The 56,333-nt window shown below is 62.6% G+C and carries 56 protein-coding genes (1 of these 56 running past the window's edge); 34 read left to right on the forward strand and 22 right to left on the reverse strand.

Features of this window, described 5'->3' with window-relative positions:
- Positions 1-873: DUF4123 domain-containing protein (locus ACQ4WL_RS23215; RefSeq protein WP_436511868.1), on the reverse strand; the 873-nt coding region annotated here is incomplete at its 3' end.
- A 13-nt stretch (positions 874-886) separates the two neighbouring features.
- On the reverse strand, positions 887-3,739 hold the full coding sequence (locus ACQ4WL_RS23220) for a type VI secretion system Vgr family protein (protein ID WP_436511869.1): 2,853 nt from the start codon (positions 3,737-3,739) through the stop codon (positions 887-889).
- Positions 3,740-3,945: 206 nt separating this feature from the next.
- Here ACQ4WL_RS23220 and tal point away from each other — a divergent pair, with 206 nt between their 5' ends.
- From tal to ACQ4WL_RS23235, 3 genes are all read left to right on the forward strand, one after another.
- The gene (gene tal / locus ACQ4WL_RS23225; RefSeq protein WP_436511870.1) at positions 3,946-4,881 is read left to right on the forward strand and encodes a transaldolase; all 936 of its coding nucleotides are present in this window, start codon (positions 3,946-3,948) and stop codon (positions 4,879-4,881) included.
- Positions 4,882-5,156: 275 nt separating this feature from the next.
- Entirely contained in the window at positions 5,157-6,887 is a 1,731-nt protein-coding gene (locus tag ACQ4WL_RS23230; RefSeq protein ID WP_436511871.1) for a methyl-accepting chemotaxis protein, read from the forward strand.
- Positions 6,888-7,017: 130 nt separating this feature from the next.
- Positions 7,018-8,205, forward strand: coding sequence for a tetratricopeptide repeat protein (locus ACQ4WL_RS23235; RefSeq protein ID WP_436511872.1), 1,188 nt, complete (start codon positions 7,018-7,020; stop codon positions 8,203-8,205).
- Positions 8,206-8,211: 6 nt separating this feature from the next.
- Here ACQ4WL_RS23235 and hemW read toward each other — a convergent pair whose 3' ends face one another.
- From hemW to rph, 3 genes are all read right to left on the reverse strand, one after another.
- On the reverse strand, positions 8,212-9,486 hold the full coding sequence (hemW, locus tag ACQ4WL_RS23240; protein WP_436511873.1) for a radical SAM family heme chaperone HemW: 1,275 nt from the start codon (positions 9,484-9,486) through the stop codon (positions 8,212-8,214).
- Positions 9,483-10,076 (reverse strand): RdgB/HAM1 family non-canonical purine NTP pyrophosphatase, encoded by a 594-nt coding sequence (rdgB, locus tag ACQ4WL_RS23245; RefSeq protein ID WP_436511874.1) that lies wholly within the window; start codon positions 10,074-10,076, stop codon positions 9,483-9,485. Before rdgB ends, hemW begins: the two co-directional genes overlap by 4 nt.
- A gap of 138 nt (positions 10,077-10,214) precedes the next feature.
- Entirely contained in the window at positions 10,215-10,943 is a 729-nt protein-coding gene (gene rph, locus ACQ4WL_RS23250) for a ribonuclease PH (RefSeq protein WP_086140126.1), read from the reverse strand.
- A gap of 278 nt (positions 10,944-11,221) precedes the next feature.
- Between rph and ACQ4WL_RS23255 the strand changes: the two genes are divergently transcribed.
- Positions 11,222-12,112, forward strand: a complete 891-nt coding sequence (locus ACQ4WL_RS23255; RefSeq protein ID WP_099666879.1) for a YicC/YloC family endoribonuclease — start codon at positions 11,222-11,224, stop codon at positions 12,110-12,112.
- Between the two features lie 11 nt (positions 12,113-12,123).
- Here the strand turns inward: ACQ4WL_RS23255 and ACQ4WL_RS23260 are convergent, their stop codons facing one another.
- Entirely contained in the window at positions 12,124-12,534 is a 411-nt protein-coding gene (locus ACQ4WL_RS23260) for a DoxX family protein (RefSeq protein ID WP_436511875.1), read from the reverse strand.
- Between the two features lie 211 nt (positions 12,535-12,745).
- Here ACQ4WL_RS23260 and gmk point away from each other — a divergent pair, with 211 nt between their 5' ends.
- From gmk to ACQ4WL_RS23275, 3 genes are all read left to right on the forward strand, one after another.
- A complete protein-coding gene (gene gmk, locus ACQ4WL_RS23265) occupies positions 12,746-13,384 on the forward strand; it encodes a guanylate kinase (RefSeq protein WP_436511876.1) in 639 nt (212 codons plus the stop codon).
- A gap of 59 nt (positions 13,385-13,443) precedes the next feature.
- Entirely contained in the window at positions 13,444-13,647 is a 204-nt protein-coding gene (rpoZ, locus tag ACQ4WL_RS23270) for a DNA-directed RNA polymerase subunit omega (protein WP_010400723.1), read from the forward strand.
- Positions 13,648-13,728: 81 nt separating this feature from the next.
- The gene (locus tag ACQ4WL_RS23275; RefSeq protein WP_436511877.1) at positions 13,729-16,011 is read left to right on the forward strand and encodes a RelA/SpoT family protein; all 2,283 of its coding nucleotides are present in this window, start codon (positions 13,729-13,731) and stop codon (positions 16,009-16,011) included.
- Between the two features lie 61 nt (positions 16,012-16,072).
- On the opposite strand, the gene ACQ4WL_RS23280 is transcribed toward ACQ4WL_RS23275, so the two are convergent.
- Complete coding sequence (locus ACQ4WL_RS23280; protein ID WP_436511878.1) at positions 16,073-16,717, reverse strand: transposase; 645 nt, start codon at positions 16,715-16,717, stop codon at positions 16,073-16,075.
- A 70-nt stretch (positions 16,718-16,787) separates the two neighbouring features.
- Positions 16,788-17,354, reverse strand: coding sequence for a transcription elongation factor GreB (gene greB / locus ACQ4WL_RS23285; RefSeq protein ID WP_436511879.1), 567 nt, complete (start codon positions 17,352-17,354; stop codon positions 16,788-16,790).
- 115 nt (positions 17,355-17,469) lie between these two features.
- On the opposite strand from greB, the gene ACQ4WL_RS23290 reads away from it, so the two are divergent.
- The 12 genes from ACQ4WL_RS23290 to ACQ4WL_RS23345 all read left to right on the forward strand — a co-directional run bounded on the left by ACQ4WL_RS23290 (position 17,470) and on the right by ACQ4WL_RS23345 (position 30,341).
- Entirely contained in the window at positions 17,470-18,057 is a 588-nt protein-coding gene (locus ACQ4WL_RS23290; RefSeq protein ID WP_436511880.1) for a hypothetical protein, read from the forward strand.
- 17 nt (positions 18,058-18,074) lie between these two features.
- Positions 18,075-19,577, forward strand: coding sequence for a sensor histidine kinase (locus ACQ4WL_RS23295; protein WP_436511881.1), 1,503 nt, complete (start codon positions 18,075-18,077; stop codon positions 19,575-19,577).
- Between the two features lie 30 nt (positions 19,578-19,607).
- Positions 19,608-20,255: a response regulator gene (locus ACQ4WL_RS23300; RefSeq protein ID WP_436511882.1), complete on the forward strand. Its 648-nt coding sequence runs from the start codon at positions 19,608-19,610 to the stop codon at positions 20,253-20,255.
- A gap of 129 nt (positions 20,256-20,384) precedes the next feature.
- A complete protein-coding gene (locus ACQ4WL_RS23305) occupies positions 20,385-22,028 on the forward strand; it encodes a GGDEF domain-containing protein (RefSeq protein ID WP_436511883.1) in 1,644 nt (547 codons plus the stop codon).
- Between the two features lie 341 nt (positions 22,029-22,369).
- Positions 22,370-23,854 (forward strand): flagellin N-terminal helical domain-containing protein, encoded by a 1,485-nt coding sequence (locus tag ACQ4WL_RS23310; RefSeq protein ID WP_436511884.1) that lies wholly within the window; start codon positions 22,370-22,372, stop codon positions 23,852-23,854.
- Positions 23,855-23,939: 85 nt separating this feature from the next.
- Positions 23,940-24,305, forward strand: coding sequence for a flagellar protein FlaG (locus tag ACQ4WL_RS23315; protein ID WP_436511885.1), 366 nt, complete (start codon positions 23,940-23,942; stop codon positions 24,303-24,305).
- A gap of 232 nt (positions 24,306-24,537) precedes the next feature.
- The gene (gene fliD / locus ACQ4WL_RS23320) at positions 24,538-27,216 is read left to right on the forward strand and encodes a flagellar filament capping protein FliD (protein ID WP_436511886.1); all 2,679 of its coding nucleotides are present in this window, start codon (positions 24,538-24,540) and stop codon (positions 27,214-27,216) included.
- Positions 27,217-27,238: 22 nt separating this feature from the next.
- A complete protein-coding gene (gene fliS / locus ACQ4WL_RS23325) occupies positions 27,239-27,685 on the forward strand; it encodes a flagellar export chaperone FliS (protein ID WP_436511887.1) in 447 nt (148 codons plus the stop codon).
- Between the two features lie 3 nt (positions 27,686-27,688).
- A complete protein-coding gene (locus ACQ4WL_RS23330; protein WP_436511888.1) occupies positions 27,689-28,015 on the forward strand; it encodes a flagellar protein FliT in 327 nt (108 codons plus the stop codon).
- 17 nt (positions 28,016-28,032) lie between these two features.
- On the forward strand, positions 28,033-29,250 hold the full coding sequence (gene fliK, locus ACQ4WL_RS23335; RefSeq protein ID WP_436511889.1) for a flagellar hook-length control protein FliK: 1,218 nt from the start codon (positions 28,033-28,035) through the stop codon (positions 29,248-29,250).
- Positions 29,243-29,569: an EscU/YscU/HrcU family type III secretion system export apparatus switch protein gene (locus tag ACQ4WL_RS23340; RefSeq protein ID WP_219115004.1), complete on the forward strand. Its 327-nt coding sequence runs from the start codon at positions 29,243-29,245 to the stop codon at positions 29,567-29,569. Before fliK ends, ACQ4WL_RS23340 begins: the two co-directional genes overlap by 8 nt.
- 25 nt (positions 29,570-29,594) lie before the next feature.
- On the forward strand, positions 29,595-30,341 hold the full coding sequence (locus ACQ4WL_RS23345) for a flagellar brake protein (RefSeq protein ID WP_436511890.1): 747 nt from the start codon (positions 29,595-29,597) through the stop codon (positions 30,339-30,341).
- A gap of 71 nt (positions 30,342-30,412) precedes the next feature.
- Here the strand turns inward: ACQ4WL_RS23345 and fliE are convergent, their stop codons facing one another.
- Positions 30,413-30,754, reverse strand: a complete 342-nt coding sequence (gene fliE, locus ACQ4WL_RS23350) for a flagellar hook-basal body complex protein FliE (RefSeq protein WP_495542732.1) — start codon at positions 30,752-30,754, stop codon at positions 30,413-30,415.
- A gap of 288 nt (positions 30,755-31,042) precedes the next feature.
- Here fliE and fliF point away from each other — a divergent pair, with 288 nt between their 5' ends.
- The 13 genes from fliF (at position 31,043) to fliR (ending at position 42,394) form a co-directional block, all read left to right on the forward strand.
- Positions 31,043-32,758 (forward strand): flagellar basal-body MS-ring/collar protein FliF, encoded by a 1,716-nt coding sequence (fliF, locus tag ACQ4WL_RS23355; protein ID WP_436511891.1) that lies wholly within the window; start codon positions 31,043-31,045, stop codon positions 32,756-32,758.
- Entirely contained in the window at positions 32,751-33,749 is a 999-nt protein-coding gene (gene fliG / locus ACQ4WL_RS23360) for a flagellar motor switch protein FliG (RefSeq protein WP_034787109.1), read from the forward strand. The genes fliF and fliG overlap by 8 nt, the downstream gene beginning before the upstream one ends.
- A 43-nt stretch (positions 33,750-33,792) precedes the next feature.
- Positions 33,793-34,494 (forward strand): flagellar assembly protein FliH, encoded by a 702-nt coding sequence (locus tag ACQ4WL_RS23365; RefSeq protein ID WP_436511970.1) that lies wholly within the window; start codon positions 33,793-33,795, stop codon positions 34,492-34,494.
- 89 nt (positions 34,495-34,583) lie between these two features.
- Positions 34,584-35,900, forward strand: a complete 1,317-nt coding sequence (gene fliI / locus ACQ4WL_RS23370; protein ID WP_243420431.1) for a flagellar protein export ATPase FliI — start codon at positions 34,584-34,586, stop codon at positions 35,898-35,900.
- 32 nt (positions 35,901-35,932) lie between these two features.
- The gene (fliJ, locus tag ACQ4WL_RS23375) at positions 35,933-36,373 is read left to right on the forward strand and encodes a flagellar export protein FliJ (protein ID WP_436511892.1); all 441 of its coding nucleotides are present in this window, start codon (positions 35,933-35,935) and stop codon (positions 36,371-36,373) included.
- Between the two features lie 19 nt (positions 36,374-36,392).
- The gene (locus ACQ4WL_RS23380; protein ID WP_436511893.1) at positions 36,393-37,688 is read left to right on the forward strand and encodes a flagellar hook-length control protein FliK; all 1,296 of its coding nucleotides are present in this window, start codon (positions 36,393-36,395) and stop codon (positions 37,686-37,688) included.
- Between the two features lie 186 nt (positions 37,689-37,874).
- Positions 37,875-38,387, forward strand: coding sequence for a flagellar basal body-associated protein FliL (fliL, locus tag ACQ4WL_RS23385; protein WP_436511894.1), 513 nt, complete (start codon positions 37,875-37,877; stop codon positions 38,385-38,387).
- A 6-nt stretch (positions 38,388-38,393) separates the two neighbouring features.
- Positions 38,394-39,380, forward strand: coding sequence for a flagellar motor switch protein FliM (gene fliM / locus ACQ4WL_RS23390; protein WP_034754035.1), 987 nt, complete (start codon positions 38,394-38,396; stop codon positions 39,378-39,380).
- Positions 39,381-39,432: 52 nt separating this feature from the next.
- Entirely contained in the window at positions 39,433-39,867 is a 435-nt protein-coding gene (gene fliN / locus ACQ4WL_RS23395) for a flagellar motor switch protein FliN (RefSeq protein WP_034754038.1), read from the forward strand.
- On the forward strand, positions 39,864-40,472 hold the full coding sequence (gene fliO / locus ACQ4WL_RS23400; protein WP_436511895.1) for a flagellar biosynthetic protein FliO: 609 nt from the start codon (positions 39,864-39,866) through the stop codon (positions 40,470-40,472). The genes fliN and fliO overlap by 4 nt, the downstream gene beginning before the upstream one ends.
- Positions 40,473-40,479: 7 nt before the next feature.
- On the forward strand, positions 40,480-41,238 hold the full coding sequence (gene fliP / locus ACQ4WL_RS23405; RefSeq protein ID WP_436511971.1) for a flagellar type III secretion system pore protein FliP: 759 nt from the start codon (positions 40,480-40,482) through the stop codon (positions 41,236-41,238).
- A gap of 9 nt (positions 41,239-41,247) precedes the next feature.
- Entirely contained in the window at positions 41,248-41,517 is a 270-nt protein-coding gene (gene fliQ / locus ACQ4WL_RS23410) for a flagellar biosynthesis protein FliQ (RefSeq protein ID WP_035821365.1), read from the forward strand.
- 22 nt (positions 41,518-41,539) lie between these two features.
- The gene (fliR, locus tag ACQ4WL_RS23415) at positions 41,540-42,394 is read left to right on the forward strand and encodes a flagellar biosynthetic protein FliR (RefSeq protein ID WP_436511896.1); all 855 of its coding nucleotides are present in this window, start codon (positions 41,540-41,542) and stop codon (positions 42,392-42,394) included.
- Positions 42,395-42,403: 9 nt separating this feature from the next.
- Here the strand turns inward: fliR and ACQ4WL_RS23420 are convergent, their stop codons facing one another.
- From ACQ4WL_RS23420 to flgB, 13 genes are all read right to left on the reverse strand, one after another.
- The gene (locus ACQ4WL_RS23420) at positions 42,404-43,663 is read right to left on the reverse strand and encodes an MFS transporter (RefSeq protein WP_436511897.1); all 1,260 of its coding nucleotides are present in this window, start codon (positions 43,661-43,663) and stop codon (positions 42,404-42,406) included.
- 48 nt (positions 43,664-43,711) lie between these two features.
- Positions 43,712-44,155 (reverse strand): MarR family winged helix-turn-helix transcriptional regulator, encoded by a 444-nt coding sequence (locus ACQ4WL_RS23425; RefSeq protein ID WP_436511898.1) that lies wholly within the window; start codon positions 44,153-44,155, stop codon positions 43,712-43,714.
- A gap of 167 nt (positions 44,156-44,322) precedes the next feature.
- The gene (gene flgL / locus ACQ4WL_RS23430) at positions 44,323-45,564 is read right to left on the reverse strand and encodes a flagellar hook-associated protein FlgL (protein ID WP_436511899.1); all 1,242 of its coding nucleotides are present in this window, start codon (positions 45,562-45,564) and stop codon (positions 44,323-44,325) included.
- A 51-nt stretch (positions 45,565-45,615) separates the two neighbouring features.
- Positions 45,616-47,583 (reverse strand): flagellar hook-associated protein FlgK, encoded by a 1,968-nt coding sequence (gene flgK / locus ACQ4WL_RS23435; protein ID WP_436511900.1) that lies wholly within the window; start codon positions 47,581-47,583, stop codon positions 45,616-45,618.
- Positions 47,584-47,671: 88 nt separating this feature from the next.
- Complete coding sequence (flgJ, locus tag ACQ4WL_RS23440; protein ID WP_436511901.1) at positions 47,672-48,598, reverse strand: flagellar assembly peptidoglycan hydrolase FlgJ; 927 nt, start codon at positions 48,596-48,598, stop codon at positions 47,672-47,674.
- 10 nt (positions 48,599-48,608) lie between these two features.
- On the reverse strand, positions 48,609-49,724 hold the full coding sequence (locus ACQ4WL_RS23445) for a flagellar basal body P-ring protein FlgI (protein ID WP_436511902.1): 1,116 nt from the start codon (positions 49,722-49,724) through the stop codon (positions 48,609-48,611).
- 2 nt (positions 49,725-49,726) lie between these two features.
- A complete protein-coding gene (locus ACQ4WL_RS23450) occupies positions 49,727-50,377 on the reverse strand; it encodes a flagellar basal body L-ring protein FlgH (protein WP_436511903.1) in 651 nt (216 codons plus the stop codon).
- A gap of 50 nt (positions 50,378-50,427) precedes the next feature.
- Positions 50,428-51,210, reverse strand: a complete 783-nt coding sequence (gene flgG / locus ACQ4WL_RS23455; protein WP_102120009.1) for a flagellar basal-body rod protein FlgG — start codon at positions 51,208-51,210, stop codon at positions 50,428-50,430.
- A 72-nt stretch (positions 51,211-51,282) separates the two neighbouring features.
- Entirely contained in the window at positions 51,283-52,026 is a 744-nt protein-coding gene (locus tag ACQ4WL_RS23460; RefSeq protein WP_436511904.1) for a flagellar basal body rod protein FlgF, read from the reverse strand.
- Between the two features lie 60 nt (positions 52,027-52,086).
- Positions 52,087-53,634 carry a flagellar hook protein FlgE gene (locus ACQ4WL_RS23465; protein WP_436511905.1) on the reverse strand — a complete coding sequence of 516 codons (1,548 nt, stop codon included), beginning with the start codon at positions 53,632-53,634 and terminating at the stop codon, positions 52,087-52,089.
- 54 nt (positions 53,635-53,688) lie between these two features.
- Positions 53,689-54,387, reverse strand: coding sequence for a flagellar hook assembly protein FlgD (locus ACQ4WL_RS23470; RefSeq protein WP_436511906.1), 699 nt, complete (start codon positions 54,385-54,387; stop codon positions 53,689-53,691).
- Between the two features lie 15 nt (positions 54,388-54,402).
- Positions 54,403-54,804, reverse strand: a complete 402-nt coding sequence (gene flgC, locus ACQ4WL_RS23475; protein ID WP_034754081.1) for a flagellar basal body rod protein FlgC — start codon at positions 54,802-54,804, stop codon at positions 54,403-54,405.
- A gap of 2 nt (positions 54,805-54,806) precedes the next feature.
- Complete coding sequence (gene flgB, locus ACQ4WL_RS23480) at positions 54,807-55,259, reverse strand: flagellar basal body rod protein FlgB (RefSeq protein WP_436511907.1); 453 nt, start codon at positions 55,257-55,259, stop codon at positions 54,807-54,809.
- Positions 55,260-55,450: 191 nt separating this feature from the next.
- Here flgB and flgA point away from each other — a divergent pair, with 191 nt between their 5' ends.
- On the forward strand, positions 55,451-56,146 hold the full coding sequence (gene flgA, locus ACQ4WL_RS23485; protein ID WP_436511908.1) for a flagellar basal body P-ring formation chaperone FlgA: 696 nt from the start codon (positions 55,451-55,453) through the stop codon (positions 56,144-56,146).
- A gap of 111 nt (positions 56,147-56,257) precedes the next feature.
- A protein-coding gene (flgM, locus tag ACQ4WL_RS23490; protein WP_034754089.1) for a flagellar biosynthesis anti-sigma factor FlgM crosses the window boundary here: on the forward strand, positions 56,258-56,333 show its 5' portion. Its footprint extends 233 nt past the window's final position; the window shows 76 of its 309 coding nt (coding positions 1-76); it begins with the start codon at positions 56,258-56,260; the stop codon falls past the right edge of the window.

A 56,333-nucleotide genomic window follows, 5' to 3' on the forward strand; every position in this document is an offset into this window, starting at 1 on the left:
GTAATTCGCACCCTGGCGCGTCCGCCGCAACAGGCTGGCCATCGCAGGATGCAAGCTAAAATCGTCGGCCAGCATCAAGGCCAGGGCGCTGAAATGCTGACGCTGACCCGCCGCCTCAATTCCGCTGGCGTTTGCCACAAGCAAATGACGCGCCACGCGCGCGTGACACTCGGCCGGAGTGCCGGAATGAAACAGGTCCGGCTGCACATCATGCAGATTGGCCAGGATGGCGTCGGCCTCGGCGATATCCACCAGGGCGGCAAAGGCGCTGTCGCTTAGGGGAAATTTATCGAACTCCGCAGGGACGGGACTAGGCTGCGCCTCGCCCTGCCAACTGATCAGGGAACCATCGCGCCGCAGCGACCACCAGCGGTAGATGGGGCTCAGCAAATGCGCAGACTGCGTTTGAGTCAAGGCTGCCAGCAAGGCCGGCAAGGTGCGGCTATCGGCCCAGCGCACGGGCCATTCGACGGTATCTGGCGTGATGGCAATCAAATAGGGGCGCAGATGCTGCTCCAACTGGTCGATATCGAGCGTGCTGGCGATGATGCTGAGCATGGGCTTGCCTGCGCACAGCGAAAACAGGCGCTGCAGCCACGCGGCCTGCTCGCTGCTTGCCAATGGCGCCGCCATTAAATGCGGTGCGGCACTCTTGAAGTTTTGCAGCGAGGTGTGCGCATACAGCGACTGGCGCCGCAAACGGCTCGGGTAGCGCTTGGTGAAAAACTCCTCATCGCAGGCGCCGTCGAGCAGCGCCAACAGATACAAGGGCTGGCTGCCGTTCGCCACTGCCGCCTCCGCGCGCAAAGCCTGCAGTTGCTGCGCGATCAAGTCGGGTACTGCCGCGTCAGGAATATCGATGGCAAAGTACATCAGGGCTCCTTTTCTAGGCTGCCGTGGGTGCAACAAACGGACTACCGCTACGCAACGCTGCCAGCAGACACGCTTTGCAGACGCTGGCAGGCAGCGCCGGCAATGGATAAGCGAGCCGTGTCGGCCCGATAAAACTCTTCCTTCCGGCAAACACGGTGATCTTGCCCGGACATTGAATGGTGATGTTGCCGCCCTCGATCGTGATATTCGCGCCGCCCGCCGTCGACAGGCGGATGCTTTTCGCCGCCGCCCAATCGATGTGCGCGGCGGCGCTGACGATATTGACTTCCTCGCGCGCCTGCACGTTGAGCACGTCGGCCTGCGCCTGCAGGTCGATGGCTTGCTTGGCGGCGATCAGTTGCAGGCCGATATTGTTCTCGCCCGCCTTGACGACGCCGGCCAGCGCACCGATGGCCTGGCCGCTGTGCACGCGCAGCTGGCCGCCGCCGACGAACTGGGTGTCCAGCCCGCTCATCAGGGAGGTTGTTTCGCCATTCGCCAGCTGGATATCCTGGCTCGCCAGCACGCCCAGGCCGGCACGGGCGGCGATGGCGATGATGGCGTCGCTGCTGTGCGGCAGCTTGTCGTCGCCGGGGCTGGTCGGCTTGCCCGCCGCGTCGCGCCGGGCGGCGGCCGTATCGTCCTGGCTCAGCATGCCGGAGACGCTGGTCAGGAACGCTGGCAAGGGCGCCGCATTTTCGTCCAGCACGCTGGCATTCGCCTTGGCCGGGCCCAGGTGGCTGGCATACGCGACCGTCTTGTGCGTGACGGCGGCGGCGCTGAAGGTTGCACCCAGCTTGACGGCCTGCTTGAGCAAGACCATGCCCGGCGCATTGTCGCCGGCCGGATCGCGCGCCTGCGCGTCATGGTTGACGAGGTAGCTGGAAATCAGGAGCCCGGCACCGGCCCGCACGGCGCCGTAAGCGTCGGTGCGCAGCTCGGCGCCCGTGCCGCGCAGGCTGCCCCGGTAATTGTCGGCCGTATGGATCAGGTGGCCAAGATTGAGTTCGCTTGCCGCATGGCTGCTCTTGAGCTGGATGCGCCCCTGCTGGTCGGTATCGTCGAACAGCAGTTGGTTGTAACCAGCGGCGCCAAATTCCTTGCTGCGGATACCCCATTGCGCCGCACCGTTGCGATGGCCGGCGCTGCCGCCAGCCGCGCCATGCCAGACCGGGCTATTGCCGCCGGCCACGTTGCCCTGCGCCGACGGCGCATGGTCGCGCGCCGGGTCGAATACGCTGGCGTCCGCGGGCTTGTCCGTGATGCCGCCCGGCGTGGGTGCGATGCCGCCCTCGCCCTGCCCGTTATACAGGGCGCCGACGATGAGGGGGCGGTCGATATCGTTTTCCAGGAATTGCACCAGCACTTCCTGGCCGATGCGCGGCAGGAACTGGCTGCCCATGCCGCCGCCGGCCGAGCGCTGCGCCACGCGCACCCAGCAGGTGGCGCTGCCTTCCTGCTGCCAGTGAAAACGGATGCGCACCCGGCCCAGCTTGTCGCAATGGATCTCGCTGCCGCCGCTGGCGCTGGCGCCGCCGTCGGCACCGACCACGATGGCGCTCTGGCTGCCGCAGGCCGTCGGTTTCGGATGGTGGCGCGCATCGTTGCCGTCATGCACAGGACGCCATGGCGTTGCCGCGGCAATCATCTCGATGCAGTTGGCGTAACCGCTGGCTTGCGCCTGGGCGATCGCGGCGGCAAAGTCGGAAAAGCCGTCTCCCAGCCCGGGCATGGCTTCGTCCAGCAGTTCGGGTACCGGGCCGAACAGTTCAGCCAGCGCCTGCGACGCGGGCGCCGGCAGGTTGTTGATGCCGATACTGGCCACCCGGAGCACGACATAGTCGGACGCGGTACCATCGGCCTGCGGCAACGGTCCCTGCGTCAGGGTAAACCGCGTGCCGGCGCGCAAGGTGCGTACTGTCGAGCGCGCCTGCCACAACTGGGCGCGCGCTTCGCGGGCCTGCATCTGCAAGGCGGCATAGTGCTGCGCCTGCGCGCCATTCGCATACCAGTACTGGCCCGGCGTATCGTAACTTTCCAGCACGGGGGCATGCTTGCCGCCGACGGCCATATTCGTCGGCACGCTTGCGGCGACCGCCTTCTTGGCCTTGTAATCGTAGCTCAGCACGCTACTCAGCCCGACGTGCAGGCTGCGCCGCGCGCACAGCGCCTGCACGCTGTCGCTCGCTTCGCCGGCCCTGGCGCCATGAAAGCGCAAGCCGCCGCCTTGCGCGCTGCTGGCATCCTCGGGCGTGGCGCACGGCTGGCTGCTGTCGGCGAACAAAATCAGTGTGTGCGCCTCGAAGCGCCAGGCGATGCCCTCTTCCGTCAGCAGCCGGCGCACGAAATCGTAGTCCGATTCCCGGTATTGGCAGCAATAGCTGCGCTCGCCCGCCTGCTGCATGCACTGCGCCACCTCGTCGCTCCATTGCCACAGGGCATGCGGCGCATAGGCTTGCAATACCTCGTCGACGATGGCCGTCACGCTCCGATCTTGCCAGACGCGGCTGTTACGCACTTGCGTCAGCAACCACAGCCAAGGCGTGATGCGCAGCCGGTAGCGCGCCAGGCCGCCATTGCTGCCCAGCATGGCCGCTACGCTGATATAACCGGAAAACTGCGTGCGCGTGCCGTCGGCCAGGCTGATATGCAGGCTGGCCGGCTGGCCCAGCAGGGACGCCAGCGCAACATCGGCGCTGGTGGACAAGGCAATAATCTCGCGCGCGCCAACCTCCTGCAGCCGTTCATCTGCGGCAAAGGCTTCGACCAGCAAGCCGCTGTCCTGGCCGTCGTCGCCGATGGACAATGCATACAGGCGTGTCGCGCCATTGAAGGCGGCTACCGCACTAACGATATCTTGTGTCAAAGGATGCTCTTCATCTGGAAAGTGGCATCGCACATTGCTTATCAAAACACTGTGCAAAATAAACAAGTCCAGGCAATTATGCGTGAGTTCTCAAAAAAGCAAGATTCAATTGAGCAAGTAGTGCGCGGGAAGACAATAGTCGAGGCTACATGCAAGGGATTCGGTACAATACTCCGGCAAGCCCATTCACTCTTTCCCGTGCAGCCATGAACCAACTCGAACAACTGAAGCAATTTACTACCGTGGTGGCCGACACCGGCGACTTCCAATCGATCCAGGCTTACACGCCGCGCGATGCGACGACGAATCCGTCGCTGATCCTGAAGGCCGTGCAAAAGGATGAATACAAGCCGTTGCTGGAAAAGGCCGTGCGCGACCATCCGCATGCCTCCACCGCCGAAATCATCGACCGCCTGCTGATCGCGTTTGGCGTGGAAATCCTGCAGACCATCCCCGGCCGCGTCTCCACCGAAGTCGATGCGCGCCTGTCGTTCGACACGGAAGGCACGGTGGCCAAGGGCCGCGACCTGATCGCCCTGTATTCGAACGCCGGCATTGCCCGCGAACGCGTGCTGATCAAGATCGCCTCCACCTGGGAAGGCATCCGCGCCGCCGCCATCCTGGAAAAGGAAGGCATCCGCTGCAATATGACCCTGCTGTTCTCTCTGGCCCAGGCCATCGCTTGCGCCGAAGCGGGCGCGCAGCTGATTTCTCCGTTCGTCGGCCGCATCTACGACTGGTACAAGAAATCGACGGGTATCGACTACATGGGCGCGGAAGACCCGGGCGTGCAATCGGTACGCCGCATCTACAATTACTACCGCAAGTTCGGCTACAAGACCGAGGTGATGGGCGCGAGCTTCCGCAATACGTCGCAAATCCTCGAACTGGCCGGCTGCGACCTGCTCACCATCAGCCCCGACCTGCTGCAAAAGCTGGCCGACAGCGATGCGCCGGTGGAGCGCAAGTTGAGCGCCGAAGCGGCGCCATCGACCAACATCGTGCACATGTCGCTGAACGAAGAAGCCTTCCGCTTCATGATGAATGAAGATGCCATGGCGACGGAAAAACTGGCCGAAGGCATCCGCGCCTTCTGCGTCGATTCCGGCAAGCTGAAACAGATGATCTCGGCACTGCGCTAATCACGACGTGCGTAAAAAAAGCGGCGTCCGTGCAGTGCACGGCGCCGCTTTTTTTCGTCCCGCCCTCGCCCGCCCGCGTGGAAGCGAGCGCATGGCGGCCGCCTTCGCCCGCTGGACAGAGCGGCCGGACTGGCGCCAGGCGGGCGATCTGTAGCACGGGCGTGGCTGCAACAGTCAGCAAGACAGGCCGCTTTTTTCGCTTACCTCTTGGTCACTTATCAGTGCATACTATGTCGCACAGGCAACCTTAATCCCTCTGCGACAGGAGTCCGACCATGCACGCCCTCTCCCACCTTCGTATCGGCACCCGCCTGGCTGCAGGCTTCGCGCTGGTGCTGCTGCTGTCCATAATCTCCACCTCGTACGCGCTGTACAGTGCCCGCGTGAATGCCGAAGCGACGCGGCAAATGATGGAAAAACCGCTGGCCAAGGAACGCCTGGTTTCGGACTGGTATGTGCTGATTTACTCGGCCATCGCGCGCACCTCGATGATCGCCCGGAGCACGGATGAAACCCTGTCGAGCGTGTTTGCCGAGACCATCGCCGACAGCACCAAACAAGGCAGCGAGCTGCTGAAGAAAATCGAAACCCTGCTCGTCAGCGAGGAAGAAAAGGCCATCTTCAAGGCCTCCATCGCGGAGCGCGTCAAATACCAGGATGCCAAGACCCTGGTGATGAATGCGCGCAAGGCCGGCAATGCGGCGCAGGCGGAAAGCACCTACCGCGACAGCTTCGCGCCGGCCGCCACCAAGTACCAGAACAACGTCAAGGCCCTGCTGGCGCAGCAGCGCAAAGCCATCGACGCCACGGCGCAAGCGATCGAGGCGGCTAACGGGCGCAGCTTCACCTTGCTGCTGATCCTGTGCGCGCTGGTGGTGGCGCTGGGCAGCATCTGCGCCTGGCTGATCACGCGCTCGATCACGCAGCCATTGAAGGCCGCCGTCAAGGTGGCCGAGACGGTCGCAGCGGGCGACTTGCGCACGCATTTCGGCACACCTGCCAGCGATGAAATCGGCGACCTGATGCGGGCGCTGCACGGCATGAACGAGGCGCTGCGCAAAGTGGTGTCGGAAGTGCAGACGGGCACCAACGCGATTGCCACGGCATCGGGTGAAATCGCCGCCGGCAACCAGGATTTGTCGGCGCGCACGGAGCAGCAAGCCAGTTCGCTGGAAGAGACGGCATCGTCGATGGAAGAATTGACCAGCACCGTGAAGCAGAATGCGGACAATGCGCGGCAGGCCAACCAGATGGCGGTCGCCGCTTCGGGTGTGGCCGAGCGGGGCGGCAGCATCGTCAGCCAGGTGGTCGACACCATGGGTGCGATCGACACGGCGTCGACGAAAATCGTCGACATCATCGGCGTCATCGACGGCATCGCCTTCCAGACGAATATCCTGGCGTTGAACGCGGCCGTCGAAGCGGCGCGCGCAGGCGAACAGGGGCGCGGCTTTGCCGTCGTCGCCACGGAAGTACGCAGCCTGGCACAACGCTCGGCGGCGGCGGCGCGCGAAATCAAGACCCTGATCGGCGACTCGGTGGAACAGGTCAACAACGGCACGCGGCTGGTACAGCAGGCTGGCAGCACCATGAGCGAAGTGGTCGACAGCGTGCGCCGAGTCACCGACATCATGGCCGAGATCACTGCCGCCAGCGCCGAGCAAAGCATGGGCATCGATCAGGTCAACCAGGCCATCACGCAGATGGATCAGGTGACGCAGCAAAATGCGGCCCTGGTGGAAGAAGCGGCGGCCGCCGCCGAGAGCATGCAGGACCAGTCGGCGCGCCTGGCGCAAGTGGCAGCCGGCTTCCAGCTCGAACACGTGGCCACGGCAGCGCCGGTACGCACCGCGCGCCCGGCAGCCACCCAGCTGTCCAAGCCAGTTGCCAGGAGCGCCACCACTACCACAGCCGCCAGGCAGCCGACAATCGCGGCCAGGAGCGCGATCCCTGCGCGCAAGCCCCAGGCGCATGTGGCTGGCGAGCAGGATTGGGAAGAATTTTAAGGCTGGCAACAGAGCCAGTCGAAAGGGTTTGACAGCGCCGTGACGCGCGAGGATACTTGTTTCAGGTGGCGTGGCGCACCACCGGCAGCAATACGTGTTGCGCCTGACATCGTTCTGCGGGAGCACGAACATGAAATGTATCAGCGGCATCAGCGAACAGCTGCGCCTGGGCCTCCTGTCCCCCTTGCTGCTGTGTGCAGCCCTTGCCGGCTGCGCCACGGCGCCCGCCACCCCGCCTCCGCCCGACCTGTTCAACGATGCCAGCTTTGCCGCGCCCACCGTGCCGGTCGACCCGCAGCAGGCGTTTGCCATGAGCGACGCCATGCGGCACTATGTGCGTGTCGATATCGCGCGCGAGGGGCGCGGCAAGAATCCCCGCCGCGCCCTTGCCGATGCCCTGCGCAACAGGGCCGGACTGCAGCTGGAATATGATGCCGCCATGACGCGCACGGCAGCACAGGCGTTCGACGCGCGCAGCGGCAATTGCCTGTCGCTGGTGCTGATGACGGCCGCACTGGCCAAGGAGATGGGACTCGATGTGCACTACCAGCTGGTCCTGGGAGAGGAAAGCTGGAGCCGCAGCGGCGGCATGTATTTCGTCGCCGGCCACGTCAATCTCGCACTGGAGCGCCGTGCCGCCAGCAATACCGTCGGCTACGACGCCGACGCCATCCTGCTCATCGACTTCCTGCCAGGCGAAGACCTCGCCGGCCAGCGCACGCTGCAAATCGGCGAGGCGACCATCCTGGCCATGTACCTCAACAATCGCGCCGCCGAAACCATGGCCAGCGGCGAGCTCGATCAAGCCTACTGGTATGCCCGCGCCGCCATTCTGCAAGACCCCACGTTTGCCGGCGCCTTCAATACCCTGGGCATCATCCAGCTGCGTCACGGCGACATCGAGCCGGCGCGGCGCACGCTCGCTTACGCACTGGAACGCTCGCCATCGAACACCGTGCTGCTGTCCAATCTGGCGCAGGCACTCGACGGCCTGGGACGCACGGACGAAGCGCAACTGCTGCGGCGCAAATTGCTGGCCCTGCAGCCAGAGCCGCCCTTCCACTTTTTCAACCTGGGCCAGCGCGCCATGGGAACCGCCGACTACCAGGAAGCGGTGCGCCTGTTCAAGCGCGAGATCGCGCGCGATCCCTACTACCATGAATTCCACTTCTGGCTGGCGCAGGCATACGCGCGCATGGGCCAGCTGACGCAGGCCGGACGCCAGCTGGAACTGGCGATGGACAACAGTACCACGCGCAGCGAGCACGGGCTGTATGCGGCCAAGCTGCAACGACTGCGCGGCGCCACCGCGCGCTAAGCGGCGTCAGTCTTCCAGGAACATCTGCTGCAGATCGTTCAGAAAGCGCAATCCCAGCTCCGTCGGGCGGATGACCTGGTGGTCGCGGTACAGCAAGCCTTTCGCTTCGGCCGCATCGAGGGGCTTGCCGATGGCGTTGATGGCCAGGCCCGTGCGTTCGGCGAACAGGTTGGGCGAAAAGCCCTGCGTCAGGCGCAGGGTATTGAGCATGAATTCAAAACCCATTTCCTCGCGCGCCAGTTCGCGCTCTTCCTGCACCGGGCTACCGGCCAGTACCGCGTCCATGTAGGCGCGCGGCTGCTTGTAGCGGGCCTGGCGCAGCACGCGGTGCGGGAACGAAATCTTCGAGTGCGCACCCGCGCCGATGCCCAGGTAGTCGCCGAATTCCCAGTAATTGCGGTTGTGCTTTGCCTGGCGGCCCGGCTGCGCGTAGGCCGACACTTCGTAGCGGCCGTAGCCGGCCTGCGCCGCGCGCGCGGCCACCATGTCGGCGATGTCGGCGCTTTCATCGTCGTCCGGCAGTACCGGCGGATACTTGGCGAACAGGGTGTTCGGCTCCAGGGTCAGGTGGTACAGCGACAGGTGCGGCGGCGCGAACGACAGCGCCGTTTCCAGGTCCTGCTGCGCTTCGGCCAGCGTTTGCGTGGGCAGCGCGTACATCAGGTCGAGGTTGAAATTGTCGAAGTTGGCGTGCGCGATGTCCACCGCGCGGCGCGCTTCATGGTCGTCATGGATGCGCCCCAGCGCCTGCAGGTGGCGGCCATTGAAGCTCTGGATGCCGATCGACAGGCGGTTGATGCCGCTGGCCCGGTAGGACTTGAATTTTTCTGCTTCGAAGGTGCCCGGATTGGCTTCCATGGTGATTTCGCAATCAGGCTCCAATGGCAGCAAGGTGCGCACGTCCGACATCAGGCGGTCCAGCCCGGCTGCCGACATCAGGCTGGGCGTGCCGCCGCCGATGAAGATGGTGTGGATCTTGCGGCCCCAGATCAGCGGCAGCGCCATTTCCAGGTCCAGCCGCAGGGCGGCCAGGTATTCATCTTCCGGGAAGCTGCCGCGTACCTCGTGCGAATTGAAGTCGCAATACGGGCATTTTTTCACGCACCACGGAAAATGGATGTACAGCGACAGCGGCGGCAGGGCCGTCAGGTTCAGCGCGCCCGGCTGCAGGTACTTCAGGGCCGCTCCGGCCGCGCCGGAAATGCCTTCCTGCGGCGCGGGCGAGGCTCCTGGCTTCGCTACAGATTTGGCGACAGCGCCCACCAGTTTGATCGGGATCATCGCAGGGTCCGCAGCTTGTCGACCAGCGCGCGCAGGGCCTGACCACGGTGCGACAGCGCGTTCTTTTCATCGGACGTCAGTTCGGCCGCGCACTTGCCCAGCGCGGGAATAAAGAAATGCGGATCGTAGCCGAAGCCGCCGTTGCCGCGCGCAATGGCGATCATCTCGCCATTCCAGCGGCCGTCGGCGATCACCGGCTGCGGATCGTCCGCATGGCGCACGTACACCAGCACGCAGTAGTAATACGCGGACTTGTCGGCATGCGCTTCCAGGTCGGCGATCAGCCTGGCGCTGTTGGCCGCGTCCGATTTCGGCTCGCCCGCATAGCGGGCCGAATACACGCCGGGCGCGCCGCCGAGCGCATTGACGCACACGCCCGAATCGTCGGCCAGCGCCGGCAAGCCCGTCAGGCGCGACGCGTGGCGCGCCTTTTGCAGGGCGTTTTCAACGAAGGTGTGGAACGGTTCGTCGCTTTCCGGTACGGCATACTCGCCCTGGGCGTGGACGGAAAAACCGATGCTCGAGAGCAGCTCGTTGAATTCCTTGAGCTTGCCGGCGTTATTCGAGGCGAGGATGAGGCGTTGGGTCATGTCAGTAGTCCAGTTGAAGTGCCGACATTGTAAACCTTTTGCGCTCCCCTCACCTTGGCCCGCCGCCTCGCTCAACGGTGGCAAGTGTAGGCTGCTTGCCCGGCGCGGCGGGCGACAGGATGTAAATCCATGTAAAGATTAAAGGCCGAGCGCCTGCTTCTGCAGGGCGATCAAGTCGGCGATGCCACCCTGCGCCAGGTCCAGCAAGCGGTTCATGCCGGCGCGGTCAAACGCGGCGCCTTCGGCCGTGCCCTGCACTTCGATGAAGTGGCCCGCTTCCGTCATCACTACATTCATGTCCGTATCGCAGCCCGAGTCTTCCACATAGTCCAGGTCCAGTACCGGCATGCCCTGGTAGACGCCCACCGAGATGGCGGCGACAAAGCTTTTCACGGGAATGGCGGCAATCGCGCCGCGTGCCTGCAGCTGGGAGAACGCGTCATACGCGGCCACCATGGCGCCCGTGATCGAGGCCGTGCGTGTGCCGCCATCGGCCTGGATGACGTCGCAATCGAGGTGCAGGGTGCGTTCGCCGAAGGCTTGCAAATCAAAGGCGGCGCGCAGCGAGCGGCCGATCAGGCGCTGGATTTCCTGCGTGCGGCCGGACTGCTTGCCGCGCGCCGCTTCGCGATCCATGCGCGTGTGCGTCGAGCGCGGCAGCATGCCGTACTCGGCCGTCAACCAGCCCTGGCCCTTGCCCTTCAGGAAACCCGGCACCTTGTCTTCGATGCTGGCGGTACAGATGACCTTGGTGTCGCCGCATTCGATCAGCACCGAGCCTTCGGCATGCTTGGTGTACTGGCGGGTGATGCGGATGGCGCGCAGCGCGTCGACGGCGCGGCCGCTCGGGCGGGATTCAAATGTCATGGGGGTGTCCTGTGTGATTGGGGTTGCGGCCGCGATTTTACCACCGCAGCGCCATGACCCGGCGCAGGGTGGCCTGCGCACAAGATCCCTACAATCCTGCCCCGCCAAACACAATTTTCTTTACAATGCCGTAAAACGCACACTATTCAGCAATTTTCAGGCCATCGCGCACTTCGGTCCTGTTTTGCGGCGCGGGCGGTATTGCCTGCGCTGGCTGATTAAGTGTATAAGTGACTGTATACAAGATCAAATCGGGGAATCCTTTGAGCATTTCAAGCATGACAGGCTACGCGGTTGCCACCAGCGAGGGTGCTGCAGGCACACTGACAATTGAAATCAAGAGCGTCAACTCGCGCTTTCTCGACCTGCAATTCCGCATCAACGACGATCTGCGGGCCCTGGAGCCTGACTTGCGCGCCGCCGTCATGTCTGCCATCACGCGCGGCAAAGTCGAGGTACGCCTGAGCTTTGGCCGCAAGGCCGCCACAAACGGCACGCAGGCGCTGAACCTGCCCCTGCTGGCCGAACTGGCGCGCCTGCAAAACGAAGTGGGCCAGCATTTTGTCTCCGCCCCCGTCATGACGGTGGCCGAACTGCTGCGCTGGCCTGGCGTCATCGAAGAAGCGCAAGTGGGCCAAGAGTCCTTGCAGGCAGACGTGGGCGCGCTGACCAAACGCACCGTGGCTGCCTTCGTCGACAGCCGCAAGCGCGAAGGCGCGGCACTCGAAGCGGTGCTGGTATCGCGCATCGAAGCGATGGAAGCCATCGTCAAGCGCATCACGCCCTTGATTCCGCAAGTAGTGGCGGCCTTCCAGCAAAAAGCCATCGAACGCATGCAGGATGCGCTGGGCCTGGCCAGCCAGGGTTCGAATTCGGCCCTGTCGCGCCAGGACGCCATGGAGCGCATCCGCCAGGAAGTCATTTTGTACGGCATCCGCATCGACGTCTCGGAAGAACTGGCGCGCCTGTCGGCACACCTGGGCGAAACGCGCCACATCCTCACCAAGGGAGGGCAAGTGGGCAAGCGCCTCGACTTCATGATGCAGGAACTCAATCGCGAAGCCAATACATTGGGCGCCAAGGCGTCCGTCAAGGAACTGGCCGACGCCTCGATGGACTTGAAGCTGCTGATCGAGCAAATGCGCGAACAGGTGCAGAACCTGGAATAATCCCTCCGGCTTCAGGCCAGGCGCGTTGCGACGCGCCCCCTGTCGCTGGCGGCGATGACGACGCAGGCCACAAACAGCACGATGCTGTATTCCACGCCACCGGCGCCATGTTCGCCCACGAACCATCCCTTGGCCGCATGCACGATGACGATGCCACCGACGCAGATCACCATCAGCCCGGCCGCCGCCCAGCGCGTGTATTTGCCGACGATGAGCAAACTGCCGCAAACGATCTCGACAACGGTAATTGCCCACACCACGGCCAGGCCGTAGAGGAATCCCTTGTCTTCCAGGAAACCGGCAAAACGCGGGATCGTGCCATTGGCGATGCGCGTGATGGCGTGCGCCATGAACATCACGGCAATGGCCACGCGCAGCAACAGCATGGCCTGGGCAGCACTGAGGAAGGGGAAATTTTTCATGCGCGTATCCTGTCGACAAAATAGTTATCAAGAAAAAACCATTCCAAATTAGATAACTATTTCCCCAAGATAACAAGCAAAATATGCGCAGGCGCGGCGGCAAGGCGCATCGCGGGACTGGCTGGCCGCCTTGCCTCTTGGTAAAATACTGAATTGGGCGGCGTGCACGCAAGCGCACACGCCGCCATCACACGCATATGGAAAGATCCGCATGAGCCACCCTACCGCCTTCTCCGGCAGCCTGTTCGTGGTCGCCGCGCCATCGGGCGCCGGCAAATCGACACTGGTCAATGCATTGCTGGCGCAAGAGCCCGGCATCAAATTGTCGATCTCGACCACCACGCGCGCGCCCCGTCCGGGCGAGCAGCACGGCCGCGAGTACTATTTCACGACGGCGGAAGACTTTGTCGCGCGCGCCGACCGGGGCGAATTCCTGGAATGGGCGGAAGTGCATGGCAACTACTACGGCACCTCGCGCATCATGGTGGAACAGCAAATGCTGGCCGGCACCGATATCCTGCTGGAAATCGACTGGCAGGGCGCGCGCCAGGTACGCAAGCAATTCCCCCGCGCGGCCGGCATTTTCATCCTGCCGCCATCGATCGATGCGCTCGAAGAGCGCCTGAACAAGCGCGGCCAGGACGAGCCGCATGTGATCACGCGCCGCCTGCTGGCGGCCGGCGGCGAAATCGCACACGCTCCCGAGTTCGAGTATGTTATTATCAATGAAGAGTTTACGGTCGCTTTGTCCGAACTGAGCGCGATCGTGAGAGCGGCCCGTTGCCGGTTTGCGCAACAAGCGGCCCGCAACGCATCGCTATTCGCCCAGCTGGGCCTGCACGCAGAGTAATTCGTCTGCACGCCAGTTCACACAGCGCCACGCACCACGCATAAAATTTAGGAGTTACTATGGCCCGTATCACAATCGAAGATTGCCTGAAGCAGATCCCTAACCGTTTCCAGCTGACCCTGGCTGCAACCTACCGCGCACGTCAGTTGTTGCAAGGCCACACCCCTAAGGTGGAAGCCAAGGACAAGCCTACCGTTGTCGCGCTGCGTGAAATCGCTGCCGGTAAAGTCGGTATCGAAATGCTGAAAAAGGTGCCGATGTAATTCGGAACCCGCGTGCCGGAACAGTGCTACCCCCTGGTTCTATCGTTTTCTTATTGACACTGTGAAGCAACGCGACGTTTTATGAGTCTGACCCCAGCCGACACGACTTCTGCAGCACTGCCGCCCCTGGCCACGCGCCAGGCGGCAAAACCACAGGGTGCTTCCGCACCCGGTGTTGGCACGTCCGGCAGCAACACCCCCGCAGTACCGCCAGCGCCCGCCTTGGGCGTGGCCTCCGTCAGCCACCTGGCCGACAAGCTGGCCGAATACCTGTCCCCCGCCGACCTGAAAAAAGTCAAGGAAGCCTACCGCTTCTCCGACGAAATGCACCTGGGCCAGATGCGCCGCTCGGGCGAGCCGTATATCTCGCATCCGATCGCCGTCGCTGAAATCTGCGCCGACTGGAAACTCGACGCGCAAGCCATCATGGCCGCCCTGCTGCACGACGTCATGGAAGACCAGGACGTCAAGAAGGATGAATTGATCGAGCGCTTCGGCGCACCGGTGGCGCACCTGGTCGACGGCCTGTCGAAGCTGGAAAAGATCGAATTCCAGAGCCAGATCGAAGCGCAGGCGGAAAACTTCCGCAAGATGCTGCTGGCCATGGCGTCCGACGTGCGCGTGATCCTGATCAAGCTGGCCGACCGCCTGCACAATATGCGCACGTTGGACTTCATGACGGCGGCAAAAAAACGCCGCATCGCCAGCGAGACCATGGAAGTGTACGTGCCGATCGCGCACCGCCTCGGCCTGAACAATATTTACCACGAGCTGCAGGACCTGTCGTTCTCGCACCTGTACCCGATGCGCTACCGCACCCTGGCGAAAGCCGTCAAGGCGGCGCGCGGCAACCGGCGCGAAGTGGTCAACAAGATCATGGAGGCGGTGAAAAGCACCCTGTCCATGGCCGAACTCGAGGCCGACGTCACGGGCCGCGAAAAGACCCTGTACGACATCTATAAAAAGATGCGCAGCAAACATTTGTCGTTCTCGCAAGTGCTGGACGTGTACGGCTTCCGCGTGGTGGTGGGCAGTTTTGCCGATTGTTACGTAACCCTGGGCACCCTGCACAGCCTGTACAAGCCCATGCCGGGCAAGTTCAAGGATTACATCGCGATCCGCAAGCTGAACGGCTACCAGTCGCTGCACACGACCGTCATCGGCCCCTACGGCACGCCCGTCGAATTCCAGATCCGCACGCAAGAAATGCACCGCACGGCCGAATCCGGCGTGGCGGCGCATTGGCTGTACAAGAGCGGCGAATCGAACCCGTCCGACCTGCAGCAGCGCACGCATGCGTGGCTGCAATCGCTGCTCGACATCCAGCAGCAGACGGGTGACTCGGCCGAATTCCTCGAACACGTCAAGGTCGACCTGTTCCCCGATTCCGTCTACGTGTTTACGCCGAAGTCGAAAATCATCGCCCTGCCGCGCGGCGCCACGGCCATCGACTTCGCCTACTCGATCCATACCGGCATCGGCGACCAGACCGTGGCCGTCAAGATCAACAACGAAACGTCGCCCCTGCGCACCGAGCTGCACAATGGCGACATCGTCGAAATCATCACCGATTCCTCGTCGCGCCCCAGCCCCACCTGGCTGTCGTTCGTGCGTACCGGCAAGGCCCGTTCGGCCATCCGCCACCATTTACGCACGATCAACCTGCCTGAATCGATCGCCCTGGGCCAGCAACTGCTGTCGCAGGCGCTGCAGACGCTAAATATCGACGCCGACCTGCCGGCGCTGCTGGTCGAACGCCTGCTCAACGAATCGAGCGCCAATTCCATGGATGAGCTGTATGCGGACATCGGCATCGGCAAGCGCATGGCCACCCTGGTGGCGCGCCACATTTTTGGTCTGATCGGCGGCGAAGCGGCCAGCATGCCGGTGGAGCACAACAGCGGCAGCGAACTCGACCCCGTCACCATCTGCGGCAGCGAAGGCGTCTCCGTGCAACTGGCGCCATGCTGTTTGCCGATTCCCGGCGACCAGATCATCGGCCAGTTGCGCCGCGACCAGGGTTTGCTGGTGCACACCAGCGACTGCTCGCAAGCCAAGCGCCAGCGCGCCAAGGAACCAGACCGCTGGATCGCCGTGCGCTGGGGAACCGAACTGAACCGCCGGTTCGACTGCCGCATCAAGGTGCTGATCAACAGCGAACGGGGCATCCTCGCCCGCGTGGCCGCCGAAATCGGCGAGTCCGACGCCAACATCATCTATGTGGGCATGGATGAAGACAAGGACAACGTCCTCGACCAACTGCGCTTCACCGTGCAAGTCAAGGATCGCGTCCACCTGGCCGCCCTGCTGCGCAATGTGCGCCGGGTCGCCGGGGTCAACCGCATCCTGCGCGAGCGCAACTGATCCACGCGGCAAAAAGCTGGGGTCAGACCCGGCGGGTCTGACCCCGGATCTCCGCTGCGGACTACCGGCTCAGTTCTGCAACTCGCCGTAAAAACGCCTGATCTCCTACCGCAAATTCAGCATTGACCGCTTCTCGCAGTTGCCCGATGCAACTCTCGCCTAATGCATCCTGGAATAACGACTGGTATGTTTTTTGCCGTTCAAACGCATCATGCCCAAGCATCAAATACAAGGAATGCGGGGACAGCAAATCATCATGCATGCCCTGTGCGTTGTTCCGATAGCTGGACCAACAATATTGCCCAGGTAATGCCACAATACCGGCCCTGACGGGATTCAATTCGATATAGCGCTGGCAAATCAATAAATAACGCTCGCCCTGCACCAGGCAAGATTTGTAGCGGCCGTCCCACAAGCTGCCAGTGCGACCATAACGCCAGTTGAAATACTGCACATAACGCTGGTTCAGTATTTTCATCATCGACGACAAGGAGTCTGTACTTTGCGTGGAAAGCAAAAGATGCACATGATTGCTCATGACCACATACGCGTGCAGATAGCACGGCGCAAGCGCTAAACAACTACGCAGATAGTCAAGATAGCGCTGCTTATCCTGCCCATCAAGAAAGCATGCTTGGCGATTCACTCCACGCTGCACCACATGCAGCGGAACGCCAGGCAAGACAAGCCGGAGGCGACGGGGCATGGCAACTCCTGATACCAACTAAATAATCAGTGTGCCAGCGCCCGCCTCAGGCGCCCTGCGTCACCGCAAACTACCCCTCTCCTGGCGCCGGATACGTCACTTCCAGCAATTCCAGTTCCTGCTCGCCCAGCGGCGTGTTGAGGGTGATGAGGTCGCCTTCGCGCGCCTTGGTGATGGTGCGGGCCATCGGCGAGACCCAGCTTATCTTGCCGTTCAGGGGGTCAAATTCATCGATGCCGACGATGGTGATGGTGTGCGTTTCGCCGTCGCTGGTGCGGTAGGTTACCGTGGCGCCGAAAAACACCTGGTCGTTGCCATGGTGCACGCTGGGGTCGACGATGGCGGCCAGATCCATGCGTTTGGTGAGAAAGCGGATGCGGCGGTCGATTTCGCGCAGGCGCCGCTTGCCGTAGATATAGTCGCCATTTTCCGAACGGTCGCCATTCGACGCCGCCCAATGCACGATACGCACCACTTCCGGACGGTCGACGTCGATCAGCTGCAGCAGCTCTTCCTTGATGCGCTGGTAGCCGGCCGGCGTGATGTAGTTCTTGGCGCCGGCGGGAATGGCCAGTGCCAGCGCGACCGCTTCTTCATCGTCGTCGTTGTCGGATTCTTTTACAAAGGCTTTATTCATCTGCCTATTGTAGCCCCGCCAGCGCGGCGCCGGCACACGGGATGCAGGGGCAAACGGGCTTTTTTGACGTATCATCGTGGCTATCGCGGCAAACCTGCGCCGCACACGGAGACGGATGAAAAAATTCTACAGAGTCAGGCGCTGGCTGTTCGCGCCGCTGGTCTACCTGGCCGCCATCTTCCTGCTGATCGAGGAATGGCTGTGGGCGACCGGGGCGCGCATCATGCAGGTGGTGGCACAATTTCCGCCCCTGCATGCGCTCGAAGCGTGGATCAAGCGGCTGCCGCCGTACTGGGCGCTGGCCATCTTCATGCTGCCGGCCGTGCTGCTGTTTCCCGTCAAGTTGCTGGCCCTGCTGGCGATCGCGCGCGGCCATGCATTTTCCGGCATCGGCGTGATCATCATCGCCAAGCTGGGCGGCGCGGCCGCCGTGGCCCGCCTGTACAGCCTGACGCGCCCTACCCTATTGAGTTTGCCGTGGTTTGCGCGCTGGCATGGCTGGTTCATGGACACCAAGGACCGCTGGATCGCCCGCCTGCGCGCCACGCGTCCGTGGCGCCGCGTCAGCCGCCTGTCGGCCGCGCTGGGCCGCGCCCGCCGCGCCTGGTGGCAGCGCTTGCGCAAGGGCACGCCAAGCCGTCAACATTCCCGCCCAGCCAGAGTGCTGCGCCGCTTCGCCGCCTTCTGGCGCGCCCGCCGCTGATGAAGAAAGGCAACTCCATGCACGACACTCCCCGTCTGGCTCCCGCCATGCGCACGGCGGCGCCGGAAATCTATCTGTACGACGCGGCCAGCTTGCAATTGCTGGACGCCAACGATACCGCCTGCGACAACTTGCAGTATGCGCGCGAGCAATTGCTGGCGATGACGCCCTTCACCCTGGCGCCGCAGCTCGACGCGCAGCAGCTGGCCGCCGTGCTGGCCACCCTGGACGACAGCATCGGCGCGCAAGCCCTGCTGCATGTGCAGCAGCGCCGCCGCGATGGCAGCCTGTATTCGCTCAGCCTGCACCTGTCGCGCGCCAGCCGCCAGGGCCGCACCCTGCTCCTGGCAGAGGGCGAAGACTTGCGCACGCCGCAGGCGACGGCGGCCGCCCTGGCGCAGGTGCAGTCGCGCTTCAACGCCATCGTCTCGAATACGCCGGGCCTGGTGTACCAGTTCTGCCTGCATACGGATGGGCGGGCGTCCTTTGCTTACCTGAGCGATGGCTGCCAGGCCTTGCTGGGCCTGAGCCCGGCACAGCTGCACGCGCGCCCGGAACTGTTCTATCAATTGATCCTGGCCGACGACCGCGCCTCGTATCTCGAGTCGATGCAGGCGTCAAAAAACGCCTTGTGGAGCTGGAACTGGGAAGGCCGGATCTGGATCGATGCATGGAAGGACGTCAAATGGATCAACCTGCGCTCCACGCCGCGCGCGCTGGCCGACGGCACGGTGCAGTGGGAAGGCATCATGACGAATATCACCGAAAGCCGGCTCGAACAGATCGAAGTGCGCCAGTCGCGCGCCCGCCTGGCCGAGCTGACGGCGCACATCGACAAGGTCAAGGAACACGAACGCACGCGCCTGGCGCGCGAACTGCACGATGACCTGGGCGGCAATTTGACGGCGATCAAGATGGCGCTGGCCATGCTGGCGCGCCGCTTGCCACCGGACGACCCGCTGCTGCAGGAAAAGGCTGACTATGTCGATGCCCTGGTCGACCGCAGCATCGACGCCGTACACCGCATTTCGCTGGACTTGCGCCCTTCCATGCTGGACCTGGGCCTGGTTGCCGCGCTGGACTGGCAAGTGAAGGAATTCGCGCGCCAGGCCGGCATCGAATGCCAGTTCATTTCGAACCGCCAGCATATTGAACTGGAACTGGACCTGGCGACCAGCCTGTTCCGCATCGCCCAGGAGGCGCTGACGAATATCGCCAAGCATGCGCAGGCAAGCAAGGTCAGCGTGCGCCTGGCCCGGCAGCGCCAGCATATCAGCCTGTCGATCGCCGACAATGGCGTCGGCATGCGCCTGTCCGACCGCGCCAAGCCGCAATCGTTCGGCATCCGCGGCATGGCCGAACGCGCCAGCGCGCTGGGCGGTACCCTGAGCCTGACGGATGGACCGGACGGCGGCACCATCCTGAGCATAAAAATCCGGCTGACCACAGCGCGAGAGGCGATAATAGCGGCTGCAGCCAGTGCGCCCGCGCACAGCGGGCCGCCGCCAGACACGGCCTAGTGGGTGAATAAGATAGGAAACAACGCAGTCATGAAAGAAAAAGCCACCATCCGGGTATTCATCGCCGACGATCACGCGATCGTGCGCGAGGGCTTGAAACAAATCCTCGCCGATACGAAGGACATCATCGTTGCCGGCGAGGCTGAAAATGGCCACGATGCCATCAAACTGTTCCGCGGCTCGAAATGCCAAGTGTTGCTGCTCGACATCTCCCTGCCCGACCGCAGCGGCATCGAGGTGCTCAAGCAGATCAAGAAGGAAAAGCCGGAACTGGCTGTGCTGATGCTCTCCATGCACCGCGAGGACCAGTACGCCATCCGTTCGCTCAGGGCGGGCGCGGCCGGCTACCTGACAAAACAGAGCGCGCCGCGCGAACTGGTGACGGCCATCCGCCAGGTGGCGCAAGGTTTGAAATACATCAGCGCCTCGCTGGCGCAGGAACTGGCCAACACGGTGGGGGAAGACCACGAAACGGCCTTGCACGACACGCTGTCGGACCGCGAATACCAGACGCTGGTCATGATCGCCTCGGGCAAGGCCGTGGGCGCCATCGCCGAAGAGCTCAAATTATCCGTGAAAACCGTCAGCGAATACCGCGCCCGCTTGCTGGTCAAGATGAAACTCAAGAACAGCGCCGAACTGACGCACTACGCCATCCGCAACCAGTTGGTGGATTGACTGCAAAGCGGCATGCCCGCTGGCATCGGGCGAATTGACAGGACTTATCCTTGCTTCTCGCACAATAAGTTCTTTGCCAACTCGCCTATCATGGGGATAATGAGAAATATCTGAAAAGGCTGCGCCTACATGTCCAGTAAATTGCCAACTCCACCAGCAAGCGCTCCCGCTGGCGCCACGAATACCGCCGCCGGTGCGGCGATGAACCCGGCCGATATCGCCCGCGAGGCGTTTCGCCGCCTGGCCACGCGCCGCATCGCCCCGACACCCAGCGCCTACCGCGACATCTATAATGAAATCGCCGGCATCAGCGAACCGGATGAGACGCCAGGTGCGCCTGCGGCGGTGCTGGCCGCCAGCGCACCGCTGGACGGCGGCGCGGAAAACGTCCTGACGCAATTTGCCGCCAGGATGAGCGAATCGGCGGGCGAACTGGGCGACTTTGGCCGGCGCTTCCAGCGTGCACTGAAAGCGCGCGACTGGGACAGCTATGCGCGCACGTTGGCGCAACTGGCGGAAAAACAGGTCAAGAAAGGCGGCGGCATCGAATTGCCGCCCCTGCCGGACGGCGAACAGACGCGCACCCTGCGTGAATTGCTGAGCCGCACCCTGGGCTTTGCCGTCGCCACCTTGCTGACGGGCACGCCCGCGCTGGTGGAAGAAGCCGAATCGCTGGGCGCGGCCATCAAGCTGGCGCATACGGAAGAGGCGCTGAACGAAGCAGCCGTGCGCCTGAAGCAGCTGTGCTACCAGATCGAACTGAAAAGCGGCGACACGGCCGAGCAGCAGGAATTGCTGCTGCGCCTGTTCAAGTTGCTGCTGGACAACGTCAGCCAATTGCTCGACGACGACAGCTGGCTGCGCGGCCAGGTCGATGCCGTGCAAAACCTGATCGCCGGCCCGCTGGACCAGCGCGCGCTGGAAGACGCCACGCGCAGCCTGAAGGAAGTCATCTACAAGCAAAGCCAGCTCAAGCACAGCCTGTCCGACGTCAAGCTGACGGTCAAGAACATGATGATGACCTTCATCGACCGCCTGGGGCAAGTGGCGGCCAGCACGGGTGACTTCCATGAAAAGATCGGCGGCTATTCGGAAAAGATCAGCCAGGCGGAAAATATCAGCGAATTGAACAGCGTTCTCGACGAAGTCTTGCGCGAAACGCGCATGGTGCAGAACGAAGCCCTGCGCGCACGCGACAAGATGGTGCTGGCGCGCCAGGAAGTGCAGGATGCGGAACAGCGCATCCACACCCTGGAAGCGAAGCTCCAGCATATGAGCGAACTGGTGCGGGAAGATCAGCTGACAGGCAGCCTGAACCGCCGTGGTCTGGACGATGTGTTCGAGCGCGAGACGGCCCGCTCCGACCGCCGCGGCACCCCGCTGTGCATCGCCATGCTGGACCTGGACGATTTCAAGCGCCTGAACGACACGTATGGCCACCTGGCTGGCGATGCCGCCTTGAAACACCTGGTGAAAATCGTCAAGGAAACCCTGCGCTCGATGGACGTCATCGCCCGTTTCGGCGGCGAGGAATTCCTCATCCTGCTGCCGGAAACCACGGTCGATGCGGCCGCCTCGACCATGACGCGATTGCAGCGCGAGCTGACCCGGCATTTCTTCCTGCACGACAACGAGAAAGTCTTGATCACCTTTTCCGCCGGCGTGGCCCTGCGCCTGCCCAACGAAGACCAGGCCGAGCTGGTCAAGCGCGCCGACCGCGCCATGTACCAGGCCAAGCAGACGGGCAAGAACCGCGTGGTGGTGGCCGACTGAGCCCGGTCCGCTGCACGACATGCCGTCCCGCTACCCAGCCGGACGGCATTTTTCATGGCAAAAACGACAACACTCTTACTCCCTTCAGCACTCCGATAGCGTCCGGGCGATATAAAAATAAAACTATTTTTACCCTCAAGTTTCCCTAAATCATGTCGTCTAACGCATGGCTAGCGACAAACTGAAGGGCTAAAAATTAAAATTTAAAGCGCTTTTCGCCATAAATTTTCCCGCAGAGCAACCGTTACCCTAAATAACAGCGGCTTGATTGTCCCGGAACAGCGGGGCAGGCCAAAGTGACTAGCACATAGCGCAATGTAGTACCTGTTTGGAGAAACATCATGGCTGCAGTAATTAATACCAACATCTCGTCCCTGAATTCGCAACGCAATCTGTCGACCTCGCAATCGGCCCTGAGCACCTCGCTGCAACGCTTGTCCTCCGGCTTGCGCATCAACAGTGCCAAGGATGATGCTGCTGGTCTGGCGATTTCCGACCGTATGACCTCGCAAATCCGCGGCATGACCCAAGCCACCCGCAATGCCAACGACGGCGTCTCGCTGGCGCAAACGGCTGAGGGTGCACTGTCGAGCTCGGGCGACATCTTGCAACGTATCCGCGAACTGGCAGTACAGTCGTCGAACTCGACCAACTCGTCGAGCGACCGTCAGGCGCTGCAAACCGAGGTGACGCAACTGAACTCAGAGCTGAACCGTATCGCAACGACCACCTCGTTCAACGGCCAGGCACTGCTCGATGGCACCATGGGTACGGCCAACTTCCAGGTCGGCGCCGATGCCAACCAGTTGATTTCCGCCAACGGCGCGAACTTCCTGACCAATACGTACGGCAATAACCGCATTGAAAATAACGCTGTTGCGGCCAAACTGACCACGAGCAACGTCGTTGCAACCAAAGATATCACCGTCAACGGCAAACTGGGTAACGACAAGTACACCACAGTCGCCGGCGATACCGCCAAATCGATCGCTGCCGCATTGAATGCCAAAACGGCAGCCACCGGCGTCACTGCCAGCGCAAAGACCGAAGCCAACCTGGGCCTGGGCGCGGAATCGTACTCGTTCAAATTGAACGGCGACAATGCTGCACCCGCTGACGCTGTGACTGTGTCGTTCACCGTCACCGGCGCCGCCAACCAGGCTACCGACTTTGCCGCCGGCATCAACGCGATCAATGCACAAACCGCCAAAACGGGGATCACGGCAAGTTTTGACGCCAAAAATCCAGGCATCAAGTTGAGCAATTCAAATGGTTCCGACATCCAAGTGACCAATGGCACCACGGCCGCCGCCAAGCTGGACGTGAAAACCTACAATCTGGATGGCACGACCTCGGCGGCGGCAGATGCCAAGGCCATAGCTGCCGTTGGCATCGCCAATGGCAGCGTGACGTTCGATTCGGACAGCAGCTTCTCGGTGACCGATGCAGGTTCCGGCCTGGGTCTGGGTGCAGCAGCTGCGGCAACCACGAATGCCGGTTCGGCGCTGAAATCCGTTGCATCGCTGGACGTCACGACGTTTGCGGGTGCTCAACTGGCCTTGAAGATCACCGATGCGGCACTGTCGACGGTCAATAGCCAACGCGCCCAATACGGTGCCTTGCAATCGCGCTTTTCTTCGGCCATTTCGAACCTGCAGTCGACGACGGAAAACCTGTCCGCTTCGCGCAGCCGCATCGTCGATACCGACTTTGCATCGGAAACGGCAAGCCTGACCCGTGGCCAGATCCTGCAACAAGCTGGTACGGCGATGTTGGCGCAAGCGAACTCGTTGCCTAACGGCGTGCTGAGCCTGCTGCGCGGCTAATCTTCGGTTAGTCTCGTGACATCGCGGGACTCAGGTTCCCCTGCCGAATTTTTTCGGCAGGGGAATTTTCACTAGGAGAGCAACCATGACTATTGACACGCTAGCGGCCGCCTCGGCCAGCCGCATCGACAAAAGTTACGCCCCGGCAGACATCACGCCTGCGCGTGCCACAGCATCTCGCAGCACCACTGGCGCCGCGCAAGCGCAGCAGAATGAGCAGGAACCCAGCCGCGCACAATTGGACCAGGCGGTATCGGAACTGAACCAGTCATCGCAAATCAAGACACAAGGCCTGGAATTTTCCATCGATGAAGACAGCCTGCGCACCGTGATCAAGGTGATCGACCAGGAAACCAAGGAAGTCTTGCGGCAGATCCCGACCAAGGAAGCCCTGGAGCTGGCCAAGACCTTTGCGACAGCCAAAGGCGCCCTGATCAGCCAGAGTGCCTGACGGATGAGAAGCGAGCCGTACGCGCCGCCATGTCTCGCCATGCTTCAGCACGACACCGGGGTCCGCCAGCCAGTCTGCCGGGCCCCGCATTGCATTACTCGGCGGCTTCTAATTTCAAGCACACCGGGCCGCATTTTTCGCCGAATTGAAAACAGCGCGGTAAATCCCCCTCTCAAGTCCTGATTGATTCTGCCGATAACAGCTTATATTAGTGTTTTCCTAGGAGCATGCAGTGGCCATCACACCAACCTTATCCTCGCCGGGCATCGGCAATAGTATGCTGGACGTCAATGCCATTATCGAGAAGCTGATGACGGCTGAGTCGGCGCCGCTGAATCTCTACGACAAAAAAACGGCATCCTACCAGTCCAAGCTAAGCGCTTTAGGTACACTGGGCGGATCGATAAGCACCTTCCAGAACTCGCTGTCGTCGCTGACCAATTCGAACAACTTCCGCGCCGTCAGCGCTACGCCGTCAGATCTGCTGGTGCTGTCAGCCAGCGCTGGCGCCAAGGCCGTGGCCGGCACTTACAATATCAATGTCTCGCAACTGGCACAGGCGCAGACCCTGACGTCAGGTGGCATGACCAGCAAGCTGTCGACCATCGGCCTGGGCGCCAAGACTACGATTTCCTTCCAGCTCGGCGCAGCCAGCGGCGGCACCTTTGGCAGCAAAGGCACGGCACTGAGCGGCGGCACACTGCTGACCGGCGTCAGCAACGGTTCACTGAGCATTAACGGCACGGCCATCCCCACCGATGCCAGCACAAAAAGCGCACGCACGCTGGCCGATGCCATCAATGCCAAGAGCAGCACCACGGGTGTCACGGCAACGGCCCAGCCAGCGAGCAGTGCTGCCGCCATGTTCGGCACGTACGGCAATGTTGCCACCAGTGGTAGCGGCAGCAGCTATTCCCTGTCCGTTGGCGACATTGAAATCATCTCGCAAGGCGAAAATGTGGCCGCAGGCGCGGGCATCACCGCCGCCAGCCTCGATACGACGCTGGAAGGACCAAATGCCGTTTCGAATGCGCTGGCCGCAGCCAATATCACGGTGACGGGCAAGGCTGCCAATGGCACCTTACAATTTACGCGTGCCGACGGCTCCAACATCAATATTGAAGAAGTCGTCACGGGCGGCGTCAGCGGCGGCATCGGCAAGGCCGCGGGCGCAAGCAACGCCGGCTCGAATGTGACGATTGCCAGCGCCATCACCCTGGTATCAGGCAACGCCAGCCCCATCATCATCGCCGGCAGCAATCCGGCCGCCGCAGGCCTGACCGCAGGCACCGTCGGTAGTTACATGGATGCCGGCTTCACACAGGACGCGACGCAAGCAACGGGGTCGATCGTTATTGATTCCACCAACAATACTTTGCAAGGCATACGCGACGCCATCAACAATGCCGGCCTGGGCGTCACGGCCAGCATCGTTTCCGACGGCACGGACAAACCGTTCCATCTGGTGCTCAGCTCAAGCAAGACGGGCGCCAATTCAGCCATGAAAATCTCGCTGAGCGGCAGTGATGGCCAGCCCGCAGACAGCGCCCTGGAGTCCTTGCTGGCCTACGATGTTGGCGGCGCGCAGAATCTGAAGCAGAACAGCGCCGCACAGAACACCATGTTCAGCGTCAACGGCATCCCCATCACCAGCAACTCGAATAGCGTCGACACGGCAATCGAAGGCATTACCCTGAACATCGCGAAGGTCGGCAGCAGCAGCCTGTCGGTTGCCAAGGATACCACCACCGTCAAGACCAGCATCAACTCCTTCGTCAAGGCATACAACGAACTGAACACGGCGATCGGTAAAATGACGGGGTACAATCCCGAGACCAAGAAAGGCGGCGTCCTGCTGGGCGACTCGACCGTCCAATCGATCCAGAGCCAGCTGCGCCGGCAGCTGGGGGCGCCGATCACCGGTTTGAACAGCGGCCTCAGTACCCTCAGCCAGGTCGGCATTTCTTTCCAGAAAGATGGTAGCCTGGCACTGGACACAAGCAAACTCGACAAAGCTATCAACGCCAACTTTTCCGATATCGCCGGCCTGTTCTCTGCCATCGGCAAGACCAGCGACAGCAACGTCGCTTTTACTAGCTCGACAACAGCCACCAAGCCCGGCACGTATGAACTGAGCATTACCACCATGGCCAGCCAAGGCTCGCTCACCTCGACTGGGGTGCTGGGTGCCAGTACGACCATCGCCAGCGATACTACTTGGAACGTGACCCTGAACGATACGGATCCTTCGGTCGCTAAAAACACGGCCCAGGTGACGATACCGGCAGGCACCTACTCACCGGCTCAGCTGGCGGCGCTGGTGCAATCGTCGATCAATGGCGTGAAATCCTTCTCGGATAATGGCGCAACCGTGTCAGCCTCAATCGATGGCGCGGGCAAGCTGGTCCTGGCATCGAGCCGCTATGGCTCCGTCTCGAATCTGGCCTTGAGCAACGGCACGGGAAGCGGCATTGAAACCTTGTTCGGCACCGCCCAGCCCGTCAAGGGCGCCGATGTGGCTGGCACCCTGGGTGGACAACCGGTCATCGGCTCAGGCCAGACGCTGACGGGCGCGCCAGGTTCGCCGTCGGAAGGCTTGAAAATTGAAGTAACAGGCGGCACGGCAGGCCCGCGCGGCACCGTCAGCTTTTCGCAAGGCTATGCCTACCAGTTGAACAACCTGGCCACCTCCTTCCTGGGGACGGACGGCATGATCACCGGCCGCACGAATGGCATCAACGAAACCCTGAAATCGGTGGCGGCGCAGCGCGACAAGTTCAGCGAAAAGCTGAGCACCGTCGAAGCGCGCTACCGCGCCCAGTTCTCGCGCCTGGACGTGTCCCTGAGCAAAATGCAGACCACGCAAACCTATTTGACACAGCAGCTGGCCGCCATCGCCGCCAACCGTTAAGCCCAATCATCAGGAGAATTAAATGTTTGGAACCCAACAACGCGGCGTCAATGCCTATGCCAAGGTCGGCCTGGAAACGGGTATCGTCTCGGCCTCGCCGCACAAGCTGATCGTGATGCTGTACGACGGCGCCCTGGTGGCCGTGCTCAGCGCGCAAGTGCACATGAAATCGGGCAATATTCCGGAAAAGGGCAAGTCCATCTCGAAAGCCATCCAGATCATCGACAATGGTTTGCGCGCCAGCCTGGACAAGGAAGCGGGCGGCCAGATCGCCGAGGGCCTCGACGCTCTGTACGAGTATATGAGCGCGCGCCTGCTGACGGCCAACCTGAACAACGATATTACCCTGCTGGAAGAAGTGCAGCGCCTGCTGACCGACTTGCGTGAAACCTGGAACGCCATAGGCACCATGCCCGCCGCCATCCCCGGCGACGATTTGAAACGTATGCCCAGCCTTGCGAGCGCCTGACCCATGATGACCCATCAAGAAGTTCTAACCACCTACGAAACCATGCAGTCCCTGACGGGCCGGATGGTGACCGCCGCCAGCAACGCCGACTGGGACGCGCTCGAAGCGCTGGAGCAGCAAGTGAGCGCGCATGTGGAAGCGCTGAAGGCGAATGAAGAAAAAGTCGTGCTGGAAAGCGCCGGCCGCCAGCGCAAGGTCGCCCTGATCAAGCAGATATTGGAAGATGACCGCAAGATCCGCGACCTGACCATGCCGTGGATGGCGCATTTGTCCAAGCTGATCAACAGCACCGGCACCGAACGGCGCTTGGCCAACGCCTACGGCGCGTAAGCGCCCACGGGGGCGCCATGTTGCCGAAGATGGAAGCCATCGGCATGACGCCCCTGACCCCGGTCAAGGGCGCGCGGGCGGCCGATGCCGTCGCCGACCCGCGCCAGGCCGAGTTCCAGCGCTCGCTGCAGGGACTGATCGGCAAATCCATGCAGGGCCAGGTGCTGGCCCGCATGGGCGATGGCAGCTACCTGGTGCGCGTCGCCGGCACGCCGGCCCGCATGCAATTGCCGGCCGGCGCCCAGCCAGGCTCGGAAATTCCGCTGACCTTGATCGGCATCAATCCCCGCCCCTCTTTTCAAATCGGTACTCACCGCGATCAGGCCGCCAGTCCACTGCTGACCTACGCCGACGCCGATGCAGAACCCGACGCAGCCGAAGCGCGCGGTCCCCAGGCCGGTGCCGCCCAGGCGGGCACGCGCGCCAGCAGCACGGCCGCCACCCAGCTCAGCCGCGCCCCCCTGACGCCAGCCAATTTGCTGCCCGCCCTGGCAGGCGATACGCCGGCACCGGAACTGAGCACCACCGCGCGGGCCATCAGCACTGTGCTCAGCCAGGCGGAAAGCGTGCCCGGCGCGCCCCTGGCGCTGGTCGGCAAGACGCCGCTGATGGCCACGCCGGGAGCCGATCCCGCGCAAGTGGCGCAAAAACTGCGCGACACTGTCGGCAGCAGCGGCTTGTTCTATGAATCGCATGTGGCCGAATGGGCAGAAGGCAAGCGGCCGCTGGCCTCGCTGCTGCTGGAACCGCAAATGCAAAAGGCCCCACCGGGCGAGACGCCCAGGACGGGCACCGACCTGGCCTCGGCGCAACTGATCAATTTGCAGCTGCATACGCACGAACAGGCACGCGTACAGTGGCAGGGCGAAGCCTGGCCCGGCCAGAAGATGCAGTGGGATATCAGCCAGGATGCGCCGGAAGGCCAGCAGCACGCTGGCACGCAGGCCGACGAGGACGCGACGGCCTGGCGCAGCAATGTGCGCTTCCAGTTCCCCCTGCTGGGCGACCTGGCCGCGCACGTAGTCTTGCAAGGCGGCCGCGTGGCGATCCAGCTGCAAGCGGGCAGCGAAGGCAGCGCCGAGACCTTGCGCCAGCATGCGGCGCGTCTGGAAGCGTCGCTCGAGGCGGCTGGCTGGCCCCTGTCGTCCCTGAGCATCGCCGGCAAGCCGGAGGTGATCGAAGCGCCAGCAGCGGAGATGACAGCAAGAGTCGCAGCAGGAGAAGGCGATGCTTGACGACACCAAGCGCAAGGTGCCGCAGACGGCCGTCGCCCTGGCTTACCAGAGCGGCACGCCGGCGCCCAAGGTGGTGGCCAAGGGCAGCGGCCTGATCGCGGATCAGATCATCAGCACGGCGCGCGAACACGGCGTCTTCGTGCATGAATCGAAGGAATTGGTGGCGCTGCTGATGGATGTCGACCTGGACCGCCAGATTCCGCCCGGCCTGTATCGGGCGATTGCGGAACTGCTGGCCTGGTTATATCATATTGAATCTGCGAAGGGCGGCCCCATCCCGCCGCCGCCCGACACCAGCGTCAATCTCACCGATACATAGACAGGCATCAATGCAAGCACATATTATGGATTCCGGCCTCGAAAACTGGCATGACTTTGAAGTGGAATCGCGGCGTGAAATCATCGCCTTGCTGCGCAGCATCAGCGAAAAGAACCAGCTGATACGCATGCTGATCCACGGAGAATCCGATGTGTGCGTCACCTCCATCCTGGACGTCGATGCAGGACACAATACCGTCATCCTCGACCGTTCCGTGAACGCCGACCAGAACCGGCGCATGGTGGCCGCCAAGAGCATCTCGTTTGAAACCTCGCTCGACAAGATCCGCATCCTGTTTGCCAGTGCCCAGGTGGAAGAGTGCAATTACGGCGGTACGCCCGCCCTGAAAATTGCCATTCCTGAAACATTGATCCGCTTGCAGCGGCGCGAGTATTACCGCATGAGCACGCCCGTGAGCAATCCCGTGCGCGTCTCGATTCCCCTGCCGCCCTCGCTGGGCGGCGCCGACACGCCGTTCCCGCTGGCCGACATCAGTTGCGGCGGCATCGCCATCCTCGACAATAAACTGATGCTGGGCGAGACCATCGGCAGGGACTATCCCGGCTGCCGCATCGACTTGCCCGACGTCGGCATCGTCACCGCGACTTTGCAAATTCGCAATTCGCTGGACATGACCTTGCTGAACAACAAGCTGAACCGCCGCCTCGGCTGCCAGTTCGTCGACCTGCCGCGCAGCATGCTGGCGCACGTGCAGCGCTATATCACGCGGCTGGAGCGGGAGCGCAACGCACGGATGGCTGGACTCAGCTGATAACCCAGCCGAAAGCTGGGGTCAGACCCGCCGGGTCTGACCCCGGAATTTGCCTTTGGGGTAAATTAAACTTAAACCTGCATATTCATGATCTCGTGATACGCCGATACGAGCTTGTTTCTCACCTGCACCGTCGCCTGGAATTCGATGCTGGACTTTTGCATCGACACCATCACATCCGACAGGCTGACCTTTTCGTCGCCCATGGTAAAGCGCTGGCCCAGCGCCGACGAGGCCTTTTGCGCGCCGCTCACGGAGTCCAGCGCGCTCTTGAAGGCATCGGCAAAATTCACCTTCGCCGCCGGTGCCTCGCTCTGGATCGCCGGTATTTTCGCCTCCGGCCGCGTGGCCGCCGACTTCAGTTGCGCGATCATCGCCTCGATCCTGCTGCTATCGATACCGCCTGTTTTCACTTTGCCTCCCGATTCTCGTCTAATCCTGCCTGTTGCTTCTGGAGAACAAAACTCCAGTCAGCAAGGCAACGACGGGTACAATAACTTCCGTCACCTGTTGCCAAGGTTCCACAATACCAGCGCCAACGCCAGCCGCTCGGCCGAGCAGGCGGCAAAAGCGCCTTCTGTTTGGACGATTGAAGCGCGTGACAGTGGCGGATAATTCTGCATATCGCCCCCTCCTCCTGAGGAAGCGGCCCCCACGCATCACCGAATACCCGTCAATAACACGCGCCCCGGAAGGCAATCATGGCTGTAGCCGAAGAAATCGATGTGAACCGCATACCGCAGGAACCGGCGCCTGCCCGTTCGCCCGTGGAGTCCGTGCAAGCCTTCGCCAAGACGCCGATGGGCAAGAATTTCCTGCGCGGCCTGGGCGTGGCGGCACTGATCGCCATCGGCGTGGCCCTGTACATGTGGAACCAGCCACCCGAGTACAAGGTCCTGTTTTCCAACTATACGGACCGCGACGGCGGCGCCATCACCGCGTCGCTGGACCAGCTGGGCATCAAGCACAAGTTTTCCGAAGGGGGCGGCGCCATTCTCGTGCCCACCGAGCAAGTCCACGATGCGCGCCTGAAACTGGCCGCGCAAGGCTTGCCGAAGGGCGGCAACGTCGGCTTCGAGCTGATGGAAAACCAGAAGCTGGGCGTCTCGCAATTTCTGGAACAGGTCAATTTCCAGCGCGCGCTCGAAGGCGAACTGGCGAAGTCGATCGAATCGGTGTCCGCCGTCGAAACGGCGCGCGTCCACCTGGCCTTGCCAAAGCCTTCCGTCTTCGTGCGCGAACAGCAAAAACCGACCGCCTCCGTGCTGCTGAACCTGCACCCGGGCCGCGGCCTGGACCAATTGCAGGTGAGCGCCATCGTGCACCTGGTGGCGTCCAGCGTGCCGGAATTGCTTCCAGTCAATGTCACCGTGGTCGACCAGGCCGGCAGCCTGCTATCGAACCAGGAAAAGGACAAGGACCGCGCCAACGGCATCAAGAGCCTGGACCCGAACCAATTAAAGTACGTGCAGCAGTTGCAACAAAGCGTGATCAAGCAAGTCGAATCGATCTTGCTGCCCATCGTCGGCGAAGGCAATGTGCGCGCCGAAGCGACGGCCGATGTGGATTTTTCGCAAAGCGAGCAGGCGGCAGAAACCTACAAGCCGAACTCGCCGCCGGAAGCGTCCACCATCCGCAGCCAGCAAACGAGCGAATCGACGGGCGCCGGCAATGCCAACCCGTCCGGCGTGCCGGGCGCCCTGTCGAACCAGCCCCCCGGCGTGGCCACGGCGCCATTGACGGCAGAGGCACCGGGCGCCGCAACTGGCGCACCGACGGCACCGACCCAGAAAGAATCGACGACAAATTACGAAGTTGACAAGACCGTGCGCTACGAACAGAAATCCATGGGCGGCTTGCGCCGCCTGTCGGTGGCCGTCGTCGTCAACTACCGCCGCAGCTTCGACAAGGATGGCAAGGTCACGGTCAAGCCGATTTCCCCTGCTGAAATGGTGCAGATCAATAATCTGGTCAAGGAAGCGATGGGCTACAACAAGGAGCGCGGCGACAGCTTCAGCGTGGCCAATTCGCCCTTCGACGGCATCGACCGCGCGCCGGAAGGCAAGCTGGAGTGGTGGCGCGACCCGGCCAACTTGCCGCTGGCCAAGGAACTGGCGAAATTCCTCATCACGGCCCTGATTCTGCTGTATATCTTCATCAAGATCGTGCGCCCGATGCTGCGCCCCGTGATGCGCAAGATCGACGATTTCGGCGCCCCACCGCCCGTCATCGAGCCGGAACTGGCCAAGGATGGCGAAGCAAACGAAGTCCTGCTCAGCGAAGCCGAGCTGGAAGAACTGGAAGAAGATACGGCCCGCGGTTATCGCGAAAACCTGGCCATGGCCAGGAAACTGGCACAGGAAGACCCGCGCGTGGTGGCCAATGTAATCAAAGCATGGATAGGCAATAATGACTGAGACAACGGGACTGCAAAAAGCATCCATCCTGATGCTGGCACTGGGCGAGAGCGAAGCGGCCGAGGTCATGAAATTCCTCGGCCCGCGCGAAGTGCTGAAACTGGGCGCCGCCATGGCCACCATGAAGGGCATCGCGCACGAGCAGGTGGTCGAGGTGCTCGACGACTTCCGCGCGCAGACGGAACTCAATTCCACGGTCGGCCTCGATTCGGACGAATACATCCGTCAAGTCCTCACCAAGGCGCTGGGCGACGACAAGGCATCCGTGCTGCTGTCGCGCATCCTGGGCGGCAAGGATGCGTCCGGCATCGAATCGCTGAAGTGGATGGATTCGCAATCCGTGTCCGAGCTGATCCGCAACGAACACCCGCAGATCATCGCCACCATCCTGGTCCACCTGGAGCGCGACCAGGCGTGCGAAATCCTCGGCCATTTCACGGATCGCCTGCGCAACGACGTCGTCTTGCGTATCGCCACCTTGGACGGCGTGCAGCCAGCCGCCTTGCGCGAACTCAACGATGTGCTGACGAAACTGCTGTCCGGTAACGAGAACATCAAGAAATCGTCGCTGGGCGGCGTGCGCGCGGCAGCCGAGATCCTCAACTTCATGAGCGGCGAGCAAGAAGGCTCCGTCATGGACAATATCAAGAACTACGATAACGACATGGCGCAAAAGATCATGGACGAAATGTTCGTGTTCGACAACGTGATCGACATCGACGACCGCGGCATTCAATTGCTGCTGCGCGAAGTGCAGTCGGAAATGCTGATCATCGCCCTGAAAGGCGCCTCGCAAGAGCTGCGCGACAAGATCTTCAAGAACATGTCGCAGCGTGCCGGCGAGATGATGCGCGAAGACCTGGAGTCGAAAGGCCCCGTGCGCCTGTCGGAAGTGGAATCGCAACAGAAACAGATCCTGCAAATCGTGCGCCGCCTGGCGGACGAAGGGCAGATAGTACTGGGTGGAAAAGGCGAGGATTCGTTTGTCTAATTTAATACCCAAAGAGCAACAAACCGCTTACCAGCGCTGGGAAATGACCTCGTTTGGCGACGAGCGTCCCAGCGTGGTGGCGGCGCGCAAGCTGCTCGAACCGGAGCCGGAAGCGGAATTCGACCCATTTGCCGAGCTGCAGGAAGAAGAGCTGGCCCCACCGCTCGAGTATCCAACGCAGGAAGAACTTGACGCCATCCGCGAGGAAGCGCGTGCCACGGCCTTCGATGAGGGCCGCGCCGCTGGCTATGCGGAAGGCCACGCGGCCGGGCATGCCGATGGCCATGCGCAATCGTATGCCGAAGGCAAGGCCGCCTCCGGCGTGGAACTGGCGCATCTGCAAACCATCGCCGTCGACTTCGGCACGGCCGTGCACCAGGCCGATGAACTGATCGCCAACGACGTCATGGAACTGGCCTTGCAACTGGCCAAGGGCATGCTGAAAGCGGCCTTGCCCGTGCGCCCCGAGCTGATACTGCCGATGGTGCGCGAAGCCATCGAATACTTGCCCGTGCTGCAACAACCGGCCTTGTTGATGCTCAACCCGGAAGACGCGCAAGTGGTACGCGACGGCATCGGCGATGAACTCGACAAAGGTGGCTGGCGTGTCATCGAAGACCCGAGCGTGGAACGCGGTGGTTGCAAGATCGACACGGCCAGCAACCAGATCGATGCACAAAGCTCCACCCGCTGGCAGCGCCTGACGCATGCGCTGGGCAAGGACCTGGACTGGCTGGCGCCGTGAGCGAGTCCGTCAAAGGCCCGGCTGCCCATGCGGCGCGCTGGCGCGCCTACCTGAGCGACTGTTCGGCCGTGGTCGGCTTTGTCGAACCGATGCAAATTTCGGGGCGGGTCACGCGAGTGGCCGGCCTGGTGATGGAAGCGGTGGGCCTGCGCCTGGCCGTCGGCGCCGCCTGCACCGTGCCGCTGCCCAATGGCGGCCGGGTCGAGGCGGAAGTGGTGGGCTTTGAAGGCGAGCGCCTGTTCTTGATGCCGCAAAGCGATGTCGAGGGCATCGTGCCAGGCACGCGCGTGTTTTCCGTCGAACCGGCCATTCCCCGCCCCGGCAGCGTGGCGCACCCGCGCCGCCGCCCCAGCGACCGCGCGCGCCACCTGCCGGTGGGCCCGCAACTGCTGGGCCGCGTGCTCGATGGCGCGGGCCGCCCGCTCGACCAGCTTGGCCCCCTGCTCACGACGGACAGCGCGCCGATCAATGTGCGCCCCGCCAATCCGCTGGGCCGCGCGCCCATCGTGACCACGCTGGACGTGGGCGTGCGCTCGATCAATGCCATGCTGACCGTAGGCCGGGGCCAGCGCATGGGCCTGTTTGCCGGTTCCGGCGTGGGCAAGAGCGTGCTGCTGGGCATGATGGCCCGCTATACGGAGGCGGACGTGATCGTCGTCGGCCTGATCGGCGAACGGGGTCGCGAAGTGAAGGAATTCATCGAGCAAATCCTTGGCCCCGAAGGCCTGGCCCGCTCCGTCGTCGTGGCGGCGCCAGCCGACACGCCACCCCTGATGCGCCTGCAGGGCGCCGCGTATGCGACGGCCATTGCCGAGTATTTCCGCGACCAGGGGCAAAATGTCCTGTTAATCATGGATTCGCTGACCCGCTACGCCATGGCGCAGCGCGAAATCGCCCTGGCCATCGGCGAACCGCCTGCCACCAAAGGTTATCCGCCGTCCGTCTTCGCCAAGCTGCCCGTGCTGGTGGAACGGGCCGGCAATGGCGAAGAAGGCGGCGGCTCGATCACCGCCTTCTACACCGTGCTGACCGAGGGCGACGACCAGCAGGACCCGATCGCCGACTCGGCGCGCGCGATTCTCGACGGGCATATCGTGCTCAACCGCCGCCTGGCCGAGGCGGGACACTATCCCGCCATCGACATCGAGCAATCGATTTCACGCGCTGCCCACTCGATCACCACGCATGAACACCAGCAGCAGGCGCGCAAGCTCAAGCAACTGTATTCGCGCTATGAACGCAGCCGCGACCTGATCAGCGTGGGCGCCTACAGTGCCGGCACCGATCCCGTGCTGGACCAGGCCATAGCCCTGCATGAAAAGATCGAGGCGTTTTTGCAGCAGCAAATCACGGAACGCGTCAGCATGGACGAGAGCTTGGGGCAACTTACCGCTCTATTCGACTGATTAGGGCTTGCATAGCGGGAATATAATCAAGCATGGCTTCTCCTTCCCAACTTGCAACCCTGATTGACCTTGCCCAGCGCGAAACGGATGATTGCGCCAAGCGCCTGGGCGCGGCCCTGAAAGCGCTCGACGATTGCCGCCAGAAGCTCGACATGCTGTCCGGCTACCGCGACGACTATGCCAAGCGCTTCGAGGCGAGCATGAGCAGCGGCATGACGCCCATGGCTTACCGCAATTTCCAGGCCTTCATGGTCAAGCTCGACAGCGCCATCCTGGGCCAGCAACAGGTGGTCGAGCATGCGCAAGCGCGCAGTGACAATGAGAAGATGCGCTGGCAGCTGGCCGAACGCAAGCGCATGTCGTACACCACCCTGAATAACCGGGCGCAGGAACAGGCGCTGAAGCTGGAAAACAAGCGCGACCAGAAAGCAATGGATGAGCACGCGGCGCGACAAGCCTATTACAAACGCTAAGCAACACTGAGGCAGCATCATGCAAACCCTGCAAAACCCGATTTCCCAGATTGTCTCGCCGAACGCCACGCCGGGCGCCGCCAACCGCAGCCAGCCGCCCACCAGCGGCACGGCGGGCGACTTCCAGCGCACCCTGAACCGCCAGATCGAGCAGCGCCAGGCCAGCCGCAATATGGCGCAAGCGGCAGCACCGGCGGCGGCCCGCCCCGCCAGCCCTGCCGCCACGCAGGCTCCCGCCCAGGCGCCGGCCAAGGAAGCGAAGCCGGCGCAAGCGGGCACTGAACCGGCCGCCAACAGCGAACAGCCACCCGCGCCGGCCAGCGAGGCGGCCACGCCGGCTACCAGCGATGGTTCCAGCACCACGGCCGAGGCAAGCGTGCCCGCCATCCCCACCGCGACAGCACCGCCGCCAGCCGATCCGGCCGCCGAAATGCTGGCCCTGGTGGGCAGCATCCAGTTCGCCATCCAGCCGCCAGCGGCAGCCGCCAAGGCCGTGCCGGAACTGCCCGCGCGCGCCAGCGTCAAGGCCGACGGCAAGGGCCTGACAACAGCGCCATTGCTGGCAGCCAGCCAGGGCAGCGGCAAGGCCGCCACCACCACCACCGCCACCGCGCAAGCCGACAGCGGCGACTTCGCCGACAGCCTGGGCCAGGCCCAAGGCAAAGCGGCCAGCACACCCGGCACCAGCGTGCCGACCGGCAAGGCCGAGCCTGGAAAACTGGCCATCGACGCCCAGCTGGCGGCCACCGCCAGGGCTGGCACCGCCGTGGCCGAACCGATTCTCAAGGAAGCGCCTGCCGACCTGAGCCGCCTGGCGGCCCAGTTGCAGCCAAGCGCGCTGCAGCAGGCTGCCGCCGCTGTTGCCGTGCCGGCAGACAAGCTGACGGGCCGGGTCGGCACGCCGGCCTGGGACCAGCAACTGGGGCAAAAAGTCGTGTGGATGGCGGCCGGTGGCGACCAGAGCGCCACCCTGACCCTGAATCCGCCCGACCTGGGACCCGTGCAAGTGGTCCTGACGGTCACCAATGACCAGGCCGATGCCGCCTTCATGTCGGCCCAACCCGAAGTGCGCCAGGCGCTGGAAGCGGCCATGCCGCGCCTGCGCGAGATGATGAGCGAAGCGGGCATCGCCTTCGGCAGTGCCACCGTCTCGGCCGGCACGCCGGAACAGCAAAACAATGGAGAACGGACCGCCTCGGGCGAACGCCGCGGCAATGGCCAGGGCGGCGGCGTAGCGGGTGGCGAGATCGCCATCGCGCCAGCGGCAGGCGGACGCAGCCGGCCCAGCCTGGGTGCCGTGGATACCTTTGCCTGAGGCCAATTCGTCGTCCTCGGGCCACAGGCGCGCCCCACAGCGTAACTTTTCGTATAAAAACAGAGAGTTGAGGGCGCTTCCGCCCTCTTTTCACTGCATCCTTCTGCGCAGAATTTGCCGATAATGACATAATGGCGTCGTGATCCACTTCCATGCACTCGAGTACCATTGAAAGCAAATCCAAAAATGAAAGCAGATCCGAAAGCAGATGCAGGCATGGCTCCCGCCGGCGCCTCGAAAAAGAAGCTTCTGATCATCGTGCTGGCTTCGGTGCTGGTGGCCGGCGGCATCGGTGGCGGTGCCGCCTGGTACTTCCTGCATGGCAAGGCCGATAAAGAAGAATCGGCGCCCAGCAAGAAGAAACATGCCGCTACCAAGGCAGGTCCGCCCGTCTTCGTGCCCATCGACTCCTTCACCGTCAACTTGCAGCCGGAAAATGGCGAGCAATACCTGCAAATCGCGTTTACCCTGCAGGCCAGCAGCCCGGAAGAAATGGACTTGATCAAGGTCAACATGCCGAAAGTGCGCAGCCGCTTGCTGCTGCTGCTGTCCGGCAAGAAGGCATCCGAACTCAATACCGTGGAAGGCAAGCAGCAACTGGCGGCCGAAATCATCAATCAGGTGAACCAGCCGTTCGAAGACAAAGGGCCGGAGCAGGACGTGACGGACGTATTATTTACCGCATTCATCATTCAATAAGCAGCCATGGCCGATAATTTCCTCTCCCAGGAAGAAGTCGATGCCCTTCTGAAGGGCGTCAACGGAGACCAGGACGACGCGCAGGCGCCGGAAGATGTCACGGGAGTTCGTACCTACAACTTGGCAACCCAGGAGCGCATCGTGCGCGGCCGGATGCCAACGTTGGAAATTATCAACGAGCGTTTCGCCCGTCTGCTGCGCGTGGGCCTGTTCAACTTCCTGCGCCGCAGCGCCGAAGTGTCGGTCGGTTCCGTGCGCGTGTCGAAGTACAGCGAGTTCATCCGCAACCTGGTGGTGCCGACCAATTTGAACCTGGTCCACATGAAGCCGCTGCGCGGCACGGCCCTGATGGTCTTCGATCCGGGCCTGGTCTTCCTGCTGGTCGATAATCTGTTTGGCGGCGACGGACGTTTTCATACGCGCGTCGAAGGGCGTGACTTTACGCAGACAGAGCAGCGCATCATTTTGCGCATCCTCGACATCGTCTTTGAAGCCTATACCAAGTCGTGGGAGCCGGTCTTCCCCGTCGAATTCGAATATATCCGTTCGGAAATGAACACGCAGTTCGCCAACATCGCCACGCCGAACGAAGTGGTGGTGGCGTCCACGTTTACGGTGGAATTGGGCTCCGTTTCCGGACAAATCCACTTCTGCATGCCGTATTCGATGATCGAGCCGATCCGCGATTCGCTGACCTCCAGCCTGCAGGGTGAAGCGCTGGAAGTGGACAAGCGCTGGATCCGCCTGATGACGCAGCAGATCCAGATCGCCGAAGTCGAACTGGTGGCCTCGCTGGGCACGGCGCGCGTCTCGTTCGACGAAATCCTGAACATGAAGGTGGGCGACATCATACCGCTCAACATTCCCGAATTGATCGCCGCCACCGTCGACGGCGTGCCCGTGATGGATTGCACGTACGGCGTGTTGAACGGACAATATGCGCTGAAGGTCGAAAAGTTGCTGGCTAATGCCGACAACATGAATAATCATTAAGTAATGCAATCGGGCCGCGCTGCGGTCCGCATCTGTACAACAGGAGAAACACATGTCTGACAACCAAGACGACCAAAGCGCGGAAGACGATTGGGGCGCGGCCATCGCCGAGCAGGCCAAGGCGGAAGCCGAAGCGCTGCAAAACCAGGCTGCCAATACGGCCAGCGCGGCCAGCGCCGCCGTGTTCAAGGACTTTTCCAAGCAGGCATCGAAGTCAGAAACGCACAACGATATCGATTTCATCCTCGATATTCCCGTGCAACTGACGGTCGAGCTGGGCCGTACCAAGATCGCCATCAAGAACTTGCTGCAACTGGCACAAGGTTCCGTGGTCGAGCTCGACGGCCTGGCGGGTGAACCGATGGACGTGCTGGTGAACGGCTGCCTGATCGCCCAGGGCGAAGTGGTGGTGGTGAATGACAAGTTTGGTATCCGCCTGACCGACATCATCACGCCTTCCGAACGTATCCGAAAATTGAATAAATGAAGCCTGGCCTGTTGATTTCCACCCTGCTGCCGCTGGCAGCGGCGTGCTGTATCGCCCAAGCTGCACCGGCGCCGGCCCCCGCGTCGGTGCCAGTTGCTGCAGCGGTGACGGCAGCAGCGCCGGCGGCCAACACCGCCCCCTCCCCTGCCGAAGTTGCAAGTGAAAAACCCGCTGCAGCCGCTGAAGCGGCGCCCGCGACAGCTGCTGCCATGCCCGCCGTACCGCCCGGCGCGCCCATGACGATGGCGCCGACGAGCTCGGCCGGCAGCTTGCTGCAAACCATCTTCGCGCTGGTGTTCGTGCTGGCCCTACTGATCGGCCTGGCCTGGTTCATGAAGCGCTATGGCCCCAAGGTCATGGGCGGCAACAACAAGATGCGCGTCGTCAGTTCGCTCAACCTGGGCGGACGCGAACGCATCGTCCTCGTCGAAGTGGCCGACCAGTGGATCGTCGTCGGCGCCTCGCCCGGCAGGATCAACGCGCTGGCCACCATGCCGCGCCAGGAAGGCGATTTGCCGCAACTGACGACGGCGCAAAACGGCCCCGCGGCCGCCAATTTTTCCGAGTGGCTGAAACAGACCATCGAAAAACGCAATGGGAAATAAGCAGCAGATGGAGTGGTCCAACGTGAAGACTCCCCTGACCTGGCTGCTGGCGGCCGTCGCGCTGGCCTTGCCGTTGTGGGCCATGGCCCAGCCGGGCATCCCGGCATTCAACAGCACGCCGGCGCCGGGCGGGGGACAAAATTACTCGCTGCCGGTGCAGACGCTCATCCTGATGACGTCGCTCACCTTCCTGCCGGCGGCCCTCTTGATGATGACCTGCTTTACGCGCATCATCATCGTGCTATCCCTGCTGCGCCAGGCCATCGGCACGCAATCGGCGCCGCCCAACCAGGTGCTGGTGGGACTGGCCCTGTTCCTGACCCTGTTCGTCATGGGCCCCGTGTTCGACAAGATTTATACGGATGCCTATCTGCCTTATCAGGAAAACAAAATCAGCATGCAGCAAGCGATGGACAAGGGCGTCGATCCCCTGAAAACCTTCATGCTCAAGCAGACCCGCCAGGCCGACCTGGCCCTGTTTGCCAAAATGTCGCGCTCGCCGGCCCTGCAAGGTCCGGAAGACGTGCCGCTGCGCATCCTCGTGCCCGCCTTCGTCACCAGTGAACTGAAGACGGCGTTCCAGATCGGCTTTGCCATCTTCATCCCGTTCCTGATCATCGACATGGTGGTCGCCAGCGTGCTGATGTCGATGGGGATGATGATGATGTCGCCGGCGACGATCTCGCTGCCGTTCAAACTGATGCTGTTCGTGCTGGTCGATGGCTGGCAACTGCTGCTGGGCTCGCTGTCACAGAGTTTTTACTAGGGGATTACGATGACACCCGAAAGCGTCATGACCCTGGGCCGCCATGCGATGGAAATCACCCTGATGGTGGCCGCGCCCATGCTGCTCGTCGCCCTCATCATCGGCTTGATCGTCAGCATCTTCCAGGCGGCCACGCAGATCAACGAGGCAACCCTGTCCTTCATCCCCAAGCTGGTCGGCATCTTTGTCGCCCTCGTCGTGGCGGGCCCGTGGATGCTGTCCGTCATGCTCGACTACATGCGCCAGGTCTTCACGGGCATCCCGAACCTGGTCGGTTAGTGCAGCCATCGCTGATCCTCCTATGCTGACCCTGTCGAGCATCGAACTGAACACCTGGATCGCAGCACTGCTGTGGCCACTTAGCCGCATCCTCGGCCTGATTGCGGCCGCGCCCCTGTTTGGCAACGCGGCCGTGCCAGCCAGCGTGAAGGTGACCCTGGGCGCGCTGCTGGCCATGATCATCGCCCCCACCGTACCGGCCCTGCCTGCCGTCAACCCGATGTCCTTGCCCGGCTTGCTGATCCTGACGCAAGAGATGCTGGTGGGCCTGGCCATGGGCTTTTCCATCCGCATCGTGTTTTCCGCCATCGAAATGGCCGGCGAACTCAGCAGTCTGACCATGGGCCTGGGCTTCGCCTCGTTCTTCGACCCGCAAACCAAGGGCAGGTCTTCCGCCATCAGCCAGTTCCTCGTCATGCTGGCCACCTTGATGTTTTTGACAGTCAACGGCCACCTGGTCTTGCTGGCGGCGTTGGCGGAAAGCTTTGTCAGCCTGCCCATTTCATCGAGTCCCGTCAGCGGCGGCGGCTTCCAGCAATTGGCGGCCTGGGGCGGGGAAATCTTCCGCTCCGGCCTGCAGATTTCGCTGCCCATCATCGCCGCCTTGCTGCTGACCAACGTGGCGCTGGGTATCTTGACGCGGGCCGCGCCGCAGCTGAACATTTTCGGTATCGGCTTCCCCGTCACCCTGGGCGTGGGCTTGCTGGTGATCAGCATGGTCCTGCCCTACCTGGCCACGCCCTTCCAGAACATGTTCCTGCGCGGCATAGAAACGGCGCGTTTGCTGCCGCGCGGCTTTGCCACGCGCGACCGGCCAGCGCCGCCCGCGCCGCCGAATCCCTTGCGTCCGGCGACACCGGCAACACCGGCACGCTAAGACCGGCGGTCAATGCTGGTCGGTGCTCAGCGCCACGCGCCAGCGCCGCACGTCGAGATTCAGGCGCAACTGATGATGCTTGACCAGGTAGCGCACGCCGACCAGCGCCGCCGCCACGCCCGACAGGGCGCCGATGCCCAGCGCCCAGCGCGGGCCGCAGGTATCGGCCACCCAGCCCACGATGGGCGCGCCCAGCGGCGTGCCGCCTGCCGAGATGGCCAGCAGGATGGCCATGACGCGGCCCCGCATGGCGGGCGCCGTCGACAGTTGCACACTGCTGTTGACGCTGGTGGTAAACGTTTGCGCGGCGATGCCGATGACCACCAGCATCATGCCGAACAGCCAGTAGTTGGGCATCACGGCGGCCAGCGCGCAGGCCAGGCCGAACAGCGCAGCGGCGCCCAGCAACAAGGCCAGGGTAGGCTGGCCGCGCCCCGCCGCCAGCAGGGCGCCGGCCACCGAGCCGCACGCCATCACGGAACTGAGCACGCCATATTGGTCGGCACCCGCATGGAAAGCCGTGACCGACATGGTCGACAGGAAAATCGGGAAATTCAAGCCAAAGGTGCCAATCAGGAACAGCATCAGCAGGATGGCCATCAGGTCGGGCCGCTGGCGCACGTAGCGGAAACCCTCGCCCAGGCTGGCGCGCGTGGCCTTCAGACGCGGCGCGCGGCGCAGCAATGCCACGCGCAGCAGCAACAGTGAACCGATCACGGCCGCAAACGAGATGGCGTTGATGATGAAGACCCAGCCGCTGCCGACGCTGCTGATCAGCAGCCCTGCTACCGCAGGGCCCAGCATGCGCGCCGCATTGAACGAGGTGGAATTGAGTGCCACGGCATTCGTCAGGTCTTCCTCACCGACAATTTCGGCAACAAACGTCTGGCGCACGGGCGAATCGAAGGCCGTCACGCAGCCCAGCAGGAAAGCAAACACATACACGTGCCACAGTGCTACCTGTCCACTGATGCACAATATCCCGAGTCCCAGCGCCAGCAAGCCCATGGCCGCCTGCGTACACAGCAACAATTTCCTGCGATCGAGCAAGTCGGCCGCCATGCCCGTCAGGGGCAGCAACAGCAGTTGCGGGCCGAATTGCAAGGCCATGACGATGCCGACGGCACTGGCTTTGTGCTGCGTCAATTCACTCAGCACCAGCCAATCTTGCGCCGTGCGCTGCATCCAGGTGCCGATATTCGACACCAGGGCGCCAGCGGCCCAGATACGGTAATTGGGAATGCGTAGCGAACGGAATGTGTTGTTCATCTGGCCGTGCGGGCTCCTTGCCGGGGTCGGGGTGGATGGTTCAGCAGATCACTCCGCCAAGCGTTTGAGTAGCGCCACCGCATGGTTCAGTTCGATGACTTCGTCCGGCGTGAGCCGGGTTTCAATGGTGCGCGCCAGCCAGTCCTCGCGCGCGGCACGGCTGGCCGCGATCCAGGCGCGGCAACTGTCCGTCAGGGTCAATAGCGTCTGCCGGCCATCAGCCGGGTCGGGCGAGCCCGTCACCAGCTGCGCCTCGCTCAGCGCCAGCACCGTAGCGGCCATCGACTGGGGCCGCATGCCTTCGGCGCGCGCCAGGCTGCTGGCGGTGGCCGGGCCGTCGCGCTCAAGGCGGCTTAGCACGGACGCCTGCGACATGCTGACATCCCCAAGATGCGCTTCCTCGCGCAGGCGGCGGCGCAATGTGCCAATGAGAATGCGCAAGTCGCCGGCCAGCTGCAATACGTGTTCGTGCTCTTCTTGTGGGGTGTGCATGGGAAGCAAGTAGTGGATCAACAGGCTCCACTATAACAGATATACAGGTAGACTGCACAGTTTGCCTGTATATATTATCAGGTGACCATCTTGCAGGCGCAAAAAAGCCGGGGTGGGAGATGCACTCCCTGCCCCGGCTTGCCGGTCATCTAGCCGATACCGAACGCTTAGCTGATGTAATTGAACAGCGACAGGCCCGAGATCGAGGTGAACGATTTTTGCGCCGCCTGCAGGGTGACTTGCTGCTGGCTGAAAGTGGAAATGGCTTTGACCATGTCCAGGTCCTGCAAGTCCGACAGGGTGGTGGCGTACTGGATGTCGAGGTCGTCGCCAGCACTGTCGAGATAATCGAGTTCCTTCATGCGCGAACCGACTTCCGCGCGCACGGACAGTACATTGTCGTAGGCCGTGTCGAGAATATTATGCGCGGCGTTCAAGCCGTTCGTCAGGCGCGCCTGGCCCGCATCGCCGCTGCCCGCCTGGCGCAGCACGCCGATCAGGTTTTTCACGGTGGTAAACAGCGATTCCTTGGCGCTCGGCTCCAGCGTAAAGCTGTCCTGGTCGGCTGGCTTGCCCGTGATGTTCACTTGCTGGCCGTCGAAGGTGATGGCGTCGCCCGCCTTGTAGGGGATGGGCACGGCGGGATTTGGCACCGTCTGGCCCAGCGTGGCGTCCGTGACGGTGTACGTGGTGACGGCGTCGGTGCCCGTACCCGTGACCTTGAAATCGATCGAATACTTGTGCCCCGTCAATACCGACGGGTCCGTCACCGTGCCGCCCGAAACGATGCCCGAGCCGCCGCGCGTAAAGTTGGCGGTGGCCGCCGCCGTGGTGAACTTGCCATTGCCGGTCAGGTTATTCTCGAACACGGTGGCGCCGGAATCGCTGGTGGCCAGATAGCGCGCCGAACCCACCTGCAATTCGCGCTGCCCCTGGTCGCCCACATAGGTGGCGCCCGTGGGTGTCTGGCTGAATGGCTGGGTGGTGGATTTATAGCCGGAAAACAGGTAGCCGCCGGCGCCGTCGGCCGTGTTGGCGATGCCCATCAAGTCGGTCAACCGGCCTTCCAGTTCCTTGGCCAGGGTATCGCGGTCGATATCCTTGAGGGAAGGATTACCGGCCTTCAGCACCAGGTCTTTCACGTCGGCGATCAACGAAGTGGTGCTGGCCAATGCCAGCTCTTCCTGCGACAGGAAATTCTTCGCGTTCGAGCGGTTCGTCACGAACTGGGTATTGATCGATTGCGACTGCGTCACTTCCAGCGCGCGCGCCGAGGCGATCGGATCGTCGGCCGGCGTCAGATTGCGACGGTTCGACGACAGCTGCATCTGCGTACGGTTCAGGGCGCCCTGCAGATTATTCAGCTGCGAGCTGCCCTGGTCATAAATCATTCGTGTGCTGATGCGCATGATGCTGCCCTTCCAGAAAGCCGCCGCGCACTACGCCGCGGCAAAAATTGATTAACGTCCCAGGCCGATCACCACGTCGAACAGGGTGCTGGCGATTTGCATGACCTTGCCGCACGCCTGGTAGGACTGCTGGTAACGCAGCAGGTTGGCCGCCTCTTCGTCGAGGTTGACGCCGGAAACAGCCTGCTGCTGGGTGCTGGTCTGCTGCAGCAAGGCCAGGCTGGCCAGGCCGCTGACCTGTACTTCACGTGTCTTGTTGCCCACGAAGCTGACGGTTTGCGCGTACGAGCCCTGGAACGTGGCATTGCCGCCATCGAGGATGTTCTTCGTCTGCAAGCCCGCCAGCAGCGCGGCGTTGCGGTTGTCGCCCACACCGCCCAAGTTCGGCGCAATGGTGAATTTATCGCCCTGCGCCGGCGCGCCCGTCATGCTGACATTGATGCCGCCAAAGCTGAGGCTATCGCCTTCCGTATACGGGATGTTCGCCGTGCCGGCCGGATAGGTCGTGGTGGCGCCATTCAAGCCCTTGACCGTCACCGCCTGGCCGGCCGGGAAACCCGTCAGCGAGGTGGTCGCCTTGTCGTAGGTCAAGGTCACGGGACCGGTCAGGGCATTGCCTGGTGTCAGGTAGGCCTTGTCGACGGAGCCTGCGCTGAGCTTGCCCGTGCCCGTATTGGCCACCGGCGCCGAGGTGGCGATGGGGGCGGCGGCGGCGATCTTGTTGCGGTCGGTGATCAGCACGGCCATACCGGCCGCGCCATTCGCCGTCGGCTTGATGACGTAGTTGTCGCCTTGGGCGGCCGCGCCCGAGATCGAGAAATCGACGCCGTCGATGGTTTGCGGCCCCGTTTGCGGATACGGATTGATGATGGTGTGCGCGCCGTCGGATTCGCGCGTCACCACATAGTTGCTGCCGTCGTATTTCAGGCTGTAATCGCTGGCCGTCAGCTTGGTGGGGTCGCTGACCTTGGCTGACAGCACGGTGGTGCTGCTGGCGTTGTTGCCGCGGTCGGCGCCGATCACGGGGTCGGGTATCTTGAAAAAGTCGCCGCCCATGGCGCTATTCAAGTCCTGCCCCAGCTTGTGCTGGTCGTTGAAAGTGCTGGCCAGCGCGATGGCCACCTTGCCCAGGGAGTTCTGGACATTGTCCAGGGTGCCGCTGCGAAATTCCAGCAAGCCGCCCAGCGAGCCGCCGGTCAGGGAACTGTCCGGCAGCACGGTGACAGTACTGCCCGTGACATAGCCCACCTCGATGCGGTTCGGGTCCGTTCGCGAAGGCGTGGCCGCCAGCTCGAAGCTGCGGTCCGCCACCACCAGCGGCTGGCCCGCGCCGATGGAAATGGTCACGGTATTGTTGGCTGCGGGTTGCACCGTCGCCTTGACATATTTGTTCAATTCCGTGATCAGCTGGTCGCGCTGGTCCAGCAGATCGTTGGGCTGGTTGCTGGCATCGACCGATAACTGGGAAATCGATTTGTTCAGCTCGGCGAGCTGCTTGGCATAGGTATTAATCACCGTCACATTCGACGTGATCTGCGAATTGACGCCGTCGCCGATCTCCGTCAGGCGCGCGCTCAAGCCCTGGAAACGGGAAGCGAGCGAGCCGGCGCTCGACAGCAGCGCCTGGCGCGAGGCGACCGAAGACGGATTGGCGCTGAAATCCTGCACGCCCTTGAAGAAATCTTGCAGGGCGGGCGACAAGCCCGCCGTGGGATCGGCCAGCAAGTTGTCGATCTGGCTGATCTGCGTGTAATAGGTGTCGAGTGCGCTGGTGGCGCTTTGCGCGGCATTGACCTGGGTGGCCATGAAGCTGTCGTACTGGCGCTTGATCTGTGACACCTCCGTGCCCGTGCCGACGAAGCCATAGCCGGCAAAGTTCGACTGCGAAGTCTGCTGCAGCACCGTCTGGCGATTGTACCCGGGTACATTCGCATTGGTGATGTTATGCCCGGTCGTCGACAGGCCCACCTGCGCTGCAAGCAAACCGCTCTTACCGATGCTGAGTAGATTCGAAGTCATGGTGTCTTATTGGTTACCGTCAAATGTATTTACGGCAGCCGCGGCGAAAACTTGAAGCGCGCGTCCTGCACAAGGGTAGGGAGGCGGATTAACCGACCAGAGAATGCTTGATGATTTTTGTCAATTTGGCAGCGTAATTCGGGTCCGTCGCGTAACCGGCCTTTTGCAAGCCCTGGGCGAACGTGCTGGCGTCGCCCGCGCTGGCCAGCACTTTTTCATAGCGCTTGTTGTTGGTAATCAACTGCGCATAATCCTTGAAACTGTCCGCGTAGCTGTCATAGGCGCGGAATTTTTCCACCTTGCGTTGCGCCTTGCCATTCACATATTCCGTGGTGACGGCTTCCGTGACCTTGCCTTTCCAGTCGCCCGTGGCCTTGATGCCAAACAGGTTGTGGCTGCTGCTGCCGTCGCGGCTGATGATTTCGCGCTTGCCCCAGCCCGTTTCCAGCGCCGCCTGGCCCAGCATGAACTTGGCCGGGATGCCGGTGGCGCGACTGGCTTCTTCCGCATGCACGCCCAGCTTTTCCTGGAAGGCGCGCACGTGCGGCGCCTGCGTGGCGTTGGCCTTGTCGCTCAATGTCTTGCCGGTGACGGTGGTGCTGGCCGCGCCATCGGTGAGCGCGCCCTGCTGCTGGCGGAACGCGGCCAGCGCCTGCGCCATGCTCGACGAACGGGGCGACGGCGCTTCGGCGCCATCGGCAGCCAGCGCCTGGTTCGAGGACGACAGTTGACGGATCAGCACGTCCGCCAGGCCCGTGCCGCGCTTGGCCAGGTTCTGGCTCGTCTGCTGATCCAGCATCGAGGTGTACATCTTGCTTTGCTGGCTATCCATGATGCCGTCCTGCGGCGAGGCTTCGCGCATGCTTTTCATCATCATGTTGATGAACATGGCTTCAAATTGCGTGGCGGCCTCTTTCAGGGCGGCAGGGTCCTTCGCCTTGGCGGACTGGCGCAAGCCATCCATGCCCTTGACGTCATAGGCGGCGGTATTGCTGAGGTCGGTTTGGCTGATCATGGCGTACCCATCAAATGATTTCAAGTTCGGCGCGCAGCGAACCGGCCGCCTTCATCGCCTGCAGAATGGCCAGCAAGTCTTGCGGCGAGGCGCCGATGGCATTCAAGGCTTTCACCACGTCGGACAGCGAAGCGCCGCCCTTGACCAGCATGACCTTGCCCGGTTCCTTCTTGATATCGATCTGCGCCGTCTGCGTGACCACCGTGCGCCCGCCCGACAAAGGTGCCGGCTGGCTCACCTGCGGCTCGACATTGATGGTGACGGACAGGTTGCCGTGCGAAATGGCGCACGTTTCCAGGGTCACGGACTGGTTCATCACGACAGAACCGGTGCGCGCATTCATGATGACCTTGGCCGCCAGGCGGGCCGGATTGACTTCGATGCTTTCCAGCTGGCCCAGGAAGGTCACGCGCTGGTCGCTGCCGCCCGGCGACTGCACCTGGATCACGCGTCCGTCCAGCGCGGCGGCCGTGCCGGCGCCGTAGCGGCTGTTGATGGCCTCGACCACCCGGCTGGCGGTGGCGAAATCGGTGGCATTCAATTCCAGGCGTATCGTATTGTTGGCGCCCAGCACCGAAGCGACGCTGCGCTCGACAGTGGCGCCACCCGAGATGCGTCCCACGCTCAAGTGATTGATGACGACGGAGCTGCCGGCCGCCTGCGCGCCCACGCCGCCCACCAGCACATTGCCCTGCGCCATGCCATACACCTGGCCATCGGCGCCCTTCAGTGGCGTCATCAATAACGTGCCGCCGCGCAAGCTCTTCGCATTGCCCATCGACGACACGGTCACGTCCAGCATCTGGCCCGGCTGGGCAAATGCGGGCAAGGATGTCGTCACCATCACGGCGGCCACGTTCTTCAATTGCAAACTGGTGCCTTGCGGCAAGTTAATGCCTTGCTGCTGCAGCATCGCCGCCACGCTCTGGATGGTAAATGGCGTTTGCGTGGTCTGGTCGCCGCTGCCGTCGAGGCCGACGACGAGACCATAGCCCATCAGCTGATTCTGGCGCACGCCGGCGATGCTGGCCAGGTCCTTGATGCGCTCGGCCTGGGCGACGGGCGCCAGCAGGGAGACGGCCAGGCCGAACATGGCTAAAAAGCGGGGGAAGGTCAAGGTCGCCATGATCAGAACGGCAGCAGGCTGAGGAAGAAGCGCGACGCCATCGACGCCATTTCGGCACGATCGATCTGGCTGTTGGTGCGGTACTCGACGCGCGCATCGGCCACCTGGGTCGAGGGCACGACGTTGCCGATGCCGATGGTGTCCGGATTGACCATGCCCGAGAAGCGGATGAATTCCGTGCCCTTGTTCATGGCGATCTGTTTTTCGCCGGCGACGATGAGATTTCCATTTGGCAATACCTCGATCACCGTCACGCCTATCGTGCCGCTAAAGGTGTTGCTGGCGGACTGGTTGTCGCCATCGGCAAATTTTGTTGCGCCATTCGCCGAGACGCTGCCGCCCAGGCGGCCCTGCAGCATGCCTGGCGTGCTGAAGCCCACGCTGCCGGACTTGTTGCCGGAACTGGCGCCCGCCTTGACGGCATTCGTGCGCTCGGTGATGGCGATCGTCATCATGTCGCCCACATGGCGCGCGCGGCGGTCTTCAAACGCGGGACGGTAAGTCGACGGCTGGTAGATGGAACCGTTGCTGACGACCACCGGTTCGGGCATGGGCGCGCGCGTGGTGGTCGGGTATTGCACGATCGAGGTGGGCGTGATGGCGCAGCCGGACAGCAGGACTGCGGACAACAGGGCGATGATGGGGTATTGCATGGCGAACCTCCGCTGCCATCCGGCGGCGGATGGCATGACGACTATGAAAATTAAAGTTGCGACAATTTCTGCAGCATTTGATCGGATGTGGTGATGGCCTTGCTGTTGATTTCGTAGGCGCGCTGCGTCTGGATCATGTTGACCATTTCCTCGGCCACGTTGACGTTCGAGCTCTCGATATAGCCCTGCATCAGCACGCCGGCGCCATTCGTGCCCGGGGTGTTGGTTTGCGCCACGCCGGAGGCCCCCGTTTCCATGTACAGGTTTTCACCCTTCGATTCCAGGCCGGCCGGATTGACGAAGGTAGTCAGTTGCAGCGAACCGATCTGCGATGGCGCCACGGTGTCGGGCAAGGTGACGGAGACGGTGCCGTCGCGCGCCACGGTCAGGCTCAGCGCATTGGTCGGTACGGTGATGGCAGGCTGGATCACAAAACCTTCGGACGTCACCAGCTGGCCATTGGCATCCGTCTGGAAGGAGCCGTCGCGCGTGTAGGCGGTGGCGCCATCGGGCAGCAACACCTGGAAGAAACCGGTGCCGTTGACCATCACGTCGCGCGAATTGCCCGACGCCTGGGGATTGCCCTGGGTATGGATGCGTTCGGTAGCCACGGTGCGCACGCCCGTGCCGATCTGCAAGCCCGACGGCAGCTGGGTTTGCTGCGACGATTGCGCACCCGGCTGGCGCACATTTTGATACAGCAAGTCTTCAAAGACGGCACGCGACTTCTTGAAGCCGGTGGTGCTGACGTTGGCCAGGTTATTGGCGATCACGTCCATCTGCGTCTGCTGCGCTTCCAGGCCGGTCTTGGCTATCCAAAGGGAACGAATCATGTTTTTTCTCCAATAACAGCGCTTGCCAGCCCTGTAGACTATTTCTATGTGACCATTATGCGACCGGCTCTATCAATTCAAAGCGAGGATCTGGGTGGCTTTCGCCGCGTTATTCTCGGCATTCTTCAACAAGCTCATTTGTGTTTCGAACTGGCGCGCCAGGGCGATCATGCTGACCATCGAGTCGACGGGGCTGACATTGCTGCCTTCCAGCGCGCCCGTGGTCAATTTGACGGCCTGGTCGGCTTGCGCCAGCGTGCCATCTTTCAGGCGGAACAGGCCGTCGTCGCCGCGCACCAGTTGCTGCTCGGGCGGGTTGACCAGCTTGATGCGTCCCAGCACCGTGGACGGGCCCGGCGGCACATCGGTGGAAATCGTGCCCACCGTGCCATCGCTGGCGATGGACACCGTCACGCCCGGCGGAATCGCCATGGGCCCCGTATCGCCCTGCACCATCAGCCCGCCCTGCGTTTGCAGCATGCCGTTTTCATTGAGCTTGAAGGCGCCGTTGCGCGTATAGGCTTCGGATCCGTCGGCGGACTGCACCGCGATCCAGCCACCGTTTTCCACGGCCACGTCGAGCGCGCGGCCCGTGTGCTGCATGGGTCCTTGCGTGAAATCGGAACCGACCGTCGAATCTACGACGAAGGCGCGCGTCGGCATCATGCCATCGGCCACCACGGGCACGGCGCGAAACGAGTCGAGCTGGGCACGGAAACCCGTGCTGGTGGCGTTCGCCAGGTTATTCGCCGTGGTCGCCTGCTTGTCCAGGATGTGCTTGGCGCCCGAGCCGGCGGTGTAGATGAGACGGTCCATGTGTTTCTCCGTGCAAAACAAAAGCTGGGGTCAGACCCGGCGGGTCTGACCCCGGTACTATTAGCGCAGGTTGACCAGGGTCTGCAAGACCGAATCCTGCGTCTTGATGGTCTGCGCATTCGCCTGGTAGGCGCGCTGGGCGGTGATCATGTTGACCAGTTCGGCCGTCAGGTCCACGTTCGACACTTCTACGGCCGAGGCGCGCAAGTCGCCCAAGCCGGCCGAGCTCGGCTCACCCGTCATGGGACTGCCCGAGGTCGAACTCTCCGCCCAGGCATTGTTGCCCAGCGGCTCCAGGCCATTCGGATTGGCAAACTTGGTCAACACTACCTGGCCCAGGTCGCGTGTCTTGCCATTGTTGTACTGGCCCTGAATCACGCCATCGGTGCCCACGACGAAACGGCTCAGCTGACCGGCCGCATAACCATCGGCCACGGTGCGCTTTTCGCTGGTGGACGAACTGAGCTGGGTGGAATTGGTGAAGTCGACCTTGATCGCCAGGTTCGCGTTCGCGCCCGTAGCGGGGAAGACGGGCAGGTTGACCGTCACCGGCAAGGTTTGCGGCGGCGTCAGGCCCAGCATGGCGGCCTTGTCCAGGCTGCCGACGCTGTTGAACACCAGCGAAGCCGACCTCACGGCGGGCACTTCCGTCACGGAGGCGATATTCTTGTCGATCTGATCTGGCGTCAGGTTGGAATTGACGCCGTTGGGCACGGCGCTGCCATAGGTGGCGCTGATGGCATTCAACTGGGCGGTGCTGGCGCCGGCCAGCACGGCGGCGGCGCGCACGGCGGCGCCGGCCGCATTGCCATAGGCGACGGCGGCGGCCGTGATAGCTGCCGGTACCAGCGGCACGGCCGTGACGGCGGCCTGGTAGGCGCTGCGCGCGGTCAGCGAGGCGGCATCGGTCTGCGCCGCCGCAGCCACTTTCGCGCTGGTAATTTCCTTGCCGTCAGTAGCCGAGTAGACATCCCAGCTATTGGTGCCCGTCTTGACATAGAAATTGGACATGGTGTGGGCATTGCCCAGCGAATCGAAAACCGGCACGGGGAACTGCTTGGTCCACGACTTTTGCTCTCCCACGCTGAACGGCACCACGGTCGGCATGGCCGAGTTGGAATCGAGGTTGACCTGGGTATCGACCTTGGTGGTCGCCTGCGGCGCCATGTCGGACGGGTCGATCTGCAGCGGCACGACGGCGCCGGCCAGGATCTTGCCGTTCGCATCGGCCGGATAGCCCGTCAGCTGGGCTTTCTGGGCATTGATGATGAAGCCGCTCTTGTCGACCTGGAACTGGCCGTTGCGCGAATACTGGATGGCACCGTTCACGCTGGTGCGGAAGAAACCGCCGCCATTGATGGCGATGTCGAGCGGATTCGACGAACTCTCCAGGTTACCCTGGTTGAACAGCTGCGCCACTTGCGACACGGCCACGCCGATGCCGGGCTGGTTGCCGCCCACGCCATACAGCGAGTTGGCATAGATGTCGGCAAACTGCGCCTGCGACTGCTTGAAACCCACGGTGGCCGAGTTGGCGATGTTGTTGCCGATGACGTCCAGCGATTTGGCGGCGCCATTCAAGCCGCTCAGGCCTTGTTGGAAAGACATTGTGTTCTCCTGGTAGAAATTAGGGGTAGAGGGTCTACGCTACAAACGAGCGGCTTATAAAATCTGTTTTACATCGGCCATGGTGATGCTGCCCACGCCCGGCACATTCAATTTCACGCCACCGGCGCCAGTCGACACGCTGGCGACCGAACCGAACATCAGCGCCGCTACATCCGTGAGCTTGGCCCCGCCGCGCGTCGCTTCCACCGAAAAGGTATACGCGCCGTCGGCCAGCACGATCGGCTTGCCATCCTTGTCGAGCTCGGCGGTGGAACCGTTCCAGCCCAGCGGCAAGGTACCCGCATCCTGCGGGCCCAGGTCGATGGAATGGACTTCCTTGCCCGTGCTGTTGTAGATGATGACCTTGACGCTGTCGGCCGGCGTGGCCAGGTCCACGCCCAGCAGGGCCGCGCTCTTGCTCAGGGTGATGTTCTTGCCTTCCGTCAACACGCCGTGGCCGATGATATTGGCCGCCTGCATGGATTCGGCCTGCTGGTAACTGGTCTTCAGCGTTTCCAGGGTGGTATTGAGCTTGTTGACGCCCGTCACCGTGGACAGCTGGGCCAGCTGGCTGGTCAGCTGTGCATTGTCCAGCGGGTTCATCGGGTCCTGGTTTTGCAGCTGGGTCACCAGCAGGGTCAGGAATTTGTTCGTCTCTTCCTCGACGCTGCCCTTCGCGGCCGTCGTCTTCTTCGGATTCATCGTCGCCATCAGGTCGGTGACGGTGGCGGTGCTGGTATCGATGGTTGCCATAATAGTCAGTCAGCCTTATTGGCCGATGGTAAGGGTTTTCAGGAGCAGCGACTTGGCCGCGTTCATGGTTTCCACGTTGGTCTGGTAAGAGCGCGAAGCCGACAGCATGTTGACCATCTCGTCGACCGTATTCACGTTGGGCATGGTGACGTAGCCCTTCTCGTCGGCCAGCGGGTTCTTCGGGTCGTAGACCAGCTTCATCGGCGACGGGTCTTCGATCACCTTCTGCACCTTGACGGCCGTGGCGCCGTTGGCCATGGGCACGGCCTCGAACACCACCTGCTTGGCGCGGTAGGCTTCGCCCGTGGCGCTGGTGGCGCTGTCGGCATTGGCCAGGTTGCTGGCCACCGTGTTCAGGCGCTGCGCCTGGGCGCTCATGGCCGAACCGGACACATTGAAGATATTAAATAGCGACATGATTATTGTCCTCCCTGGATGGCCGTCAGCATGCCCTTGATCTGCGAGTTGAGGAACGTCACGGCCGCCTCGTAGCGGATGGCGTTGTCGGCAAAGGCGTTGCGTTCGAGATCCATATCCACCGTATTACCGTCGACGGCGCCCTGGGCCGGCGCGCGGTACAGCAACGGCGTGCCGTCGGCCAGGGTCTCGACCTTGCCGCCCGTGCTGCCACCCACTGCGGCGGCGACGCCCTTACCGGGAAGATGCTGCGGCGCCGTGCCCTTCAGGGCCGGCTGCACGCCATCCTTGCGCGCCATCGCGCCCTTCAGTGCGCTGGCAAAATCGACATCGCGCGCCTTGAAGTTGGGCGTATCGGCATTGGCGATATTCGAGGCGAGCAATTCCTGGCGCGTCGAGCGCAGGCTCAGCGCCGTCTCGTTGAAGCGCATGTAATCGTCGAGTTTCCCTATCATGTCAGGCTCCGGAAAGATCTGCCACTGGCGCCTGAGATGGCGAAAGGATGGCGATATAGTGATGACAGGAAACATAGTACGGCGCCCAACGGCAAGGCCATCGCCGGATCAGACTGCACTTTTACCCCTTAATCGGCGCTTCGATCAGGGCAGCGCGCACTATCATGGCAGTATTCCAGAGGCCTATCACCATGAAAACACCGCTCGCACTCCTTCTCGCTCTTGCCGCCCTGCCACTGCTGGCGCAGGCGCAAAACGCCGGCCGGCAGACGCCGGAAGCGTTGCGCAACAGCGTGGAACAATTCCTGCAAGTTCAAAGCAATGGCTTGCCGGGCAAGGTGACGGTCAGCGTCGGCGCCGTCGATCCGCGCCTGAACCTGGCGGCTTGCCCCGCACCGCAAGCATTCATGGCGCCGGGCGCCCGCGCCTGGGGCAAGACCACCGTGGGCGTGCGCTGCACGGCGCCAAGCAACTGGACCATCTATTTGCAAGCCAACGTGGCCGTCGTGGGCGACTACGTGGCCAGCGCCGTACCGCTGGCGCAAGGGCAAGCCATCGATGCCAGCCAACTGGTGACGATGCAGGGCGACCTGGCCGCATTGCCGGCAGGCATCGCCACCGACATGGCCCAGGTCGTGGGCGCCAGCACGAATATTTCCTTACCACCAGGCACGCCGATGCGCCTCGACACCCTGCGCCGCAAGCCGGTGGTGATGCAGGGCCAGCTGGTGCGTGTCGTTTCCAGTGGCAACGGTTTCCAGGTAGCATCAGAAGGCCGCGCCATCGGCAGCGCCGGCGATGGCCAGACGGTGCAGGTACGTACGCAGAGCGGCCAGCAGATCAGCGGCGTGGCGCGCGCAGGCGGCATGGTGGAGGTCGCCTTTTAAACACGGATGGACAGCGATATTGTGGTCTGGCGCACTAAAGTTTCGGCAGAAGGTGCCGATAATGACACATATCCCGGAGTTTCTTGACTTCGACCAGACGAGGATCACGCTGTGAAAATTACCGACAACACCATTAAAAGCAATCCCGGCCTGCCGGTGGCGCCCGCGAATACCTCCGGCGCCCGGA

It is taken from the genome of Janthinobacterium kochi, from assembly GCF_051380715.1.
In the GTDB taxonomy this organism is placed as follows: domain Bacteria; phylum Pseudomonadota; class Gammaproteobacteria; order Burkholderiales; family Burkholderiaceae_D; genus Janthinobacterium.

Bases quoted from the DNA above. Each gene is read 5' to 3' on its own strand.
- fliL (WP_436511894.1), top strand. From the start codon at position 37,875: ATGAAAGCAGATCCGAAAGCAGATGCAGGCATGGCTCCCGCCGGCGCC.
- ACQ4WL_RS23310 (WP_436511884.1), top strand. From the start codon at position 22,370: ATGGCTGCAGTAATTAATACCAACATCTCGTCCCTGAATTCGCAACGC.
- ACQ4WL_RS23470 (WP_436511906.1), bottom strand. From the start codon at position 54,387: ATGGCAACCATCGATACCAGCACCGCCACCGTCACCGACCTGATGGCG.
- fliJ (WP_436511892.1), top strand. From the start codon at position 35,933: ATGGCTTCTCCTTCCCAACTTGCAACCCTGATTGACCTTGCCCAGCGC.
- ACQ4WL_RS23255 (WP_099666879.1), top strand. From the start codon at position 11,222: ATGACAGGCTACGCGGTTGCCACCAGCGAGGGTGCTGCAGGCACACTG.
- flgC (WP_034754081.1), bottom strand. From the start codon at position 54,804: ATGTCGCTATTTAATATCTTCAATGTGTCCGGTTCGGCCATGAGCGCC.
- flgL (WP_436511899.1), bottom strand. From the start codon at position 45,564: ATGCGCATCAGCACACGAATGATTTATGACCAGGGCAGCTCGCAGCTG.
- ACQ4WL_RS23315 (WP_436511885.1), top strand. From the start codon at position 23,940: ATGACTATTGACACGCTAGCGGCCGCCTCGGCCAGCCGCATCGACAAA.
- ACQ4WL_RS23295 (WP_436511881.1), top strand. From the start codon at position 18,075: ATGCACGACACTCCCCGTCTGGCTCCCGCCATGCGCACGGCGGCGCCG.
- tal (WP_436511870.1), top strand. From the start codon at position 3,946: ATGAACCAACTCGAACAACTGAAGCAATTTACTACCGTGGTGGCCGAC.
- ACQ4WL_RS23235 (WP_436511872.1), top strand. From the start codon at position 7,018: ATGAAATGTATCAGCGGCATCAGCGAACAGCTGCGCCTGGGCCTCCTG.
- ACQ4WL_RS23280 (WP_436511878.1), bottom strand. From the start codon at position 16,717: ATGCCCCGTCGCCTCCGGCTTGTCTTGCCTGGCGTTCCGCTGCATGTG.
- ACQ4WL_RS23425 (WP_436511898.1), bottom strand. From the start codon at position 44,155: ATGCACACCCCACAAGAAGAGCACGAACACGTATTGCAGCTGGCCGGC.
- fliK (WP_436511889.1), top strand. From the start codon at position 28,033: ATGTTGCCGAAGATGGAAGCCATCGGCATGACGCCCCTGACCCCGGTC.
- fliR (WP_436511896.1), top strand. From the start codon at position 41,540: ATGCTGACCCTGTCGAGCATCGAACTGAACACCTGGATCGCAGCACTG.
- fliG (WP_034787109.1), top strand. From the start codon at position 32,751: ATGACTGAGACAACGGGACTGCAAAAAGCATCCATCCTGATGCTGGCA.
- flgA (WP_436511908.1), top strand. From the start codon at position 55,451: ATGAAAACACCGCTCGCACTCCTTCTCGCTCTTGCCGCCCTGCCACTG.
- ACQ4WL_RS23260 (WP_436511875.1), bottom strand. From the start codon at position 12,534: ATGAAAAATTTCCCCTTCCTCAGTGCTGCCCAGGCCATGCTGTTGCTG.
- fliO (WP_436511895.1), top strand. From the start codon at position 39,864: ATGAAGCCTGGCCTGTTGATTTCCACCCTGCTGCCGCTGGCAGCGGCG.
- flgB (WP_436511907.1), bottom strand. From the start codon at position 55,259: ATGATAGGGAAACTCGACGATTACATGCGCTTCAACGAGACGGCGCTG.
- ACQ4WL_RS23340 (WP_219115004.1), top strand. From the start codon at position 29,243: ATGCTTGACGACACCAAGCGCAAGGTGCCGCAGACGGCCGTCGCCCTG.
- rpoZ (WP_010400723.1), top strand. From the start codon at position 13,444: ATGGCCCGTATCACAATCGAAGATTGCCTGAAGCAGATCCCTAACCGT.
- ACQ4WL_RS23345 (WP_436511890.1), top strand. From the start codon at position 29,595: ATGGATTCCGGCCTCGAAAACTGGCATGACTTTGAAGTGGAATCGCGG.
- fliI (WP_243420431.1), top strand. From the start codon at position 34,584: ATGCAAATTTCGGGGCGGGTCACGCGAGTGGCCGGCCTGGTGATGGAA.
- ACQ4WL_RS23465 (WP_436511905.1), bottom strand. From the start codon at position 53,634: ATGTCTTTCCAACAAGGCCTGAGCGGCTTGAATGGCGCCGCCAAATCG.
- fliN (WP_034754038.1), top strand. From the start codon at position 39,433: ATGTCTGACAACCAAGACGACCAAAGCGCGGAAGACGATTGGGGCGCG.
- ACQ4WL_RS23290 (WP_436511880.1), top strand. From the start codon at position 17,470: ATGAAAAAATTCTACAGAGTCAGGCGCTGGCTGTTCGCGCCGCTGGTC.
- hemW (WP_436511873.1), bottom strand. From the start codon at position 9,486: ATGATCCCGATCAAACTGGTGGGCGCTGTCGCCAAATCTGTAGCGAAG.
- ACQ4WL_RS23305 (WP_436511883.1), top strand. From the start codon at position 20,385: ATGTCCAGTAAATTGCCAACTCCACCAGCAAGCGCTCCCGCTGGCGCC.
- flgK (WP_436511900.1), bottom strand. From the start codon at position 47,583: ATGACTTCGAATCTACTCAGCATCGGTAAGAGCGGTTTGCTTGCAGCG.
- ACQ4WL_RS23380 (WP_436511893.1), top strand. From the start codon at position 36,393: ATGCAAACCCTGCAAAACCCGATTTCCCAGATTGTCTCGCCGAACGCC.
- rph (WP_086140126.1), bottom strand. From the start codon at position 10,943: ATGACATTTGAATCCCGCCCGAGCGGCCGCGCCGTCGACGCGCTGCGC.
- greB (WP_436511879.1), bottom strand. From the start codon at position 17,354: ATGAATAAAGCCTTTGTAAAAGAATCCGACAACGACGACGATGAAGAA.
- ACQ4WL_RS23365 (WP_436511970.1), top strand. From the start codon at position 33,793: ATGACCTCGTTTGGCGACGAGCGTCCCAGCGTGGTGGCGGCGCGCAAG.
- ACQ4WL_RS23330 (WP_436511888.1), top strand. From the start codon at position 27,689: ATGATGACCCATCAAGAAGTTCTAACCACCTACGAAACCATGCAGTCC.
- ACQ4WL_RS23445 (WP_436511902.1), bottom strand. From the start codon at position 49,724: ATGGCGACCTTGACCTTCCCCCGCTTTTTAGCCATGTTCGGCCTGGCC.
- fliQ (WP_035821365.1), top strand. From the start codon at position 41,248: ATGACACCCGAAAGCGTCATGACCCTGGGCCGCCATGCGATGGAAATC.
- ACQ4WL_RS23420 (WP_436511897.1), bottom strand. From the start codon at position 43,663: ATGAACAACACATTCCGTTCGCTACGCATTCCCAATTACCGTATCTGG.
- fliS (WP_436511887.1), top strand. From the start codon at position 27,239: ATGTTTGGAACCCAACAACGCGGCGTCAATGCCTATGCCAAGGTCGGC.
- ACQ4WL_RS23450 (WP_436511903.1), bottom strand. From the start codon at position 50,377: ATGCAATACCCCATCATCGCCCTGTTGTCCGCAGTCCTGCTGTCCGGC.
- ACQ4WL_RS23460 (WP_436511904.1), bottom strand. From the start codon at position 52,026: ATGGACCGTCTCATCTACACCGCCGGCTCGGGCGCCAAGCACATCCTG.
- rdgB (WP_436511874.1), bottom strand. From the start codon at position 10,076: ATGACCCAACGCCTCATCCTCGCCTCGAATAACGCCGGCAAGCTCAAG.
- ACQ4WL_RS23230 (WP_436511871.1), top strand. From the start codon at position 5,157: ATGCACGCCCTCTCCCACCTTCGTATCGGCACCCGCCTGGCTGCAGGC.
- gmk (WP_436511876.1), top strand. From the start codon at position 12,746: ATGAGCCACCCTACCGCCTTCTCCGGCAGCCTGTTCGTGGTCGCCGCG.
- ACQ4WL_RS23275 (WP_436511877.1), top strand. From the start codon at position 13,729: ATGAGTCTGACCCCAGCCGACACGACTTCTGCAGCACTGCCGCCCCTG.
- ACQ4WL_RS23300 (WP_436511882.1), top strand. From the start codon at position 19,608: ATGAAAGAAAAAGCCACCATCCGGGTATTCATCGCCGACGATCACGCG.
- flgG (WP_102120009.1), bottom strand. From the start codon at position 51,210: ATGATTCGTTCCCTTTGGATAGCCAAGACCGGCCTGGAAGCGCAGCAG.
- flgJ (WP_436511901.1), bottom strand. From the start codon at position 48,598: ATGATCAGCCAAACCGACCTCAGCAATACCGCCGCCTATGACGTCAAG.
- fliF (WP_436511891.1), top strand. From the start codon at position 31,043: ATGGCTGTAGCCGAAGAAATCGATGTGAACCGCATACCGCAGGAACCG.
- fliM (WP_034754035.1), top strand. From the start codon at position 38,394: ATGGCCGATAATTTCCTCTCCCAGGAAGAAGTCGATGCCCTTCTGAAG.
- fliP (WP_436511971.1), top strand. From the start codon at position 40,480: ATGGAGTGGTCCAACGTGAAGACTCCCCTGACCTGGCTGCTGGCGGCC.